Raw genomic sequence first — 57,671 nt, 5'->3', positions numbered from 1 at the left:
TCCAGCGGGGCGTGGGTCAGGCCGCGGCGCAGGGCCACTATGCTCGCGTCGGAGACCACATGGTCCACCGCGGAGCGGTACACCCGCACCGGAGCAGTGATCCGCGGGAGCAGCCGCAGGGTGTCCTTGAACATCTTGTTCAGCTCGTGCGCCGCGGCGACCGGCGTCCGGGAGTACGCCCCCTCGTCGATGCCCTCCTTGAGGATGTCGTTGGCGATCGCAGGGGTGCTCTTGAGCACGAATTTCAGGATGCCTGCCAGCGGCGCGCGGGGATCGTCAATGACCAGGCCCGGGTTTACCAGCACGGCCCCGGCCACCGGGCGGGTGGCGGCAATCCGCAGGGCCAGGGCCCCGCCCATGGACAGCCCGGCCACGACCACCTGCTCACAGTCCGCGGCAAGTTCAAGGTAGGCGGCGTCGAGCGCCGCGTGCCACTCCGGCCAGCGCGTCCGGGCCAGCTCCTGCCAGCTGGTGCCGTGCCCGGGCAGCAGCGGCATCCGCACCGCGAAGCCTTCCCCGGCCAGCGACCTGGCCCAGTCCCTGACGCCGTGTGGGCTGCCGGTGAAACCGTGCGACAGCAGGACTCCGGTGCGCGGGCCGCTTCCGGTGAACGGGCTGCTGAACGGCGTGTGGTCCAGGGGGATGGTCATGGCTTCTCCGGGGCTGGGGTGGCGGGCTTCTCTGGTGGCTCCGCGGACTGGGCCGCGGCGGCTGAGTGGTGCAGGAAGAACCGGACGGACTGCTCGAAGATCAGCGGGGCGTCGACGTCGAGGGTCGCCACATGCCCGCTGTCCGGCAGTCTCACTACCGACAGCTCCCGCGACCCGAGCCGCTTCCGCAGCAGTTCGATCGAGGAGGGCGGAACCACGATGTCGGTATCCGACTTGAACACGAGCGCCGGGGCGGCGACATTGGGAAGCTCGCGCAACGCCGCCTTGAAGAGCCGGCTCAGCTGGTGGACGGCTTCCAGCGGAGTCAGTGAGTAATCGCCGTCCTCTGTCACGGCCGCCGTCGGGTTCGGCTCCTGGACCGGAACGGTCGTGCGCCGGACGTGCTTGAGCAGCCCGATGTAGCGCACCCGGCGGTCATAGAAGCTCAGTCCAGGGTTAACGACGGCGACTCCGGTGACGGAATGGCGCGCCGCGGTGCTCAAGGCGATAGTGCCGCCCATGGAGAGTCCTGCCACGTAGCAATGCCGGGTTTCGGCGGCGAGCTCCAGATAGGAGGTCTCGAAGGCCCGGTACCAGTCCTGCCAGCCATGGCGGGCCAGATCGCGCCAGTCCGTGCCGTGTCCCGGCAGCAGCGGGACAGACACCGCAAAGCCCTGCCGGGCCAGATGCTCCGCCCACGGGAGGACGCTCAGGGGGCTGCCGGTGAAGCCGTGGCAGATCGCCACGCCGATGCCCGCGTTGGCGCCGTGGCCGGGAGATCGGAACGCCGCGGGCGCCAGGGGAGTGCTGCTTCCGGTCATGAGCCCATCGTGTCACTGTTCCGGACGAAACTCACTAGAGTAGGGTGTCATTGCAGTGCTGGCCGGTTCCGCTGCGGGGCCCCCGCCAGACGCCTTCCGGAGAGGTTCACCACGTGTTTTATTGGTTCATGAAGACGTTCGTTCTCGGACCTGTCCTCAAAACACTCTTCAGGCCCTGGGTCAAGGGCCTGGACAACGTCCCCGCCGAAGGCGCCGCGATTCTGGCCTCCAACCACCTCTCGTTTTCCGACTCGATCTTTATGCCGCTGATGGTGCCCCGGCCGGTGGTCTTCCTCGCCAAATCCGAGTACTTCACCGGCAAGGGGATCAAGGGCAGGCTCACGGCCACCTTCTTCCGGCTGACCAACCAGCTTCCGATGGACCGCTCCGGCGGGGCGGCGTCAGCCCGCTCGCTCGACGCCGGCATGGACGTGCTGAAAAACGGGTCGCTCCTGGGCATCTACCCCGAAGGCACCCGCAGCCCGGACTCCCGGCTGTACCGCGGCAAGGTGGGGGTGGCGCGGCTGGCGCTGCAGGCCCGCGTCCCCGTGATCCCGGTCGCGATGATCGGCACGGACAAGGTCCAGCCGATCGGCAAGCGGATGCCCAACATCCGGCGCATCGGGATGATCTTCGGCGAGCCGCTGGACTTCAGCCGCTACTACGGCATGGAGGACGACCGGCTGATCCAGCGGTCCGTAACCGACGAGATCATGTACGAACTGATGCGCCTCTCCGGCCAGGAATACGCCGACGAGTACGCCGCCGTCGTGAAGCTCCGGCTCGCCGGGAAGGTCACCGAGGTTCCGGAAGACGGCACCGCCGGCGACGGTCCGGCAGCACCCGGGAGTCTCTGAGCGGACCGTGTGACGTAGCCGGCGCAGTCAATGACGGCCCCGGGCGACGATCCCCGCCGCGGCAACTATCCTTAGAGGGTGACTGAGCTATCTGCGGCTACGGCCTTCCCCCTGACCAGTTCCCAGAGTGGCTCGCCGCTGGCGGGCTCTGCCCTGACCAGCACCGCCCAGAGCGGTGCCGCCAACTATCCCGGCCTGGACCACTGGCGCGAGCTGCCCGCCTCCCAGCAGCCGAGCTGGTCCGATAACGACGTCTTCGAAGCCTCCATCAAGGAATTGTCGGTGCTTCCGCCGCTCGTCTTCGCCGGCGAAGTGGACATCCTCCGCGAGCGGCTCGCCGCCGCGGCGCAGGGCAAGGCGTTCCTGCTCCAGGGCGGCGACTGTGCCGAGACGTTCGAGGCGGCTACCGCGGACAAGATCAGCGCCCGCGTCCGCACCATCCTGCAGATGGCAGTAGTCCTCACCTACGGTGCCGCCATGCCGGTCATCAAGATGGGCCGGATGGCCGGACAGTTCGCGAAGCCGCGCTCCTCCAATGACGAGACCCGCGAAGGCGTCACCCTGCCGGCGTACCGCGGCGACATCGTCAACGGCTACGACTTCACCCCGGAATCCCGCGCGCACGACGCCGGCCGGATGCTCAAGGCGTACCATACCTCCGCCTCGACCCTGAACCTGATCCGCGCCTTCACCCAGGGCGGCTTCGCTGACCTGCGGCTGGTGCACCAGTGGAATAAGGGCTTCACCGAGAACCCTGCCCACGCACGGTACGAGTCGCTGGCACGCGATATCGACCGTGCCATCAAGTTCATGGCCTCCTGCGGGGCCGACTTCGAGGCGCTCAAGCGGGTCGAGTTCTACGCCAGCCACGAAGCGCTGCTGCTCGACTACGAACGCGCGCTGACCCGGATCGACTCCCGCACCGGTTTCCCGTACGACACCTCCGCGCACTTCCTATGGATCGGTGAGCGCACGCGCGAACTCGACCACGCCCACGTCGACTTCCTCTCCCGGGTCCGCAACCCGATCGGTGTGAAGCTCGGGCCGGGCACCAGCGGCGACGACGCGCTGCGCCTGATCGACAAGCTGGATCCGGACCGCGAACCCGGACGCCTGACCTTCATCACCCGGATGGGTGCCGGCAACATCCGCGAGAAGCTGCCGCCGATCGTGGAGCGGGTCACCGCTTCCGGCGCCCAGGTCCTCTGGGTCACGGACCCCATGCACGGCAACACCGTCACCTCGCCCAACGGCTACAAGACCCGGAACTTCGACGACGTCATTGACGAGGTGCGTGGCTTCTTCGAGGTCCACCACGGGCTCGGCACCGTCCCGGGCGGCCTGCACGTCGAGATGACCGGCGACGACGTCGCCGAGTGCCTCGGCGGCGCCGATCCGGTGGACCAGGAGTCCTTCCTGGACCGCTACGAATCGGTCTGCGATCCCCGTCTGAACCACATGCAGTCCCTCGAGATGGCCTTCCTGGTGGCCGGGGCGCTGTCCAAGCACTAAGACCCACCTGCTGCCGGGCCACCGCCGGCAGACAGCTCCGCCCCGGCTGGATCGGCCGGGGCGGAGCTCTTGTTTGTGGCCGGCACCCCTTGGCGGCACCGGAAGCCTGGGCGGTCAGACCACCCTGAGGATGACCACGGAGCCTTCCGGAACCTTCTTGTCCTCGGGATCCTGTTCCCGGACAGTTCCGAAGAACCCGCCGAAGATGTTTTCCACTTTGACCTCGAACCCGAGATCCTCAAGGGCCTTGCGGGCCTCGTCGACCTGCTCGCCGACAAAGCTGGGCACCTCCACGAGCTTGGGCCCCTTGGAAACAGTCAGGGTGACGGTGCCGCCCCGGGTGAGGTTTCCGGAGGCCGGATCCTGCGCAACGACGGCGCCCTTGGGCACCTTCCGGTCGTTGACGGTCTCAGCGGCGATCACGGCTTTCAGCCCGGCGGCTTCGATGGCCTTAACCGCGTCGGCCTGCTTCTGGCCGCGGACGTCCGGTACCGGAATGGGCTGCGGACCCTTCGACACGGTGAGGTCCACCGGGGTGCCGTGCCGGACCGGGTTGCCGGGGCGCGGAGCCTGGGCCAGCACGGTGCCGGCGGGCGCCGTTTCGTCGTAGGTTTCGGTAATCTTGCCCAGGGCCATGCCCGCACCGTTGAGGCCGTTCTTGGCTTCCGTCAGGGACTTTCCGGCCAACTCCGGCAGTTCGAACAGCTCGGGGCCCCTGGAGACCGCGAGGGACACCGGCTGGAACTTCCGGATCACCTCGCCGGCCGCGGGTTCGGACCCGACCACCAGCCCAAGCGGCACGTCGTCGTCGAAGACGTCCTTGGTCGTCGACTGGAAACCTGCCGCGCTGAGCAGCTGCTGGGCCTCCGCCACCGTCTTGTTGGCCAGCGCCGGGATGGTGCCGGGGGAGCCCGGTCCCATCCCGAAGAACCAGCCGGCCCCGCCCGCCAGCAGCGCCGCGATGACCAGCACCAGGATCCAGAGCAGACCCCGGCGCCGGAGGTTGCCGTCGCGCAGGCTCCGGACCGGGGTGGCCGCGGCCCGCTGGCGCGCCTTCGCCTCGTCGCGGTCGTGTTTGCGCTGCACCCGCTTGCTGGCCGGCACGGCGGCGTCCTCGGGGTGATATTCCGGGTACGGTGCCTCCTCCGGCGCGGCCAGCGGGCCGTAGCCGGGGCGGCGCGGGGCCGCGGCCATCACCGTGGTCGGGTTGCTGCCGCGGGTGATGAATTCGGTCGGCTGCTGCCGGCCGCCGATGACTTCGGTGGCGCCGGGGCCGGTGCCCGGATCCGGGACACCTGCGGGCCGCCGGGGCGGCGGGGCGGGCGGCACCACCGGACGCGCCTCGGGCAGGTGAGAGCGTGCCGCGGGGGGCTGCAGGTCGAGTTCTGCGTCGCTCAGGTTTGTCCGGATGTGCCGGAGTTCGGAAAGCAGCGTGTTGCCGTCAACCGGGCGTTTGTCGGGGTCGTTGGCGGTGCACCACTGCACGAGTTCGTCGATTTCCGCGGCCAGCCCGGGCACCAGCTCCGAGGGGGCGCCCACGGCGGAGTTGACGTGCTGGTAGGCAATCTGGATGGGAACCTCGCCGTCGAACGGCTGTTGCCCGGTGATCATCTCGTACAGCATGATCCCGACCGAATAGATGTCACTCCGGGCGTCGGCCTGCCGGCCCAGCACGAGCTCGGGGGACAGATACGCCACCGTGCCGATCAGCGCGCCGGTGCTGGTCGACGTCGAAATGGCGCGGGCCAGTCCGAAGTCGCCGAGCTTGATCCGCCCGTCCTCGGCGATCAGCACATTTTCGGGCTTGATGTCGCGGTGGATGAGACCGGCGTCGTGCGCCGCCCCGAGCCCTTCGACGACGGGATCGATCAGCGCCAGGGCCAGGCGCGGCGGGAGGGCGCCCCTGTCCTTCAGGACGTCGCGCAGGGTGTGGCCCTTGATGTACTCCATCACCAGGTAGGCCAACCGGTCATCCTCTCCCTGGTCGAGGACACCGACGACGTGCGGATGCGACAGCCGGGCTGCGGCCTTGGCCTCGCGGCCCAGCCGGTCAAGGAACTGCGGGTCGCCGGCCATGTGCGGGTGCAGCACCTTCAGCGCCACATCACGCTCCAGCCGCCGGTCGGTGGCCACATAGACGGTGGACATCCCCCCGCTGGCGAGCCTGGACTGAATCAGGTACCGGCCATCCACCAGGGTGCCAACGAGCGGGTCCGACGAATAATCCTGCACTATACGATCCTAATCGCTGCACGGAAACGGGCCCGAATCAAATTGCGATCCGGACCCGTATCGTTATGCTCCGGCGCCTACACCGGAGCGGGTGGACGCCGCGGCCGCGGCTGTCCCGGTCTGCTTTAGCCGAAGTTCTTTTGGTGTGCCTTGATGGACTCCACGTACTGCTTGGTGTCGTCGTACATGCCGTATTTGCTGACCGAGTACTGGCCCTGGTAGTAGCCGGCGATGGCCTGGTCCTGGTCGGGGCTGGTGCGGATGAGCTGGCGGATGATCGCGACGCCGGCGGTGACGTTGTCATAGGGGTCCAGCAGGTTCAGCTGGCGGCCCACGAGGTCCGAAGCCCACTCGCCGGAGGACGGGATGACCTGCATGGTGCCGATGGCGTTGGCCGGAGAGACGGAACGGTGGTTGAAACCGGATTCCTGGTAGGCGAAGGCCAGAGCCAGGGACGGATCCACCCCCATGCGGCGGGCGGTGTCCGCCACAATCGTTTTCATCTGTTCCCGGCTGGGCACCGGCGAGGCGTTCAGCAGGGCCTTGTTCTGGTTGGCCGAGCTGACGACCGCCGCCGGGTAGGTGAATCCAAGGAAGCTGCTCGGGACCAGCGGCGTCACCGTTGCGGCGGGCGGGGTGGATGCCGGCGCGATGGATGCACCCGGAATCGCCAGCTTCTGGCCGGGGTAGATGATGCTGCTCATGGTCAGGCGGTTGGCGGAGAGGATATCGGCGAGCTTGACGCCGTTCCTGGCCGCAATCCCGGAGAGGGTATCGCCGGACTTGATGGTGTAGGAACCCGAGGCGGCGACAGGGGTCGCCGCCGGCGCCACCGGGGCGGGGGCAGCCGGAGCCGGGGCAGGGGCAGCCGGAGCCGGAGCAGGTGCCGCCGCGCCGCCGATCTTGACCTGCTGGCCGGGGCGGATGATGGAGCCCATGTTGAGCCCGTTCCAGCCGAAGACCTCGGAGAGCTTGACGCCGTGGCGGGCTGCGATGGCGCTGAGGGTGTCGCCCGGCTTCACGGTGTAAACGCTGCCGGCAGAAGCCGACGGGGCGGGGGCCGCCGGAGCCGGAGCCGCCGGTTGCGGCGCGGCGTCCGGGCCGCCGAGCTTGATCTTCTGCCCGGGGTAGATGAGCGTGTTCGCCCGCAGTCCGTTCAACGTCAGGACGGCGCGGGTGTCCAGGCCGAACCTTCCGGCAATCCCGCTGATCGTGTCCCCGCGGGCAATCGTGTACTCGGCCGGGGCGGCCACCTCGGCGGGGCGGAAGGCGGACGGGACAGCCGCGGGAACGGAACCGGCCGGAATCAATGCAGACGCCAGCGTCGCGGCGCTCTGGGCCTGGGCCTGCATGGCTGCAGCCAGGGTGGCGGGAATGGCCCGCGGACGCGGTTCCGCCATCGCCGGCTGGGCGATCGCCAAAGAGGAAAGAACGACGGCGGGCAAGGCCGCCGTCGTTGCCGCAATCATCGGCAGGCTGGGCCTCGCAGTGTGCTTTGGCGAACGTGTCGTCATGGAAAGGTCCTCTTCTCAGCGTGTGACGCTGCGGGTCTGGCCGGCATTAGTGATGTTAACAGTGTGACTCATGTTATTGCTGTTACAAATGTGGTTCATGAGAATCTCTCACGAATTGTGAATTAGCACAAGAACTGGATGACCTGCAGCAAACGGGCGTTGTGGGAGTGTCGGTCGCGGAACCAAGGCGGAGGCCGGCAGCACTGCCCGGACTCCTCGGCCGGCCCCCGCCCGCTCTCGGCCCGCCCTTTGCCTGCTGTCGGCCCGCCCTTTGCCTGCTGTCTGCCCGCCCCTTGTCCGCTGTCTGCTTTCGGTGTGCTTCTGTCCGCAGGTGTCTGCGTCTCTGTCTGCCTCACGCCGGTGGGCCCTGACTAGGCGCCAAGGCTACCGGCATGGCAATCTTGATCCGTGAGTAATGTAGAAAGCCTTGTGGGCGAATGGCTGCCCCTGCCCGATGTCGCACAGCTGCTGAACGTTTCGATTACCAAGGTTCATGCGTTCCTTGACGAACGCGCCTTGGCGGCACTGCGCGTTGGTGAACGCCGGATTCGGTGCATTCCTGCAGAATTCATCCAGGACGGCCATCCGGTCGAGAGCCTTAAGGGAACGATTGTCGTTCTTGCGGACGCCGGCTACTCCGACGAGGAACTCATTACCTGGTTGTTTACGCCGGATGAATCCCTCCGCGGCCGTCCGATTGACGCCCTGCGCGAGGGGCGGAAAACGGAAATCCGGCGCCGGGCGCAGTCCCTGGCCTGGTAGCTTCACCGGGCACCCGGCCCCTATATCCAAAGTCTTAACAAAGGCAGGACCCGCACCTTTACAACAAGGTGTGCGGGGCCTGCCTTGGTTTGAGGGCTGCCGTGGCAGCGGTTCAGGCTGCGCGGCTGACCGTGGCCTCGGCCAGCCTCCGGAGCGCCGTCTTCGGCAGTTCGTCCAGCGGCAGGAGATCCAGGGCGGAGAAGGCCGACTGTCCGAAATCCTCGATCAGGACTTCGGTGGCCTTCAGTGCGCCGCAATCGGCGATGATGCGCCGGATCTCGTCCACGTCGGCATCGCCCAGCCCGGGGCTGCCAAGCTTGGCGTCGATGAAGGCTGACTCGGCCGGGGCGGCCAAGTCGAGTGCAAAGGCGATCAGCACGGTCCGCTTGCCTTCACGGAGGTCGTCTCCCGCCGGTTTGCCGGTGGTGACAGGATCGCCGAAGACGCCCAGGACGTCGTCTCGGAGCTGGAAGGCCTCGCCCAGCGGCAGGGCAAACGCCGAGTAGCCCCGGAGCAGCTCGTCGTGGGCACCGGCCAGGGCGCCGCCCAACGCCAGCGGATGTTCAGTGGAGTACTTGGCGGACTTGAAGCGGATGATGGACTGGGCGCGGCTGACAGCTCCGGCGCGGTCCCGCCGGGGCCCGGCGACTTCCTCGAGGATGTCGAGGTACTGGCCCGCCATGACCTCGGCGCGCATCAGGTTGAAGATCAGCCGTGCGCGGCTCCCGGCGGCGGCACTCGGTCCGATTTCGGTAAACGATTCCTCGCTGAACGACAGACAGAGGTCGCCGGTCAGGATGGCGGCCGCGTGTCCGAATCTTTCGCTGTCCAGTGCCCAGCCCTGCGTCTGATGCAGCTCGCTGAAGCGCCGGTGCACGCTGGGGCCTCCCCGGCGGGTGTCGGAGCGGTCAATGATGTCGTCGTGGATCAGGGCCGCAGCCTGGAAGAGCTCCAGCGCGGCGCCGGCTGTCACGATTTCGTTGGCTCCGGCCTCGCCGCCGGCGCCGCGCCAGCCCCAGTAGCACATGAGCGCCCGCAGGCGTTTTCCGCCGGTGACCAGGTTTGAGATCGATCCCATCAGCGGGTCAATGTCCGTCGAAATGGCGGACATCACCGACTGCCGGGTGGTCAGGAAATCGGTGAGCTTCCCGGCGACGGCGGCCACGTACGCAGCCTGCTCCAGGCGCAACTGCTCCGCGACGGTCACTTGACGGACTCGGCGGCGACGTTCGCACCGATGGTGAACGTGGACAGCCCTGCGGTTTCCAGCACCGAGATATTGACTGTTTCGTTGTCACCGCGGAGGAAGTCCTTGGACGGCACTGCTCCCACTGTTTCCCCCGGAACTGCCGTGAAGCCCTGGCCCAGCAGATGCTGGGTATAAAAGGCGAGCACCTCGGCCGACGGCGCGGAGATGCTGCCCACCAGCGCCACGGTCGCTGGTGTTGTGGTCTTGTCAAAGCTGCTGGAGACAACCTTCGCTCCGGGCATCACCGGCAGGAGCTGTTCCGGGAACCCGGGAACCATGGCGCCGACGGTGGCAGAGGTGCCGGGTTCAGCAGAGGGGCTGGCCGACGCCGTCGTGGACGGCTGGTCCGCGGACGGCGCAGCCGAGTCAGCCGCGGTCGACGATGCCCCCGGGGAAGAAGCCGTCCCGGGGTTGACGGGCGTGCACGCGGCCAGGCCAGCCAACAGCGCTCCCGCCGCCAGTACAGCTGCCGCAGCACATTCGCGCTGTCCAAATACCTTCACAGGGACTTCCTCCTGGTGTTGTCGCCGGATTCAGCCTCCAGTTTAGTCAGTCCCGGGGCATAGGATTGAAGTCGTGGGGCCGGACCAGAATAAACAGCAGCGGGAGCAGTCCCCGCGGGGCACCGCCCAACGTCTCGGCGAAGCGCAACTCCTCGAGCTCCGGCGGAGCAGTATCATGCATGTCGACATGGATGCCTTCTTTGTCTCCGTCGAACTGCGCAGCCGTCCGGCGCTCGTCGGAAAGCCCGTCATCGTGGGCTATCCCGCCGACCGTTCGGTCGTTCTCTCGGCGTCCTACGAAGCACGGCGCTTCGGCGTCAAGTCCGCGATGCCGATGGTGGTTGCCATGCGGATGTGCCCCTCCGCCGTCGTCATCGAGCCCCGGCACAAGCTGTACTACGAGGTCTCGGGCCAGATCATGGAGATCTTCGGATCGATCACTGAACTCGTGGAACCGCTCAGCGTGGACGAGGCGTTCCTCGACGTCGGCGGGGCGATCCGGCGGCTGGGCCCGCCCCGGGAGATCGGCGAACTCATCCGCACCCGCGTCCGCAGCGAACTGGGCATTACCGCCTCGGTGGGGATTGCCGCCAGCAAGTTCGTGGCGAAGATTGCTTCCACCCGGTGCAAGCCGAACGGACTGCTGCTCATTTCTCCGGAGGAGACCGTCCCGTACCTGCACAGCCTGCCGGTCAGCGCGCTCTGGGGTGTCGGGGCCAAGACCGTCGAGGTGCTGTCCAGGAAGGGCATCCGGACTGTCGCCGACGTCGCTGCGTCCCCGCTGCCGTCGCTGCGGAAGGTGCTCGGCGCCTCCGGCGAGCACGTCTACCGCCTGTCGTGGGGCATCGATCCCCGCCCGGTAACGCCGGTCCGGCTGGAGAAGAGCATCGGTGCGGAAGAGACCTTTGCGGTGGACACCGCGGACGAGGCGCTGCTGCACCGGGAACTGCTGCGCCTGTCGCACCGGACCGCGGAGCGGCTCCGCGGCGCGGGCATGCACGCCCGAACCGTCGCCCTCAAGCTGCGCTATGCGGATTTCTCCACCATCACGCGCAGCCGCACGGTCAGCACCCCGATTGACAGCGCCCAGCTGCTGTACGCCGTCGCCGTCCAGCTGCTGGAGTCACTCGGCGACCGGCCCATGACAGTGCGGCTCGTGGGGATCCGGGCCGAACAGCTCGAGGAGGCAGCCGCGGCGCCGCTGCAGCTGAGCCTTGACCGCCGGGATGACAACTGGCGTGCCGCCGAGCAGGTTCTGGACCAGGTGACCCGGAAGTTCGGCAGTAAATCGGTGCTGCCGGCGCGGCTGCTGGACCCCGGGAACACCCCGGGCTGAACTCCGCGCTGCCCCGGGGAGAGCCGCCAGCCCCTTAGGAAGTCAACAAAGCCCCTTAGGAAGTCAACGGAGCCCGCTGAAGAAGTCAACGGGACGTTCGGCATCTTTCAGAACAGGGCGCAACAAACTATCCTTAGTTATACGTAGATTTAGAACGACTGGATCGAGCGTTCGGACTAATGCAGGACCAGCTGAACACCCCTGTGGGGGCCGTGGAAGACTCAATTCGACCAGCGACGGAAATTGGGAACCACACGGGAGTCCCGCACGTTGTGGGTTTAGGGACACTGGCAGCGTCAGTCTGGACGTTGGCCGACTTAAGGAGGTCGTGTGATGCCGCTCTCGGAGCACGAACAGAAGTTGCTGGAGCAACTTGAGAAGCAGCTGCATGAGGACGATCCCAAGTTCGCCAGCTCGATGGGCTCGGATGCGGGACGCTCATGGTCAACCCGTCACCTGGTGATCGGTGTCCTGGCCACGCTGGCAGGCATCGTTCTCCTGCTCTTTGGCGTGACGATCCAAAACATCTTCGTCGGCGTCCTTGGCTTCGTGGTGATGGGTGCGGGGGTCTACTACGCGACCATGCGGGGAGCGGCCGCCGGCAAAGCCAACGCGGCGGGTGCGGCGCGGAAGTCCGGGAAGCCCAGGAGTTCGTTCATGAGCAACCTTGAGGAACGCTGGGACGAGAGGCACCGCGGGGAGTCCTGACTGTCCCCTGACGTACTCACGTCGGAGTACCTCCACTTTCAACCACCGGCACGTCCTCCACTTTCAACCACCGGCTCGACGCCGGCGCACAAAAGACCCGCTACGGCGGGTCTTTTGCCGTTAAGCCGGGCTTCCGCCGCTGACCCCTGAGCCTGGCTGCCAGCGCTCATCGCGGCGGGCAAGCCAAACAAGTGCGCCGCGCTACTCAAGTGCGCCTCGGCCCCTCGCCGGACGGTGGGCCGGCGCGGCCCCTCCGGAATCCCTCCACTGCGCACCACCAGGGCTGATTCCCCGTCAGAACAAGGAAGCGGAGCCGCCCGATCCCAGAAGTCGGCTGCAAAAGCTTCGGCGTGTCGTTGACTGTGGAGGGATGTGGAGTAATGTGGAGGACGTAAGAGGGTAGTGGCAGCACGGGGGACGTTGGGCTTTCCTACGAACAGACAGGCGGTGGGCCGTGTTTCTCGGCACACATTCGCCGCGTCTGGACGAAAAGGGTCGAATTATCCTTCCCGCGAAGTTCCGCGAGGAACTTGCCGGGGGACTGGTCCTCACAAGGGGCCAGGAACGCTGCATCTACGTCTTCAGTGAGGCGGAATTCGGCCGGGTTCACGAGCAGATGCGGGAGGCTCCACTCTCCAGCAAGCAGGCTCGGGACTATATCCGGGTTTTCCTCTCTGGAGCATCCGACGAGGTACCTGACAAGCAGGGGCGCGTGACGATTCCGCCGGCGCTCCGGGAGTACGCAGGGCTCGGCCGGGAACTCGCCGTCATCGGCGCAGGAACCCGCGCTGAGATCTGGGACGCCCAAGCCTGGAACGAGTACCTCGCCGAAAAAGAAACGGCCTTCTCGGAGACCGACGACGCCATACCGGGGATCTTTTGAGCCCCAGCCCGGCAGCACTGCACGATTCTTGACCGAGATCTCCAGCCGCCCATCCGGCTGTTTTCCTGGCTCACTTCCCCGGAGCCAGGCGGACGCAGGATAGGCGCGGATGGGGATCTGGATCAAGAAGCGGCACGCGCAGCCAGCACCCGCACTCCAGGAACCAACCGGACAACGAAAGGACGCAGGCATGACAGACCCTGACCCGTCAAAGCCCACGTCCGAACGGCATGTACCGGTCCTCAAGGACCGGTGCATCAATTTGTTGGCGCCCGGGTTCGAGGCGGCGCGGCTCCGCGACCAGACCCCCGTGGTCATTGACGCCACCCTCGGTATGGGCGGTCACGCCGAGGCCATGCTGCAGCGCTTCCCGGACCTGCACCTGATCGGCATCGACCGCGACGAGGAAGCCCTGGCCCTCGCTGGAGCACGCCTCCAGCCCTTCGCCAACCGGATCGACCTGGTCCACGCCGTGTACGACGAGATCCCCGAAGTCCTGGCGGACCTCGGTTTCGCGGAGGTCCACGGAGTCCTGATGGACCTTGGGGTGTCCTCGCTCCAGCTCGACGAGCGGGAGCGCGGTTTCGCCTACTCCTTCGACGCCCCGCTGGACATGCGCATGGACACCAGCCGCGGCCAGACCGCCGCCGACGTCGTCAACAACTACAGCGAAGAGGACCTGGTCCGGATCATCCGGAAATGGGGCGAAGAGAAGTTCGCAGGCCGTATCGCCAACCGGATCGTCACCGCCCGCGCCGCTAAGCCCTTCAGCACCACCGGCGAACTGGTCGAACAGATCCGTGGGGTGGTGCCCGCCGGCGCCGCTAAATCCGGCGGCCACCCCGCCAAGCGCACCTTCCAGGCGCTTCGGATCGAGGTCAACGAGGAACTCGACGTCCTGGAACGCGCCGTCCCCGCCGCCATCAACGCGATCGCCGTCGGCGGCCGCGTTGTCGTTATGTCCTACCACTCGCTGGAAGACAAAATCGTCAAGGGCTTCTTCCAGGCCGGATCCAGATCCTCCGCACCCCTCGGATTCCCGGTGGAGCTGGAAGAGCACAAAGCCGAACTGAAATCCCTGACGAAGGGCACCGAAGTGCCCACCGCCGCCGAAATCGCCGAGAACCCACGCGCCGCCTCCGCCAGGCTCCGCGCCGTGGAACGCATCAAAGCCAGGAGGGCCGCATGAGCACCGCCGCTGTCAGCAGATTCCCCATTGCCACCGGGGCAACGGCCCGCGCCCTGCCCGGGACCACCCCCGGTACCGGCCCCAGCCGGAAGACGCGCACGCCGCTCTCCCTGGTCCGGTCAGCCCCGCGCAAGCGCCGCGCCCCGTTCGTCGTGCTCTGCTTCGGCCTCCTGGCCGTGGCGCTCATGGCCGTGCTCGTTCTCAACATCTCCGTCTCCACCGCGCAGTACCAGCTGGTGCAGCTCCGTAGCGAGCAGTCCACCCTGACGAAGCAGAACCAGGATTTGACCCAGCAGGTGCAGAACTTCGACGCCCCGCAGAACCTGGCAGCCAAAGCCACCGAACTGGGCATGGTCGCCGCCACCGCCAAGGGCCAGATCGACCTCTCCACGCTGACCGTCACCGGCAAGGCAAAGCCCGCCGTGAAGGGCGACGCCCCCGGCGCCGTCATCGCAGCGCCCGCCGTTGCCGGACAACTCAGCGTTGTTCCTCCCGCCACCGCCAACGAGCCGCTCGCCAACCGCAAACCCGCCGGGCCCGTCGCAGCGGCCGCCGCGCCCGGCGCTGAGACGGCGCCGGCAGCCGCAGCTGCTGCCACCAACGCTGAGACGGCGCCGGCGCCTCCGGCCGCTGTTCCGGCGCCGCCGGCTGTTGAACTCCGTGGGGGCTCGGTTCCGGCCCCGGCACAGAAGGTCCCGGGACAGTAGCGCAGGACGGACCACCAGCCAGGCAGTCAGCAAGGCAACCAGCAAGGAAACATCGTGGCAAAGAACACCGGCAGGGCACGCAAGGCGAAAGCGCCAAGCGCGACCCGGCGGCTGCGGCTGGGCCTGGGTGTCATGCTGACGCTGCTGCTTGTGGTCGGCGGAAAACTCTTCCTGGTCCAGGGCCTCGACGTCGGGGGCATGGCTGAAGCCGCCCTGCAGAACAGGCTCACGCCGATCGAGCTTCCGGCCGAGCGCGGCAGCATCCTGGATGCCAACGGAACCGTCCTGGCCAGCAGCGTGATCCGCTACAACGTCGTCGTGGACCAGCGCGTGAACACCAAGACCGAGTCGTTCCGCCGGTTCGACGAGGACAACGAGGAGCTGGTCAAGGTTTCCCGGGATCAGGGCATCTCCGAACTGGCACCGCTGCTGGGCATGGACACGGCCACCCTCAGGCAGGCCCTCACGGGGGACCAGCCGTACTACATCGTGGCCAAAGACCTGAAGCCCGACGTCGAGGACCGCATCTCCAAACTCCAGATCCCCGGTATCGTCACCGTGGGCACCAGCAAACGCGTCTACCCCAACGGGTCGGTGGCCGGCGGGATCGTCGGCTTCCTGCAGGACGGCGCCACCGGGCAGGCCGGCCTCGAGCAGACCCAGGACGAGATCCTCAAAGGCACCCCCGGCAAACGGCTCTTCGAAATCGGCGCCGACGGGCTGCGCATCCCGGTCGGCGTGGACCAGTTGACGCCTGCCGTCAACGGCAAGGACATCAAGCTCACCCTGAACGCCGACCTCCAGTACTTCGCCCAGCAGGCAATCCAAAGCCAGCGGGACAAACTCAGCGCCGAGTGGGGCGTCGTCATCGTCCAGGACATCAAGACCGGCGACATCATCGCCATGGCGGACACCAACTCCCCGGACCCCAACGACCCCGGCAAGGTCGACGCAAAGGACCGCGGAGTACGGGCCGTGACGGCCGCCTACGAACCCGGCTCCGTGCAAAAAATGATCGTGGCAGCCGCCCTGATCGAGGAGGGCAAGTCGAGCCCGCTGGACAAGTTCACCATCCCGTCGTCCTACACCGTGGACGGCCAGACGTTCAACGACGCCTTCAGCCACGGCACCGAGGAGCGGACCCTGGCCGGCATCCTTGGCTGGTCGATGAACACCGGCACGGTCATGGCCGGCCAGCGGCTCAGCAAGGAACAGCGCTACGACTGGCTGAAGAAGTTCGGCATCGGGGAGGCGCCGGACGTTGGGCTTCCCGCCCAGGCCGGCGGCATCCTGACCCCACCCAATGAATGGGACGGCCGCCAGCAGTACACCGTGCTGTTCGGCCAGGGCGTCTCGCAGTCCACGCTCCAGACGGTGCGGGCCTTCCAAAGCGTCGCCAACAACGGTGTGATGCTCCAGCCGCGGCTGATCGACAGCTACATCAACCCCGACGGCACCGAGGAGAAGGTGCCGGCGAAGGATCCCCGGCAGATCGTCTCACCGGACACCGCCAAGCAGGTCCGGGACATCCTTGAGAGCGCCGTCACGGAGGGCCAGATCAAGGAAGCTGCGCTGGACGGCTACCGGGTCGGCGCGAAGACCGGCACCTCGCAATCACCCTGTGACGACGGGACCGCCGGGTTCTGCGGCTATACGGCGTCGATGGTGGGTATGGCGCCGATGGACGATCCTCGGTTTATTGTTGAAGTGGTGCTGCAACGGCCCAAGGGCGATATCTACGGAATCTCGAACGGCCCGGTTTTCCGGTCCGTGATGAGCCAGGCGCTGCGGACGTTCAACATCCAGCCGTCCAGCGGCGAACCCGTCCGGCTGCCGCAGTTCGCCAAGTAGCGCCCGAGAACCAGCACGTCCACCACCAACCTGTAACGGGAACCTGAGCCTGCGGGCCGGAGCACCACTCCGTGCGCAGCGCCGGATCCACCAGCACCACCAACGGAGACCCACTTGTCAGATCAGAATGCCCCCGGCGCTTCCGCCGCGCCATCCGGTCCGGGTTCCAGCACGGGATTCCGGCCCACCGCTGTCGCCCCAGTGCCGCTGGCAACCATCGGTGAGGCCATCGGCGTCGTGGTCCCCGGGGCGTCCGCCTCCGTCCCGGTCACCGGGATCTCACTGAACTCCCGCACCGTCCAGCCCGGCGACCTCTACGTCGCGCTGCCCGGCGCGAGCCGGCACGGTGCGGACTTCGTCTCCCAGGCAGTACAGGCGGGAGCGGCCGCGGTGCTCACCGACGACGACGGTGCGCGCCTGCTGGCGTTCTCCCACGACATTGCCGTCCCGGTGCTGCTGGCCGAAGAGCCCCGCACCCTCGTGGGCCGGCTCTCCGCCCTGATCTACCGGAGCCGGCCGGACGACGCGCCGGCCCCGGCCCTCTACGGCGTGACCGGCACCAACGGCAAGACGACCACCACCTACTTCATCAACGCCCTGCTGCAGGCGCTGGGGAAAAAGACCGGCCTGATCGGCACGATCGAGATCCTGGCCGGCGGCGAAGCGATTCCCAGCCTGCTCACCACACCGGAATCCACCGATGTGCATGCCCTGCTGGCCCTGATGCGCGAACGCGGCCTCGACGCGGCCTCCATGGAGGTCTCCTCGCACGCCATCTCGTTCTCCCGCGTGGACGGCGTTGTGTTCGATGTCGCCGGCTTCACCAACCTCACCCAGGACCACCTGGACCTGCACGGCAGCATGGAGGAGTACTTCCAGACGAAGGCGCGGCTGTTCAGCCCCGGAAGGGCCCGCAGCGCCGTGGTGACGGTCGACGACACCTGGGGCGTCCAGCTCGCCGGCACCGCCGGCATCCCGGTCACCACACTGGCCACGCACGACGCCGGCGCCGTGACCGCGGACTGGACGGTCCGCAGTCCGGCCCCGCGCGGGCTGGGCACGGACTTCACCCTTAGCCACCGGGACGGCACCGAACTGCGGATCCACACCGGGCTGCCCGGAAGCTTCAATGTGGCCAACGCCGCGCTGGCCACGGCCATGGTGCTCGCGGCCGGCCACGACGCCGGCGCCGTCCAGGCCGCCCTGGACGCGGGCGACCCCTTCACCGTCGCCGTCCCCGGCCGCATGCAGCTCGTCTCCACCGCCCCGGCGGCCGTCGTCGATTTTGCCCACAACCCGGACGCGCTGTCCCGGGCCCTCGAGGCCGTCCGCTCCCCGGAGCCGGGATCCCGCGTGATCATCGTCTTCGGCGCCACCGGACAGCGCGACCAGGGCAAGCGGCCGGCGATGGGCGCCATCGCCGCGCGCCTCGCCGACACCGTCATTGTCACCGACGACGACCCGCACGACGAGGACGCCGGGGGGATCCGCGCCGACGTCCTGGCGGGCGCGGTCGAGGCCAAGGACCACGAGGGACTGGGCTGCAGCATCCTCGAGGTCTACCCCCGGGATGCCGCCATCCGGAAGGCCGTGGAACTCGCCGGCCCGGCCGACACCATCCTCGTCGCGGGGCGGGGCCACGAAATTTGGCAGGAAGTCAAGGGCGTAAACCTCGCCCTTGACGACAGGGTGGAGCTCCGCTCCGCCTTGACAGCTCGGGGATTCACCGTTCTCGAAGACCAGCGGATAGAGTCCTAAACCGAGATGATTGTATTTACCGCGGCGGAAATCGCCGACTTAACCAACGGCCGGCTGGCCGCAGAACCGGGGATCACCCCCGGCTCCGTGGTGACCGACTCCCGGGAAGCCGCCCCGGGATCCCTCTACGTGGCCAAGCCGGGGGAGGCAGCCGACGGCCACGACTTCGTCGGTGCGGCCTTCGAACGCGGCGCCGTCCTGGCCCTGGTCGAGCACGACGTGGCCGACGACGCCGGGCGCAACTACCCCGCCGTCGTCGTCCAGGATTCGGTCCTCGCGATGGGCGCCCTCGCCGCGGAAGCCGTCCGGCGGATCCGTGCCGCACGCGCGGCCGACGGCGAGCCGCTGACGGTGATCGGCATCACCGGTTCGGCCGGAAAGACCACCACCAAGGATCTGCTGGCCGGAATCCTGGCCGCGGAAGGCCCGACCGTAGCCCCGCAGGGTTCCTACAACGGTGAAGTCGGCGTCCCGCTCACCGTTTTCAAAGCCGGCACGGACACCCGTTACCTCGTGATCGAGATGGGTGCCACCGGCGTCGGACACATCAGCTACCTCGCGGAGATGGTCCGCCCGGACATCGGTGTGGTACTCGGCGTCGGCACCGCCCACGCGGGTGAATTCGGCGGGGTGGAGAACATCGCCCGCGCCAAAGGCGAGCTCGTCGAAGCGCTGACCGCCGCCGGCACCGCCGTGCTCAACCTCGATGACGCCCGCGTCGCGGCCATGGCCGCCCGCACCGGCGCCACCGTGCTGGGCTACTCAGCCCAGCCTGCCCGCGGCGGCCAGTCCGGCAGAGCCGGTGCAGACAGCGCCGGTGCCCAAAAGGTCCGCGCCGAAGGCGTCGAACTTACCGCCGCCGGCCACCCCGAATTCGAACTCTTCCTGCCCGGTGAGAGCGCCGGACAGCACGTCACCGCCAAGCTGATCGGCGCACACCACATGGCCAACCTGCTGGCAGCCGCGGCAGCCGCCCACGCCGCCGGCGTGCCCGCCGCGCGGATCGCCTCCTCCCTCAGCAGCCAGGCGGCCGCCAGCCGCTGGCGGATGGAACGCACCGAACGGGCCGACGGCGTCACCGTCATCAACGATGCGTACAACGCCAACCCGGAATCGATGCGGGCCGCACTGCGGACCCTCGCCGACCTCGGACGCGGCCGCCGGACCTGGGCCGTGCTCGGAGCCATGCTCGAGCTGGGCCCGGACTCGATCCGCGAACACATGGCGGTGGGCACCCAGGTGGTCCGGCTCAACATCTCCCGGCTTGTGGTCGTGGGGCGCGAGGCCCGCTCGCTCTATGTCTCCGCCGTCAACGAGGGCTCCTGGGGCAACGAATGCGTCTTCGCCGAGACAGCGGAGGAGGCCTACGAACTGTTGCAGGCCGAGCTGGAACCCGGCGACCTCGTGCTGTTCAAATCGTCCAACAGCATCGGGCTGCGCCATCTGGGCGATCGGATAGCATTACCCCCACGGGCCCCCGGGACCGCTGCCGGTGCCGGTGGGGAAAAGGCCGCCGAAAGCGCTGCCGGAAATACTGCTGCCGGAAACGCCGCTGCAGGAACCGCCATCGAAGGAACCGCCACTGAAGGGAGTGCGCTGCTGTGATTGCACTGCTGATGGGGTCGGGAATGGCCCTGCTGTTCTCCTTCCTGGGCACCCCGCTCTTTATCCGTTTCCTGGTCCGGAAGAGCTACGGGCAGTTCATCCGGGATGACGGGCCCACCACACACCACACCAAGCGCGGCACCCCCACGATGGGCGGCACCGTGGTGGTCCTGGCGGTCGTCGCGAGCTACGGCATCACCCACCTTGTGATGTGGATGATGAACCCGGACTCGCCGGGCCCGACCGCCTCGGCCCTGCTGCTGCTGTTCCTTATGGTCGGGATGGGGCTCGTCGGCTTCCTGGACGACTTCATCAAGATTTCCAAGCAGCGCAGCCTGGGCCTGGACGCCAAGGCCAAACTGATCCTGCAGGCCGCGGTGGGCATCAGCTTCGCGGTCCTCGCGCTGTCTTTCCCGGACGAGAACGGTGTAACGCCCGCCTCGTACCAGATCTCACTGGTCCGTGACATCCCGTGGCTGAACCTTGCCTTCGCCGGTACCGTCGTCGGCGCCATTCTTTTTGTGCTGTGGTCGAACCTGATCATCACCGCCGCGACCAACGGTGTGAATCTCACGGACGGGCTCGACGGACTGGCCGCCGGCGCCGCCATCATGGTCTTCGGCGCGTACACCCTGATGGGGATCTGGCAGAGCAACCAGGCCTGCGGTTCGCCGCGGCAGACCGGCTCCGGCTGCTACACCGTCCGCGACCCGCTGGACCTTGCCCTGCTCGCCGCCATCCTCAGTGCGGCGCTGGTCGGCTTCCTGTGGTGGAACACCTCCCCGGCCAAGATCTTCATGGGCGACACCGGCTCACTGGCGATCGGCGGCGCCGTCGCCGGTTTCGCCATCCTGTCCCGGACCGAACTCCTGCTGGCCTTCATCGGCGGCCTCTTCGTCCTGATCACCCTCTCGGTGATCATCCAGGTCGGCTACTTCAAGATCACCAAGGGCAAACGGTTCTTCAAGATGGCCCCGCTCCAACACCACTTTGAACTCAAAGGCTGGGCCGAGGTCACCGTCGTCGTCCGGTTCTGGATCCTGTGCGGACTCTTCGTCGCCGCAGGGCTGGGCATCTTCTACGCCGAATGGGTGGTATTGCTATGACCGGTCCAATTCCCGCACCCCTGTCCACCTCGGCCCGGGTCCAGGACCTGGTCAGCTGGGACTCCGACTGGGCCGGACTGCGGGTTGTCGTGACCGGCATCGGGGTCTCCGGTTTCGCCGCCGCAGACACCCTCATCGAACTGGGCGCCCGCGTCATCGTGGTGGACGCCGCCACCGGCCCCAGGGCACAGGCCCAGGCGGACACGCTGCGGATCGTCGGGGCGGTCGAGGTCCTGCTGGGTGAGGATGCGGTGGCAGCCGTCCCCAAGATCGACGGCGCCAAGCCTGACCTGGTTGTCACCTCCCCGGGATGGCGGCCGGACCAGGCCCTGCTCGCGGCCGCGGCGAGGGCTCACATCCCGGTCTGGGGCGATGTCGAACTGGCCTGGCGGGTCCGCGAACGCGAAGGACGCAAGACCGCCGACTGGCTCACCATTACCGGCACGAACGGAAAGACCACCACCGTCGGGCTGACCGAATCGATGCTGCAGGCCGCAGGGCTCAAGGCCCTCGCCGTCGGCAACGTCGGCACCCCGATCCTTGACGCCCTGCGCGACCCGGTGGACTACGACGTCTTCGCCGTCGAACTCTCCAGCTTCCAGCTGCACTGGAGCCACTCCGTGTCCCCGGTCGCGAGTGTCTGCCTCAACGTTGCCGAGGACCACGTCGACTGGCACGGTTCCTACGCGTCCTACCTGGCGGACAAGGCCAAAATCTTCGAACACACCCAAAAGGCGTGCATCTACAACGCCGAACAGATCGAAACCGAACGCATGGTCGAGGACGCCGACGTCGTTGAGGGCTGCCGTGCGGTCGCGTTCACCACCGGCACGCCGGCGGTCAGCATGCTCGGCGTCGTTGAAGGGCTCCTGGTGGACCGGGCTTTCATCGCCGGTCGCAAGGACAGCGCCGCCGAACTGGCGTCCGTTTCGGACCTCGGGCCGGTGGCTCCGCGCCACATGGTGGCCAACGCCCTCGCGGCCGCGGCCCTGGTCCGGGCTTACGGGGTGGAACCGGCCGCGGTCCGCAAGGGCCTGCTGAACTACCTGCCCGGGGACCACCGCATCCAGCTCGTGGCCAGCCACAACGGCATCCTCTGGGTCAACGACTCCAAAGCCACGAACCCGCACGCCGCCGCGGCGTCCCTCTCCGCGTTCCAGGACGTTGTCTGGATAGCAGGCGGACTGTCCAAAGGCGTGAGCTATGACGCCCTGGTCCAGGAACATGCCCCGCGGCTGAAGGCCGTCGTCCTGATCGGGACTGACTCCGGTGATCTCCGCTCCGCGCTGCGGCGACACGCGCCGGATGTCCCCGTGATCGCTGCGGCTACGGGCGAAACTGAAGAGGTGCAGACTGCCGGAGCGGCCGACGCCGAAGCAGGCCCCTCGCCGATTTTCAGTGAGACTGTAATGGCCCGGGCCGTTGCGTCGGCGGCGCAGCTGGCCGCCTCCGGGGACACTGTGCTCCTGGCCCCGGCGGCTGCGTCCATGGATCAGTTCTCTTCCTACGCTCACCGCGGCGACGCCTTCATTGAAGCCGTCCGCGAGCTAGTGGAAGGGCAGGCTCAGACCAGCGAGGAGTAACAATGGTCAGCACGCCCACCCGTAACACCGCGACCGCACCGGCCGCGGGAAATCCGTCCGCCGCGAAGGCACCGGCAGCCAGCGCACCGGTGCCCCCGGCACGAACCGGCCTGCAATCGGCCGGACGGAAAGTCCGGGTCTGGTACGATGGATTCTGGTCCGCCCTCGAAGGGTCGGGCAAGTCCCGCAACGGCTCGACCTACTACCTGATCCTCGGCTCGACACTCGCGCTGACGGCAATCGGCATCCTGATGGTGCTCTCTGCCTCCAGTGTCGAGGCCATCGCCGCGGGGGAGTCGCCCTACACCGCCGCGCTCAAGCAGGGGATGTTCGCCGGGATCGGCCTTTTCGGCATGTTCCTGCTCTCCAGGGTCAATGTGGTCTGGCTCAAGCGCGGCGCCTGGATCGCCATCCTTGCGGCGTTCGTGCTGCTTGTGCTCGTGCTGCTCATCGGCCGCAGCGCGCTCGGCAACCAGAACTGGATCGACGTCGGCCCCTTCACCTTCCAGCCCTCCGAGGCGGCCAAACTTGCCCTTGCCCTGTGGATGGCCACCGTGCTGGACCGCAAGGCCAAGCTGCTGTCCCAGGCCAAGCACGCCCTGGTCCCGGTGGTGCTGCCCGGCGCCGCCGGAGTGATCACGCTCATCCTGATGGGCAACGACCTCGGCACCGCCATGATCGTCATGATGATCACGGCGGCGGCCCTGTTCTTCGCCGGGGTGCGGCTGTACCTGTTCGGCATCGCCGGGGTTGTCCTCGTCGCCGGCACCGTCGTCCTGGCCCTGACGAGCCCGAACCGGGTCTGCCGCATCCTGTCCTGGACAGGCCAGACCTGCGCGGACGGCTCGGACGTGAACTACCAGTCCACGAACGGCCTCTATGGCCTCGCCTCCGGCGGATGGTTCGGCGTGGGGCTCGGCCAGAGCCGGCAGAAGTACAGCTGGATCCCGGAAGCCCACAACGACTTCATCTTCGCCATCATCGGTGAGGAACTCGGACTGGTCGGAACCCTGGTGGTGCTGGTCCTTTTCGCCATCCTCGGTACCGCCATCTACCGGGTGGTTGTCGCGCAGAAGGCCATGTTCCACCGCGTCCTCGCCGGCACGATCATGGTGTGGCTGCTCGGCCAGGCGACGGTCAACATGGCCGTGGTCACCGGCCTGGCCCCGGTGGTCGGAATCCCGCTGCCGTTCATTTCCTACGGCGGCTCGGCACTGCTTATGTCGCTGTGTGCGATCGGCGTAGTCTTGTCACTGGCCCGGGCACAGATGGCACCCGGAATCCAACCGAAGCGGCTGTTCAGGTTCGGCCCGGCTTCACTGGCGGCGACGCTGCGCAAGCGCAGCGCAGCAGGTGGCCCAGCCAAGAAAACAGCCACAAACACGGCCAAGAAAACGGCCAAAAACACGGCTAAAAACACGGCCAAGAACGACGCAAAGACCGCGGCCGGCAGCAGAACCAAAGCTGCCACGGGTACGGCGCCCAGGGACGCCGCGGACCGGAAGACCGCCGCCAAAACCGCCCCCAGAACCCCAGCACCCGGAAACCCGGGCAGCAGAACCCCAGCACCCAGCCATCCGGCACGAAAGCGTAAATAGGCCTTTATGAACACCGAGTCGTCATTGTCCGTCGTCCTCGCCGGCGGCGGAACAGCCGGGCACATCAGCCCGCTCCTGGCCATCGCGAACGCACTCCGGGAGGCCCGCCCCGGGGTACGGCTCCTCGCGGTGGGAACACCTGCCGGGATGGAAGCCCGGCTGGTCCCCGCTGCCGGGCTGGACCTCGCCACGATCAGCCGGGTCCCCTTCCCGCGGCACCTGTCGCTGGAGGTGCTGCGGCTTCCCGGACGGCTGGCCGGAGCCGTGAAGCAGGCCGGTGCCATCCTCGACGAGGCCAGGGCCGACGTCCTGGTCGGCGTCGGAGGGTACGTCTGCACGCCGATGTACCTGGCCGCCTGGCGCCGGAAGATCCCCATCGTCATCCACGAGGCGAACACCCGCCCGGGGCTGGCGAACCGCGTGGGTGCACGGCTCGGCGGACACGTCGCCGTGGCCTTCGAAGCAACCCGGCTGGGCGCCGCCCGGCACGTCGGCATGCCGATGCGCCGGGAAATCTCCGGCCTGGACCGGAGGGCTGCCCGGAACGAGGCCCGCACAGCCCTGGGCCTGGACCCGCAGCGTCCGGCCCTGATCGTCACCGGAGGCTCCTCGGGCGCGCAGAGCATCAACCGAACCATCGCCGCGTCGGCAGGACTCCTCGCCGAAGCCGGCATCCAGACCCTGCACCTCACCGGACGCGGCAAGGCCGTCCACGACGCCGACGGCAGGCTGCTCGAGGCCCCCGGCTACCAGCAGCGCGAGTACGTTGACGGCATGGAAACCATCTACGCCGCGGCCGATCTGCTGCTGGCCCGCTCCGGCGCCGCCACGGTCTGCGAGGTCGCCGCCGTCGGGCTTCCCGCCGTCTTCGTTCCGCTGCCCATCGGCAACGGCGAGCAGGCGCTGAACGCCGCCGGACTCGTCGCGGCCGGCGGCGCCCTGATTGTGGACGACAGCACGTTTTCAGCCGAGTGGGTCCGGGGGAACATCATCCCGCTGCTGCGGGATCCGGACCGCCTCGCCGGGATGGCGGCCAGCGCCGAACAGCTCGGCATCCGGGACGCCGCCGAGCGGATGGCCGCTCTCGTCCTGGAAACGGCTTCGTCTTCGGCGGCAAAGCCCGTGAAGCAACACAGCAGGAAGCGGTAGTGGAAATGACCCAGCCCGAAGCCCCGAACACATCCACCCCTACCAGCACCGGGCAATCCCTCGGCCGGGTGCACTTCATCGGCATCGGCGGCGTGGGAATGTCCGCCGTCGCCCGCATCCTGGTGGCCCGCGGCCTGCCGGTCAGCGGCTCCGATGCCAAGGACCTGCCGGTCATGGCCGACCTGGCAGCCGCCGGCGCCCGGATCTGTGTCGGCTACGACGCCGCCAACCTGGGAGACGCCCAAAGCGTAGTCGCCGGCTCCGCCATCCGCCCGGACAACCCCGAGCTGGCGGCGGCCCGGGCGGCCGGACTCCCCGTGCTCCACCGCTCGGAGGCGCTGGCGGCCGCCATGGCCCACGACACCGCCGTCACCGTGGCCGGCACGCACGGCAAGTCCACCACGACGTCGATGATCACTGTCCTGCTGCAGCGTGCGGGGCTTGACCCGTCCTTCGCCATCGGCGCGAACGTCCCGGCGCTGGGCGTCAACGCGGCCAGCGGCAGCACGCCGATTTTCGTCGCGGAAGCCGACGAATCAGACGGTTCCTTCCTCAACTACCGCCCGCAGATCGCCGTCGTGACCAACGTTGAACCGGACCACCTCGACTACTACGGCACCGCCGAGGCCGTCTACGCCTCCTTCGACCGGTTCACCGCCCTGCTTCCGCACGACGGTGTGCTGGTGGCCTGCGCGGACGACCCCGGAGCCAGGGCCCTGGCCATGCGGACGCTCGAGCGCGGCAACACCCGCGTTGTGCTCTACGGCACCGGCGATGACGCACAGATCGTGCTGCACGACGGCGGCCCGGGGGACGTCTCGATCACCACCCCGGCCGGACGCTTCGCGCTCGAGCTGCACGTGCCCGGGCGCCACAATGCGCTGAACGCGGCGGCCGCTTTCGCCGTCGCCCTGGAACTCGGCGTCGACCCCGCCGTGGCCGCCGACGCGCTGGCACACTTCACCGGGGCGTCCCGGCGCTTCGAGTTCAAGGGCTCCGGCCATGGCGTCCGGGTCTACGACGACTACGCCCACCACCCCACGGAGGTGCGCGCCGCCCTGTCCGCTGCACGGTCGGTGGCCGGCGGCCACAAATTGCACGTCCTCTTCCAGCCGCACCTGTTCTCGCGCACCCGCGAATTCGCCGCGGAGTTCGCCGCGGCGTTGAACGCCGCCGACACGGCACTGGTCCTGGACATCTATCCGGCCCGCGAAGACCCGATTCCGGGCGTCAGCAGCCGGCTGATCGCCGCTCACCTGGGTCCCGGCGGGCGTCTCGTCGGGCCGGGCCGGGAGGCTGTGCAGTCCGTGGTGTCCGCGGCCGCGCCCGGGGACATCGTGCTCACCGTCGGAGCCGGCGACGTCACGGCCTACGGCCCGCTGATCGTTGCTGCCCTGAACGACGGGGTCCCCGGTGCCTAGCACCCGGCGGCCCAGCTACCGGACCGGCGGGCCCCGGCAGTCCCCGGCCCGCGGGAACCCGGCGGCCTCCGATGTCATCTCCGCGTCCAAGGACGGCGGCACTACCGGCACCGGCACCGGCGCCGCAGGCGTCAAGACACCGGCACCCGAAACCCCGGCGGCCCGGGACAATGTGCTGTCCTTTCCCGAACCCAAGGCCAAGCGCCGCCGGCGCATCCGGCTGGGCCTCATCGGATCCCTGGCCGTGCTGGTCGCGGGGATCATCGCCGCGGCGGTCTACTCGCCCGCCCTGGCAGTGCAGACGGTCACCGTGGAAGGCACCAAACTTCTCACCGCTGACCAGGTCCGGTCGGCCCTTGCTCCGCTGCAGGGCAAACCGCTGCCCCAGATCAGCGACGGCGACGTCACGGCCCTGCTGCAGCCACTGGTCCAGGTCAAGGAAGTCAGCACCCAGGCCCGCCCGCCCTCGACGCTGCTGGTCAGGGTGACCGAACGCGTGCCGGTGGCTCTGGTGAAGCAGGGCGACGCACACCAGCTGGTCGACGTCGACGGCGTGAAGCTCAGCGATACCGCGGACCCGGCGTCGACGCTGCTTCCGGTCATTGACGGCGGCGGCGGCACCCTGCCCCAGGACCTGTTCCATGCCATCACCGGGGTGCTGGGGGCGCTGCCTGCCGATGTGCTTGCCAGGCTCTCCAATGCCTCGGCCAAATCCGTGGATGCCGTGGAGCTCAAGCTGGTGGACGGCCAGACGATCGTCTGGGGCAACGCGGGGGAGAAAGAGCTTAAGGCCAAGGTCCTGGCCGCCCTGTTGAAGGCCCCCGTGGACCCGAAAAACCCGGTCCGGATCTATGATGTCAGCGTGCCCCGGCACCCGGTCACCCGATAGCCGTCAATCACTTGGCCGGGAGCCATTTTGCCGGTAATACCGCGACACGCGGGCCCGGTAATTGAATGTCATCTACATAGGAAATAGCGTCACTGCATGAGTTACTTGACATAACTATAACCTTCAAGTCGAAGGTTAGGGTTCAAACCTTCAAGCCCGACTCCATCAGTTTCGCAACAGAACACGAACAAGGGACACGTAACGTGGCAGCTCCGCAGAATTACTTGGCCGTCATCAAGGTCGTCGGCATCGGCGGCGGTGGCGTGAACGCAGTCAACCGCATGATCGAGGTGGGTCTTCGCGGCGTCGAATTCATCGCGGTCAACACCGATGCCCAGGCATTGTTGATGAGCGATGCAGACGTCAAGCTCGACATCGGGCGTGAGCTGACGCGCGGGCTGGGAGCCGGTGCGAACCCGGAGGTCGGCAGGCAGGCAGCCGAGGACCACGCCGAGGAAATCGAAGAGGTCATCCGCGGCGCTGACATGGTCTTCGTCACCGCCGGCGAAGGCGGCGGCACCGGAACCGGCGGCGCGCCCGTCGTCGCCCGGATCGCCCGCTCGCTCGGTGCCCTGACCATCGGCGTCGTCACCCGCCCGTTCACCTTCGAGGGCCGCCGCCGTGCAGGCTCCGCCGAGGCCGGCATCGACGCCCTGCGCGACGAAGTCGACACGCTGATCGTCATCCCGAACGACCGCCTGCTGTCCATCAGTGACCGCAACGTCTCCGTCCTGGACGCCTTCCGCTCCGCCGACCAGGTCCTGCTGTCCGGTGTCCAGGGCATCACCGACCTGATCACCACCCCCGGCCTGATCAACCTCGACTTCGCCGACGTCAAGTCCGTTATGCAGGGCGCAGGTTCGGCGCTGATGGGCATCGGTTCGGCACGTGGCGAAGACCGCGCCGTCAAGGCCGCCGAACTGGCGATCGCCTCCCCGCTGCTTGAGGCGTCGATCGACGGGGCCCACGGCGTCTTGCTCTCCATCCAGGGCGGCTCGGATCTGGGACTCTTCGAAATCAACGAGGCGGCCCGTCTGGTCCAGGAAGTCGCCCACCCCGAGGCGAACATCATCTTCGGCGCGGTCATCGACGACGCCCTCGGCGATGAAGCCCGCGTGACGGTCATTGCAGCCGGCTTCGACGACGTCAAGGCCACCTCGCCGTCCATGGACCAGTCCCTTCCGCAGTCGGCGCCACAGCGCCCGGCGGCGCCGGCAGCTGCCCCCGCACCGGTCCAGGCTCCGGCCTCGGCCCAGGTCCAGCCGCTGCACGCCACGGTCGGTGCTTCCGGGTACGGCGGCTGGGGCCAGCAGCGCCCGTCAGCAGTCCCGGCCGACTCAGGCTTCGACGTCGACCTGCCCTCGGTGGTGGAACCGGACCTCTCCGGCCGCCACTCCGACGACCTGGATGTCCCTGACTTCCTCAAGTAGATCCGGAAGCACCATGGCACTGCCGGATGGCAGTGCCATGGTGCTTTCTCGTAGGATCGAAGTTCTGCAAACAAGTTTGGCGGTGTTCTGAGTGTTCTCCTGGCGGGCGGAAGTCCGGCCCGGCGTCTGGGTGGCCTTCACCGACGCCGCCGCCGGCAACCTGGCGCTCCATACCGGCGACGACCCGGCCAGCGTCCGGCTCCGGCGCGGCGCCCTCGAGGCGGCCGTGGGGCTCGGCGGCAGGCGCTTCCAGTACATGAACCAGGTCCACGGCAATGCGGTAGCCGGCATCGGCGCCGCGTCGGCCGGCAATCCGCTGGCCGAGGCCGGCGGCGCCCCGACCGCCGATGCGATGGTGTCCCTGGGTGAAGCCCTGGCCGTGATGGTGGCCGATTGTGTGCCGATCATCCTGGTGGGGGACCGGGCCGCGGGGGAGGCTCCCGTTCTCGGTGTTGTGCACGCCGGGCGCCCGGGCGTTGCGTCCGGCGTCGTCCCGGCGGCAGTGGACCGCATGCGCGGACTTGGCGCTGCGGGGCTCAGCGCCTGGATTGGCCCGTCCGTCTGCGGGGGATGCTACGAGGTCCCCGAGGCGATGCGCGCGGACGTGTCCGCTCGGGTGCCCGCCGCCTGGTGCACCACCTCCCGGGGCACCCCGGGCCTGGACCTGCCCGCCGCCGTCCGCAGCCAGCTGCAGGACGCGGGTGTCCGGGTCGAGTACTCCGGCAACTGCACCCTGGAAGACGAAAGCCTATTCTCCTACCGCCGTGACCGGCAAACCGGCCGGTTCGCCGGACTGGTGTGGACGGTGGCCGGGATGGCCGGTGGACGGTCCGGTGAATGAGCAGATGAACGAGCAGGAACCCGCCGACGGGCAGCCCGATCCCCGGCTGGAACAGCTCCGGGAACGGCTCGCCGCCGTCCAGCGGCGCATCAACGGCGCCGTCGCGGCCGCCGGACGGCAGGAACTACCGCCCCGGCTGATCGTGGTGACCAAATTCCACCCCGCCGCCGATGTCCGGAGGCTCGCCCTCCTTGGCGTCACAGACGTCGGGGAGAACCGGGACCAGGAGGCCGCGGAGAAGGCCGGTGCACTGGGAAGTCTGGGGCTCCGCTGGCACTTCGTCGGCCAACTCCAGAGCAACAAAGCCAAGTCGGTCGTGAAGTACGCCGATGCCGTTCACTCCGTGGACCGGCTCCAGCTGGCCGGCGCCCTGGCCAAAGCCATGGCCGCCGAACAGGAACGCACCGGACGTGCACCGCTGGACTGCTTCATCCAGGTCAGCCTGGACGAGGACGCAGGCGGCAGCCGGGGTGGTGCCCTTCCGGCGGACGTCCCGGCGCTGGCCGGGCAGTTGGCCGAATCGGCCGGACTCCGGCTGGCCGGCCTGATGGCCGTAGCCCCCTTGGGTGCCGACCCGGCCCCGGCATTTGAGAAGCTCGCGGAGCTTTCCGGCCGTCTCACCGCCGACCATCCCGGGGCCACGGGCATTTCCGCCGGCATGAGCCAGGACCTGGAACAGGCCATCCGGTTCGGGGCGACACACCTTCGCATTGGTTCCGATATTCTCGGTCCGCGTCCGGCGTTGCGGTAGGTTCAACGTATTGGAAGGTAATGGCGGGGATTCCAAGGCTGCTTAGTCATTGATCGGCCCGCTGACGGACACGATTAGGAGTCGACCATGGCCGGCGCTCTGCGCAAGACAATGATCTATCTTGGGCTCGCCGATGGCGACGAACAGTACGAGTCCGAGCACCAAACATCGCACAAGGATGAGGACGATTCCATGGAGCATGACCGCGAGGAACGCCGTGCACCGGCGCCCGTCCGCGAGGCCCCCAGGGAAGATCCCTACGCCGCTGAAGAGGAATATCGCGCACCTGTGACACCCATCAAGCGAGCGGCATCAAGCCGCGAAGAGCACACCGGACTCCGCCAGATCACCACGATCCACCCGCGGTCCTACAACGATGCCAAGCTCATTGGCGAAAGCTTCCGTGACGGAATCCCCGTCATCATGAACGTCACGGACATGGGTGAGGCGGACGCAAAGCGGCTCGTGGACTTCTCAGCCGGGCTGGTCTTTGGTCTTCGAGGCAGCATCGAACGGGTGACGAACAAGGTCTTCCTGCTGTCGCCGTCGTACGTTGAAGTCATCGGCGATGACAAGAAGATCAGCGAGACCCAGGCGGCCTTCTTCAACCAGAGCTAGTCGACAATTTTTGCAAGGATGCCAGACCGGGACACCCGCTCTGGCATCCTTGCTGAATTATCCGTGTTGAAATAGAGGCGTAACTATCAAGAGGACACTGCGGTATCCGGAATGAACACGGAGATATGAGTTAGCTCATGGGAATTGTTTTCGGACTTGTCTATATCGCTTTGCTGTTGTTCTTAGTTGCCCTCATCATCCGGCTGGTCTTCGACTGGGTGCAGATGTTCGCACGCGGTTGGCGTCCGCGCGGCGCGGCCCTCGTCACGGCCCACGCTGTGTATTCAGTCACAGACCGGCCCATCAAACTGCTCCGGCGGCTCATCCCGCCGCTGCGGCTCGGGGGAATTTCACTGGATCTCGGCTTCCTTCTGCTGTTCGTGGCAGTCACGATCGCCATGTCGGTGGCCAAGTCGCTGGCGATTTCCCAGTCGATCTCGGCGTAGTGGGGCGGCGGCTCTGTCCGTGGCCCGAAACAGTTAGAAACTCTGGTTTGACACTGCGGTGTTGAATTAGAGGAACCAGACCATATTTAGGTACCGTAGTTTTGACGGCCGGAAGGCCTACTGACTAACTAGACCAACGAGGTGACCAGATGGCTTTGACGCCAGAAGACGTTGTCAACAAGCGCTTTCAGCCGACCAAGTTCCGCGAAGGATACGACCAGGATGAAGTTGATGACTTCCTGGACGAAATCGTCGTCGAACTGCGACGCCTGAACCAGGAGAACGACGAGCTGCGCAAGAAGCTCGCCGAACTGGGCGCCGGCACGCCTGCCAGCTCCGCCGCCGCGGCGCCCGTCGTGGAAAAGGTTCCGGCGCCCGTCAAGGCCGACAAGGACGACCGCGCCAAGGCAGAAGCCGAGGCCAAGGCTGCTGAAGCCGCCAAGGCCGCCGAAGTTGCCAAGAAGAAGGAAACGGAGCAGGCAGCTGCCCCGGCACGCGCCGCCGCGACCCCGGCAGCCGAGTCCGCCGCAGGCCTGCTCGCCATGGCGCAGCAGATGCACGACAAGCACGTCGCGGACGGCCAGCAGCAGCGCGACAAGATCATCGCCGAAGCGCAGATCGAGGCCAGCAGCCTCGTCAACGACGCCCAGGAGAAGTCCCGCAAGATCCTCGGTGCCCTGGAGCAGCAGCGCTCCGTGCTGGAACGCAAGGTCGAGCAGCTCCGCGGCTTCGAGCGCGACTACCGTTCACGCCTGAAGGCCTACATCGAAGGCCAGCTGCGCGATCTGGATGCCCGCGGCTCCGTGGCGGCCCCCGAGGTCGAAGCCACCAGCTAGGCATTAAGCAAGTATTCTGAAAGCCGGTGGCTGAGGATTCCTCGGCCGCCGGCTTTTGTCATTAACCGCGGGTCCGCCGGCGGCCGTGACCTGAGCACCCAGCACCCAGTCGCCGCACTGGCTCGTCAACGAAAGTCCTATGACAGACGCACCCTCACCCGATGCCACCCAGCCCGCTGAGTTCGGCCAGGCAGAGCCCGTTGAGCCCGCCCGGACAGAGCCCGTTGAGCCCGCCCGGACAGAGCCCGGTGAGCCCGCCCGGACGGAGCCCGCGGAGTCCGGCCAGGCCGAGCCCGCCCGGCCGCGGCCGCCGCGGGTGCTGCTGCTCGCCGTCTTCTTCGGCCTGGCGGCGTTCGCGTACGTCTTTGACCAGCTGACGAAACTCTGGGTTACGAGCACCATGACCGAGGGGGAGCGGATCCCCGTGTTCCCCCCGCTGCTGCACTGGTACTACATCCGAAACTCCGGCGCAGCCTTCTCGATCGGCGAAAACGTCACCTGGGTGTTCACCATCATCATGACCGCCGTCTCGATCGCCATCCTGCTGCAACTGCGGAAACTGGGCTCGCTCTGGTGGGCCCTGGCGCTCGGCCTGCTGCTCGGCGGCGCGCTGGGCAACCTCACGGACCGGCTGTTCCGCGAGCCCTCCTTCGCGATGGGCCATGTCGTGGACTTCATCCAGCTCCCCAACTTCGCGATCTTCAACATCGCCGACTCTGCCGTCGTGTCCTCCGTCGTGATCATCTGCCTGCTCACGCTGCGCGGGATCTCCCTGGACGGCACGCGCCTGACGAAAGACACCGTCAAACATGACTCCTAAGGACCCTGCACCCGGCCACACGACCCCGGATGACGCGATGCCGGAGGACCTGATGTCAGGCGGTGTGCTGCCGGAGGACATCCTGCCCGAAGACAAGGTCCCGGACGACCTGGACGACGTCGACGAGTCAGCCGCCATGGGCGGGGAGCCGGCCGCCGCTGCGTCATCGTTCCGCTTCGTGGTCCCGGATGAGCTCGCGGGGACCCGTGTGGACGCCGGACTGGCGAAGCTTATGGACATCTCCCGCTCACAGGCCGCCGCGCTGATCGCCGAGGGCAACGTCCTCAGCAGGAACAGAACTGTCGGAAAATCGCTCAAGCTTGCCCCCGGCGCCGTGCTCGACGTCGTCGTCCCGGAACGCCGGGACCCCCTGGAAATCGTGGAGGAAGTCGTGGAAGGCCTGAAAATCTTGCTGGACGATGACGAGTTTGTGGTCATCGACAAACCGGTCGGTGTGGCGGCCCACCCCTCGCCGGGCTGGGTGGGACCCACCGTCGTCGGCGGGCTCGCCGGCCTCGGCTACCGGATCTCCACCTCCGGTTCACAGGAGCGCGCAGGCATCGTCCACCGGCTCGACGTCGGAACCTCCGGGGTGATGGTGGTCGCCAAGACGGAGCGGGCCTACACGGCGCTCAAGCGGGCCTTCAAGGAACGCACCGTGGACAAGGTGTACCACGCCGTCGTCCAGGGCCTGCCGGACCCGCTGGCCGGGACCATTGACGCGCCGATCGGCCGCCATCCGGGCCACGACTGGCGGTTCGCGGTGATCGAGGACGGCCGTGACTCCATCACGCACTACGAGGTCCTCGAGGCGTTCGGGAAGGCGTCGCTGGTGGAAGTGCACCTTGAGACCGGCCGCACCCACCAGATCCGGGTCCACTTCTCGGCCCTGCGCCATCCCTGCGCCGGTGACCTGACCTATGGCGCGGACCCGCGGCTCGCCGCCACCCTGGGGCTCACCCGGCAGTGGCTGCACGCCCGGCAGCTGTCCTTCGACCATCCCCGGACGGGTGAGAAGGTCACCGTCACCAGCGAGTACCCGCAGGATCTGCGCTACGCGCTGGAGGTCCTGGAGTCCGGACAGGCCTGACCGGTCTGACCGGCCTGATGTGCCGCCCGATTGGACCTGTCCAATCGGCGGCCGGCCGGAGTGCCGCGTAGGAAGGTCGGTGCGCGGCACTAGAATGGTTCGGTGACTTCCAGCAATGACTCGTTTGTCCATCTCCACAACCACACCGAGTACTCGATGCTGGACGGCGCCGCCCGGCTCAGTGAACTGTTCGACGAAACCGAGCGGCTCGGCATGCCGGCCCTCGCCACCACAGACCACGGCTACCTGTTCGGCGCCTTCGATTTCTGGAAGCGGGCCACGGACCAGGGCATCAAGCCGATCATCGGCGTCGAGGCTTATGTGACTCCCGGGACCGCCCGCACGGATAAGACCCGTGTCCGCTGGGGCGAGGAGAACCAGCGCAAGGACGACATCTCCGGCGGCGGCGCTTACACCCACATGACCCTGCTCAGCTACAACAATGTGGGCATGCGGAACCTGTTCCGGGCCTCCTCGCTCGCCTCATTGGACTCGGTCTTCGGCAAATGGCCCCGGCTGGACCGCGACCTGCTGAACACCTACTCCGAAGGGCTGATCGCCACGACCGGCTGCCCGTCCGGGGAGGTCCAGACCCGGCTCCGGCTCGGCCAGTACCGGGAGGCCGTGGAGGCGGCCGCCGAGTTCCGCGATATCTTCGGCGCCGAGAACTACTTCTGCGAACTCATGGACCATGGCCTGGACATCGAGCGGCGCGTCACCGGGGACCTGCTGCGGCTGGCCAAGGAATTGAACCTGCCCCTGGTGGCCACCAATGACCTGCACTACACGCACGAGCACGACGCGAAGGCGCACGAGGCCCTGTTGGCCATCCAATCCGGTTCCACCCTCCTGGAGCCGACGTACGACAACGGCGGCTCGCGTTTCGCCTTCTCCGGCAGCGGGTACTACCTGAAGTCACCGCAGGAAATGCGGGAGCTGTTCCGCGACCACCCGGAGGCATGCGACAACACGCTTCTGATCGCCGAGCGCTGCGAGGTTTCATTCAACACCGGCGCCAACTACATGCCCCGGTTCCCCTGCCCGGAGGGGGAGGACGAAACGTCCTGGCTGGTCAAGGAAGTCGACAAGGGACTTCGTTACCGCTACCCCCAGGGCATTCCGGACAAGGTCCGCACCCAGGCTGACTATGAGCTCGGCGTCATCACTTCCATGGGTTTCCCGGGCTACTTCCTGGTGGTGGCCGACTTCATCAACTGGGCCAAGAACAACGGCATTCGGGTCGGTCCCGGACGTGGCTCGGGCGCCGGCTCCATGGTGGCGTATGCCATGCGCATCACCGACCTCGATCCGCTGCACCACGGCCTGATCTTCGAGCGTTTCCTCAACCCGGACCGCGTCTCCATGCCTGACTTCGACGTCGACTTCGATGACCGGCGCCGCTCCGAGGTGATCGACTACGTCACGCGCAAATACGGTGACGAACGCGTCGCGATGATCGTCACCTACGGCACCATCAAGACCAAGCAGGCCCTCAAGGACTCATCGCGCGTGCTGGGCTACCCGTTCAGCATGGGCGAACAGCTGACCAAGGCGCTGCCGCCGGCCGTGATGGCCAAGGACATCCCGCTGGCCGACATCCAGAACAAGGACTCCAAGCGCTACAGCGAGGCCGCGGACTTCCGCCAGCTGATCGCCACGGACCCCGAAGCCGCCAAGGTGTTCGAGACAGCGCTCGGCATCGAGGGCCTGAAACGCCAGTGGGGTGTCCACGCGGCCGGCGTCATTATGTCCTCCGACCCCATCATTGACGTCATCCCGGTCATGCGCCGCTTCCAGGACGGCCAGGTCATCACGCAGTTCGATTACCCGACGTCCGAGGGCCTCGGCCTGATCAAGATGGACTTCCTGGGCCTGCGGAACCTGACGATCATTTCCGACGCCCTGGAAAACATCAAAATGAACCGCGGCGAGGACCTCGACCTGGAGGCCCTGGCGCTGGACGACGTGGCGTCCTACGAGCTGCTGGCCCGCGGCGACACCCTCGGCGTGTTCCAGCTCGACGGCGGCCCGATGCGGTCCCTGCTCAAGCTGATGAAGCCTGACAACTTCGAAGACATCTCCGCCGTCCTGGCGCTCTACCGGCCCGGACCGATGGGTGCCAACGCGCACACCGACTACGCCCTGCGCAAGAACAAAATCCAGGACGTCATCCCGATCCACCCGGAGCTTGAGGAGCCGCTCTCCGAGATCCTCGGTGGCACGTACGGCCTGATCGTGTACCAGGAGCAGGTTATGGCCGTGGCGCAAAAGCTCGCAGGCTACACTCTGGGCCAGGCCGACATCCTGCGCCGCGCGATGGGCAAAAAGAAGAAATCGGAGCTGGACAAGCAGTTCGCCGGTTTCTCGCAGGGCATGCAGGACAACGGCTACTCGATGGCCGCGGTCAAGACCCTCTGGGACATCCTGCTGCCTTTCTCCGACTACGCCTTCAACAAGGCGCACTCGGCCGCGTACGGCGTGATCTCCTACTGGACCGCGTACCTGAAGGCGCACTACGCGCCGGAGTACATGGCCGCCCTGCTGACCAGCGTCGGCGACGACAAGGACAAATCGGCGATCTACCTCAACGAATGCCGGCGGATGGGCATCACCGTGCTGCCGCCGGACGTCAACGAGTCAGCGCTGAACTTCACCCCGGTCGGAACCGACATCCGCTTCGGCATGGGCGCCATCCGCAACGTCGGCGTCAACGCCGTCGAGGCCATGGTCGTCGCGCGCGAAAAGGAAGGCGCGTACACGTCGTTCAAGGACTACCTGGTGAAAGTCCCGGCCGTGGTGTGCAACAAGCGCACCATCGAGTCGCTGATCAAGGCCGGCGCCTTCGACTCGCTCAATCACCACCGGCGCGCCCTGGCCATGATCCACGAAGAAGCCATCGACTCCGTCATCACCCTCAAGCGCAACGAGGCGATCGGCCAGTTCGACCTTTTCGCCGGGTTCGACGAGGCCGAATCCGAGGCCTCCCTCAGCATCGAAATCCCGGACCTGCCCGAATGGGAGAAAAAGGACAAACTCTCCTTCGAACGGGACATGCTGGGCCTGTACGTCTCGGACCATCCGCTGCAGGGCCTGGAAGGGGTCCTGAGCCAGCACGCCGACCAGTCCATCACCTCGCTCATCGCCGAGGACGGCCCGCACGACGGCGCCATCGTCACCATCGCGGGCATGATCACCTCGCTGAGCCGGCGGATCGCCAAAGCCAGCGGCAACGCCTACGCCCGTGCCGAGATCGAGGACCTCGGCGGTTCCGTCGAGGTCATGTTCTTCGGCCAGGTCTACGGACCCATCGCCTCGGTGCTGGCAGAGGACCTGATCGTCGTCGTCAAGGGACGGCTGCAGCGCCGTGATGACGGCGCCGTCGCGCTGAACTGCATGGAACTCTCCGTCCCTGACCTCAGCGAGGGCCTGAACGGCCCGCTGGTGATCACCATGCAGACCCACAAGGCGACCGAAGCCGTCGTAACCGAGCTCGGCGACGTGCTGCGGACGCACCGCGGCAAGTCCGAGGTCCGGCTGCACCTGCAGGGCGACTCCCGCATGGAGATCATGGGCCTGCCCGTCCACCTGCGGGTGAACCCCAGCCCCTCATTGTTCGGGGACCTGAAGGTGCTCCTCGGCCCGACCTGCCTGGACAACTAGCCGGGCGGGGCCGGGGCCGCAGCTGCCCGGGGTTCGGCGTCAGATCCCGGGTTCGGCGTCAGCTGCCCCGGTGAGGGTTCAGATCTCGTAGTCCAGCGGCACGGGCTGGCCGTAGGAGCCCGAGTGGTACAGCAGGGGAGCGCCGTCCGCGCCCACGGCGCCCTCGAGGACCTCGACCACCACCACGGCGTTGTTCTCGAACGAGAGCCGCATCTGGACCTTCCCGATCAGCCAGCCGGCGACGTCCTTCAGGATCGGCACCTCATGCGGTCCGAGCGCCCAGTGATCGCCCTCGAATCGGTTGCTGGTCCGGGCAAACCGGTCGGCAAGCTCCTGGTTGTCCAGCCCCAGCATGTGCACCCCGATGAAGGTGGTGTTGGCCACCGCCGGCCAGGAGCTGGACGTGCGGGCCATGTTGAAGGTGAACCGGGGCGGCTTCGCCGAGAGCGAGGCCACAGACGTCGCCGTGAAGCCGACGGGGACGCCGTTGAAGTTGGCGGTGATGATGGCCACGCCAGCCGCATGCCGGCGGAACATCTCCCTGAAGGTTCCTTCGAAGGCTTGATCCTCTGTGGCCACTGCGATCCCAACTCCCTGCTGCACGTCTCTGATAGTCCTACCCTGTCAGCGTATTGCGCCTTGGATCGGGCGCGGTATTTGTTTACCCCCAGGCGTCATGTGGAACGTCATCCGGGGACCCGCGGCGTTATGCGCCCGGCCGGCCGAAAGCTTGTTAAGGTATGTTGCATGACGCATCCCGCAGTGCACGGCCAGTTCCAGCAGGATGCCCGGCAGGCCGGCCTGCCGGAACCCGAACCCGAGCCCGCTGCCGCCCGCGCCACTGCGTGGCGGAAGGCGGCTGTCATCGCCGCCGCCGGCGTTCCGCTCGGGTTGCTGTGGTGGCTGCTCGCGCCCTCCGGGCTGAATCTTCTCTCCGGCAACCCGGAACTGCGCAGCGGCGGCAACACGGAAGGGTGGCTGCCGCGGGACCTGGTGCTGGCCGGCCTGTTCCTGCTCGGCGGCTGCATTTCGGGGGCGGTCGCCTCCGGCAGCAAGCACGGCGGGCCGTCCGGCCGGGACGTTCTCCTGGCCGTGGGTGCAGGTGCCCTGGGCGCTCTTGCAGCCTGGGGGACCGGCGTTGTGTGTGGGCTGTGGTGGGGCCTGCCGGAGGACACATCGGCCAGCGCGAGTATTGCCTTTTCCTTACGCTCCTTCGCGGTCCTGGCGATCTGGCCGGGCGCCGCGGCGCTGGCCATCTTCCTGAACACCGTCTTCGCCCCGCCGGCGGCCGGCCCCGAATTACCGGCCACGAAGTAACAGGAAACGTGACCCGCCCGGGCGGCACGTAAAATAGGAGGGTGACCCTTTCAGCTGACAGCCCTGCGCCCGCCGCCCCTGCGCCCCCGGTTCCCGGCGGCCTCGATTTCCGCACCGTTGACCTGCGCGGCCAGCGGCTGACGCTCGCCGGTCTCCGCGCGACGGTGCCCCGGGCCCAGGCCGGCGCCATGGCCGATGCCGAGCAGAAAGTCCGGGACATCATCGACGCCGTCCGCTCCCGGGGTTTCGAGGCGCTCAGCGAGCTGGCCCGCACCTTCGACGGCGTGGAGCAGTCGCACCCGCGCGTCCCCGCCGAAGCGCTGACGGACGCCCTGGCCGGACTCGATCCTGCCGTACGGGCGGCCCTGGAAGAATCCATCCGGCGCGCCCGGCGGTTTGCCGACGCCCAGCGCCCGGCGGACACCGACGTCGAGTTCGGCGAAGGCGCTGTCGTCAGCCAGAACTGGGTTCCGGTGGCGCGCGTGGGCCTCTACGTCCCGGGCGGGCTGGCGGTCTACCCGTCCTCCGTGATCATGAACGTTGTCCCGGCCCTCGCGGCCGGCGTCGAATCCATCGCCCTGGCCTCCCCGCCGCAGAAGGACTTCGGCGGACTGCCGCACCCCACCATCCTGGCCGCCGCCTGCCTGCTCGGGATCGAGGAGGTCTACGCGATCGGCGGCGCCCAGGCCATCGCGGCTTTCGCGTACGGCATCCCCGCCTCGGGGGAAGCCGCGGGACTGGACCCGGTCGACGTCGTCACCGGCCCCGGCAACGTTTTCGTCGCCACGGCGAAGCGCCTGGTCAAGGGCGTTGTGGGCATTGACTCCGAGGCCGGCACCACCGAGATTGCCATCCTCGCCGACGCCACGGCGCAGCCGGCCCTGGTCGCGGCCGACCTGATCAGCCAGGCCGAGCACGACCCCAAGGCCGCGTCCGTACTGATTACCGACTCCGAGGACCTCGCCGCCGCCGTCCGGGTGGAACTGGACCGCCAGGCGGCAGCGACGAAGCACAGTGCGCGGGTCCGCGAGGCGCTCTCCGGGCCGCAGTCCGGCGTCGTCCTGGTGGACACCCTCGAGCAGGGCATCGCCGCGTGCAACGCCTACGCAGCCGAACACCTGGAAATCATGACGGCGGACGCTGCCGCCGTGGCGGGCCGGATCCGCAGCGCCGGGGCGATCTTCGTGGGGGACTACAGCCCGGTCAGCCTGGGCGACTACTGCGCCGGTTCCAACCACGTGCTGCCGACCAGCGGCACTGCAGCGTTTTCCTCCGGACTGAACGTGACGACGTTCCTGCGCGCCATCCAGGTCGTCAACTATTCGCGCGCGGCCCTGAAGGAAGTCAGCGGGCACATCCTGAGCCTGTCCGGGGCGGAGGACCTTCCGGCGCACGGCGAAGCCGTCGCCGCCCGGTTCGCCGAAGGCTCCTGACCACAACATGTAGTAATTACAGGCTTGTTATTCGCCTATATCTAGTCGTAAACTGATTTCGGAGCCAACCGCTCCGACGGACCGCTGGTGTTCTCCGGCGTTCGCCCGCCAGCCTGCCGACAGGGGAGGAAACGACATGTACTGCCCGTTCTGCCGCAACCCTGACTCCCGCGTGGTGGACAGCCGGATGGCCGATGACGGCTCAGCCATCAGGCGCCGCCGGCAGTGCCCGGAGTGCGGCCGGCGCTTCACCACCGTCGAAACCACCAGCCTCACCGTGATCAAGCGGTCCGGCGTCGGCGAGCCCTTCAGCCGCAGCAAGGTCATCAACGGCGTGCGCAAGGCCTGCCAGGGCCGTCCCGTCACCGAGGACGATCTGGCCATGCTTGCCCAGGAAGTCGAAGAGACCATCCGGGCCTCCGGCGCCGCGGAAATCGACGCCCATGAGGTTGGCCTGGCCATCCTCAATCCGCTCCAGAAACTGGACGAGGTCGCCTACCTGCGCTTCGCCAGCGTCTACCAGGCCTTCGAATCACTCGAGGATTTCGAGGCGGCCATTTCGCTGCTGCGGCACGAGGCCGAGACCACGGGGCGCGACGGCACGAGCCAGCAGAAGAGCCCGCTCTAGCAGCGTTCATCGGCGCCGGACTTACAGACTCCGGTGGTGGCAGCGGAGGGGAAGCCGCGGCCACCACCGGCACCAACCAAAATGAGCTATCACTCCGGGTTGTTCCCAACGTTCGGAACGGCCCGGAGTGATAGCTCAGGTGTGCTACTTGGTCAGTTTGTGCTTCAGGGCGATCTCCAGGGCAGCGCCGACGATGCCGGCCTCGTTCTTCAGTTCCGCCGGGACGATCGGTGTGCGCAGCTGCAGCCGCGGCAGGTATTCGTCCGCGCGCTTGGAGATGCCGCCGCCGACGATGAACAGTTCCGGCGAGAAGAGGAACTCCACGTGGGAGAAGTACCGCTGCAGCAGTACGCTGTACTCTTCCCAGCTCAGACCGTCCCGTTCGCGGGCCACGGCGGAGGCTTTGCTCTCGGCGTCGAATCCGTCGATCTCCAAGTGACCGAGCTCGGCATTGGGGACGAGCTTGCCGTCGAAGATGAAGGCGGAACCGATCCCCGTGCCGAGCGTGATGACCAGCACCGTCCCTTTCACGGATTCGCCGGCACCGAAGCGCGCCTCGGCGAGGCCGGCGGCGTCGGCGTCGTTGATGACCTCCACCGGGCGGCCGAGACGGGCGGTGAGGAGGGCATCGACGTCCATTTCGAGCCAGGATTTGTCCACGTTGGCGGCGGAGTGGACCACGCCGTGCTGGATGATGCCGGGGAACGTGACACCCACTGGCGAGTCGGGGGCCGGTGCGTCCAACCGGGCGGACAGTTCGGCGACCACCTGGGCCACCACTTCCGCCACGGACTCGGGAGTGGAGGGCTGCGGAGTGGGGATGCGGACGCGGGTACCGATCAGCTTGCCCTTTTTCAGGTCGACGATTCCGCCCTTGATCCCGGTGCCGCCGATGTCGATGCCAATCAGCGGGGTCTTCTTCTTCGACTTCTCGTCCTTGGTGGCCAATGCGGTTCCGTTCGTGGCAGGGGGCGGGGGCTAGCGGGGTGCGGCCCAGGGCCGACGGGCGAAGACCGGGATCTTCGGTGGTGCGGGAATCAGGGGAGCGTCAGGACCTCCGCGCCGGAGTCGGTAACGAGCAAGGTGTGCTCGAACTGCGCGGTGCGTTTGTGGTCACGGGTCACAACAGTCCAATCATCGGCCCACATGTCCCAATCCACGGTGCCGAGGGTCAGCATCGGTTCGATGGTGAAGACCATGCCGGCCTCTATGACCGTATTGTAGGCCGGGGCGGCATCGTAATGCGGGATGATCAGGCCGGTGTGGAAGGCTTCACCCACGCCGTGGCCGGTGAAGTCGCGGACGACCCCGTAGCCGAAGCGCTTGGCATAGGACTCGATGGTGCGGCCGATCACGTTGATTTCGCGGCCCGGGGCCACGGCGCGGATGGCACGGGCCAGGGACTCCTGCGTGCGCTCGACGAGCTGCCGTGACTCCTCGTCAACGTCGCCGGCCAGGAAGGTGTAGTTGGTGTCCCCGTGCACGCCGCCGATGAACGCTGTGATGTCGATGTTCAGGATGTCCCCGTCCTGGACGACGGTGCTGTCCGGGATGCCGTGGCAGATGACCTCGTTCAACGACGAGCACAGGGACTTGGGGAAGCCGCGGTAGCCGAGCGTGGACGGGTAGGCGTTGTGGTCGAGCAGGAATTCGTGGCCCACCCGGTCCAGTTCGTCCGTGTTGACGCCGGGCCGGATGTGCTTGCCGACCTCGACGATGGCCTGGGCGGCAATCCGTGAGGCGATGCGGATCTTCTCGATGGTCTCCGCCGTCTTGACCTCCGAACCGGTGAACTTCGCGGGCCCGGGTTTGCCCACATACTCCGGGCGTGGAATCGATGACGGAACGGTAAGCTGCGGACTGACCGCTCCCGGGACCAGTGTGCCGATGGGTGCGGTCGAGGCTAGAGAAGGCATACATTGATCATATAAGCCCCTGCCGAAGGCCAGGAAACAGAAGCGGAAAGATCCCCGTGGAAACCAATAGCCGCGTTCGGCAGCGCTCCGCACCCCGCCGGGGTGCCGGGGCGCAACCCTGAGAGCTGAGGAGCATCGATGCCGGAGTACTGGTATAACGTCAACACGCACGAGGTTGAAGAGGACGCCATGTCCGACTGGAGCCAGCTGATCGGCCCGTACAAGACGCGGGAAGAAGCCGAACACGCCCTGGAGAAGGTCAAGGCGCGCAATGAGGTCTGGGAGAAGGACGAGGACGACTGACTATGCCCAAAGTCTTGCCTGAATACGCAGGGCAGTGGCGGTTCGACCCGACCCACACCCGCATCGGCTTTTCCACCCGCCACGCCATGGTCACAAAAGTCCGCGGGGCCTTCAACGACTTCGAGGGCCTGATCACGGTCGACGCCGACAACCCGGAACGCTCGCAGGTCCGGCTCACTGTCGACGTCGCGAGCATTGACACCCGCAATGCCGACCGCGACCAGCACCTGCGGACCAACGATTTCTTCGACGCCCCCCATTACCCGAAGATCACTTTTGTGAGCAGCCGGGTGGACGAGGTGGACGAGAGTCACTTCATTGTCAGCGGAGACGTGACCATCCGCGGCGTCACCAAGGAGATCTCGATCCCGATCGACTTCATCGGCGTCGAGCGGGACCCCATGGGCAACCTCCGGGCGGGGTTTGAGGGTTCCCGCCGAATCGACCGCCAGGAGTTCGGGCTCAAGTGGAACACCGCCCTGGACTCCGGTGGCGTGCTGGTGTCCGACAAGGTCACGCTGGAGTTCGAGGTGTCCGCCATCAAGAGCGAAGACGCCGAAACACCCCCCGACGCCGGAGCGCCCGCGGGCTGAATCCGCCTGGGGCCCGGAGACCCGGGTTCCTGGCCGGAGAGGGGCCGTGCAGGAGTGGGTCCGGGGAGCCGGACCTGGCCGGAGTGCTCCGGGGAGCCCGACCTAGAAGGAGTGCTCGGGCCCGGGGAACTGGCCGGAGCGCACGTCCTCGCCGTAGGCTTTCGCCGCGTCGCTGAGGGAAGTGCGCAGGTCCGCGTACTGCTTCACGAATTTGGCCATCCTGCCGCCGCGCAGGCCTGCCATGTCCTGCCAGACGAGCACCTGCCCGGTGGTCGCGTTGCCGGCGCCGATCCCGATCGTGGGCACCTCGACGGCGGCGTCCACGGCTGCCGCCGTCGCCGCCGGAACCATTTCCATCAGCACACAGAACGCTCCGGCGTCGGCCAGGGCGACGGCGTCGTCGATCAGCCGCTGGGCGTCGTCGCCGCGGCCCTGGACGCGGTAGCCGCCGAGGGCGTGCTCGCTCTGCGGGGTGAACCCGATGTGCGCCATGACCGGGATGCCGGCCTGGACCATGGCCCGGACGGTCTCGGCGTAAAACTTTCCGCCCTCGATCTTGACCGCGTGGGCGAGCCCTTCCTTGAGGAACCGGACGCCGGTGGCCACCGCCTGCTGGGCGGAGACCTCGTAGCTGCCGAAGGGCAGGTCAGCCACGACCAGGGCGCGCTTCGCTGAGCGGGTGACGGCGCGGCAGAGCGGGATTAGTTCGTCGACGGTGACGGGCAGGCTGGTTTCGTTGCCAAAGACGTTGTTGGACGCCGAATCGCCGACCAGGAGGACCTCGATGCCGGCCTGGTCAAAGATTTCCGCGGTGTACTGGTCGTAGGCGGTCAGCATGGCAAAGCGTTCCCCATTGAGTTTTGCCTGGCGCAGGTGGTGCGTGCGGATCTTCGCCACGGGCTTCCGGCCGCCGGCCTCTGCGCTGCTGGAAGCATCCGCGGCTGCGCCGCCGGACAGCGTAGCAGGATCCCCGGCCGGATTCCCGGCTGGAGCGGCGGGCGCGGCGGCGGCCGACGGGCCGTTGCCATAGGGCGCGGCTAGTTCTGCGGGCATGCTGGAATCGGGGCTGGTGCTTGTGGCCATGGCACGAGCGTAGTGCGATACGGCGCGTCCTAGCTACCGGGCTCCATCCTGTGGGCGCATGAGTCACGTCACACGCGAGCCGGGCCGCCGCCCGGGCAGTGGCAGTTGGGCGGCAATTTTCGGGTTCCCCGTGTTAATGCTGGGTTACGCGCGGCGGCCGCTTCGGCAATCGGCGGCAATGGTTAGTAAAGTGAACCGTGAGCAGCCGCGGGACCATGCACGACGGGCCCGGGCACGGACGAAGAACCGGAAAGAGGCCAGTATGGACCGCCAGCAAGAGTTTGTCCTGCGGACGATCGAAGAGCGCGATGTGCGGTTCGTGCGGCTGTGGTTCACCGACGTCGTCGGCTCGCTGAAGTCGGTGGCGCTGGCCCCGGCCGAAGTGGAAGGCGCGTTCGAGGAGGGCCTGGGATTTGACGGCTCCTCCATCGAAGGCCTGGCGCGCGTTTTCGAGTCCGACATGCTGGCCCAGCCGGACCCTGCCACCTTCCAGATCCTGCCCTGGCGCGGCGAGACCGAGGCAACGTCGCGGATGTTCTGCGATATTTTGACGCCCGACGGCGAACCCTCCGCGGCTGATCCCCGCAACGTCCTCAAGCGCAACCTCGCCAAGGCCGCGGATATGGGCTTCACCTGCTACACCCACCCCGAGATCGAGTTCTACCTGCTCAAGTCCCAGCAGCCGGGTCCCGACGGTTCCCCCGTCCCGGTGGACGAGGGCGGCTACTTCGACCACGTTCCGGGCGGTGTGGCACAGGACTTCCGCCGCACGGCCGTGACCATGCTGGAATCGGTCGGCATCTCGGTCGAGTTCAGCCACCATGAGGCCGGCCCCGGCCAGAACGAAATCGACCTGCGCTACGCCGATGCCCTGCAGACCGCTGACAACATCATGACGTTCCGCACCGTGATCAAAGAAGTCGCGCTGCAGCAGGGCACCTACGCCACCTTCATGCCGAAACCGTTTACGGCGCACCCGGGTTCCGGTATGCACACCCACTTCTCGCTCTTCGAGGGCGACACGAATGCTTTTTACGAGGCGGGCGCCGAATTCCAGCTTTCCGAGACGGCCCGGCAGTTCATCGCCGGGATCCTCAAGCACGCGCCGGAGTTCACCGCGGTGACCAACCAGTTCGTGAACTCCTACAAGCGGCTCTGGGGCGGGGGAGAAGCCCCGAGCTACCTCAGCTGGGGCCACAACAACCGGTCCGCTCTGGTCCGTGTCCCGCTCTACAAGCCCGGCAAGGGCCAGTCGGCGCGGATCGAATACCGCGGCATCGACTCGGCGGCCAACCCGTACCTGGCCTACGCCGTTCTGCTCGGTGCCGGGCTGAAGGGCATCGAGGAGGGCTACCAGCTCCCCGCCGCCGCCGAGGACGACATCTGGTCGCTGAGCTCGGCCGAGCGCCGCGCGATGGGCCACGACCCGCTGCCGGCCAGCCTGCACGACGCCATCCGCTCGATGGAGGACTCCGAACTCATGCCGCAGATCCTCGGCGAGCAGGTCTTCGAGCACTTCCTGCGCAACAAGCGGGCCGAGTGGCAGGACTACCGTCTCCAGGTCACGCCTTACGAGCTGCAGCGCAACCTCGGCATCCTTTAGGCGGCCCGGGTGAGCCTGGCACGACGCCTGATTGCGGCCGGTTTCAGTGATCTGGAAAAGGGCGAACGGTTCCTGGCCGCCCCGGAGCTGGAGGGCCTGGACGAGGACGTCCTCTTCGCCGGGCTGCAGCTGGCCGCGAACCCGGATACGGCCCTGCAGTCCCTCGTCCGGCTGATCGAAAAGCACCCGGACCTGCGGAAGCTGGCGGTCGCCGAGCTGGAACGCAGCGAGCCGATGTACCGGGTGCTGGGTGCCTCCGAGGCATTGGGTGAGTTCCTGATCCGCCACCCGGAACATCTGGACGCTTTCGAGGTGACGGCCAGCCCGGAACCGCGGGCCGCGGACGCCGCCGGGCTGCGCGCCCGGCTGCTGCGCTCGGTGCGGGCGGATCCGAAATCCGCCCGCCCGGTGGCCGGTTTGACCGGCCAGGACGGCTACGTGGCGCTCCGCACCGAGTACCGGCGCGGCCTCGTCGAGCTGGCCGTCAAAGACCTCTGCGCCGCGGACCCGCTGGACTTCCTGCCCGCTGCAGGCGCCGAACTGGCGGACCTCGCCGGCGCCGCGATCGAGGCCGCCCTGGCCGTCTCCCGGGCCGAGGCCGCCGAGCACTTCAGCGCCGGCGAAGTGGCCGACGTCGGGCTGGCCGTGATCGGCATGGGCAAATGCGGTGCCCGCGAACTCAACTACATCTCCGACGTCGACGTCATCTACGTCATCGATTCCGGCGGGCTCGACGACCCGCGCGCCAACACCATCGGCACCGCCCTGGCCGCCGGCATCTCCCGGGCCATCATGTCCGTGGGCCGCGAACCCGGGCTGTGGGAGGTTGACGCGAACCTGCGCCCGGAGGGCAAGTCCGGGCCGCTGGTCAGGACCCTGGCCTCGCACGAGAGTTATTACGCCCGCTGGGCCGAGAGCTGGGAATTCCAGGCGCTGCTGAAAGCCCGGACCATCGCGGGGGACACCGATCTCGGCACCCGCTACGAGGCCGCCGTCGCGCCGCTGATCTGGTCCTCCGCCGGCCGCGAAGGCTTCGTAGAGTCGGTCCGGTCGATGCGCCGCCGGGTCACCGAACACATCCCCGCCGAGGAGGAGCAGCGGCAGATCAAGCTGGGCCGCGGGGGACTCCGCGACGTCGAATTCACTGTCCAGCTGCTGCAGCTGGTGCACGGCAAATCCGACGAGACCCTGCGCTGCCGTGACACCACCTCGGCCATCGCCGCCCTGTCCGCCGGCGGCTACATCGGCCGCTCCGACGCGGCCGAGTTCGACCGCTGCTACCGCTACCTCCGGCTGCTGGAACACCGGATCCAGCTGTTCCAGCTGCGCCGCACCCACCTCATGCCGGTCTCGGAAGCCTCGCTGCGGTCCCTCGCCAAAGCCGTCCTCGGACCCTTCTCCAGCGGACGGCCCAAACCCGACGCCCTGATCGAGACCTGGCGCAAAACCAAGCGGTCCGTCCGCGAGCTGCACGAGCGGATCTTCTACCGCCCGCTGCTCAACACCGCCGCATCACTCAGCAGCGAGGAAGCCAGGCTCAGCCCCGAGGCCGCGCAGGGGCGCCTCGCCGCGCTGGGCTACCTCGATCCCCGCGGCGCCATGCGCCACATCGAAGCGCTCACCGGGGGAGTCAGCCGCCGCGCCGCACTCCAGCGCCAGCTGCTGCCGGTCCTGCTTGGCTGGCTCGCCGAAGGCGTTGACCCCGACGGCGGCCTGCTGGCCTTCCGCCGGGTCAGCGAAGCCCTCGGCACCACCCACTGGTACCTCGGCATGCTCCGGGACTCGACGGCGGCGGCCGAACGGCTCTGCCACGTGCTGTCCAACTCCCGGCTGATCGCCGACCTGCTGGAGGTCTCGCCCGAATCCGCCGCCTGGCTCGGCTCGGACAAGGAACTGGTGCCGCTGACCTTCGAGGCGCAATGGCTCGAGATTGCCTCCAAGATGTCCCGCCATCCTGATCCTGAAAGCGCGATGCGCCTGATCCGGCTGATCCGCCGCCGCGAGATCCTGCGGACTGCGATCGCGGACAGCGCGGGCCTGCTGGACCAGGACCAGGTCGGCGCGGCCCTGGCCGACACCGACCGGGCCGCGGTCCTGGGGGCCCTGCGCGTGGCGGAAACCATGGTCACCGCTGAGGAGCCGCTCAAGACACACGTGCTGGTGGTCGCGATGGGCCGGCAGGGCGGCCGGGAGATCGGCTACGGCTCCGACGCCGACGTCATCTACGTGCACCGCGGGCTGCCCGGCGTCCCCGAGGATGAGGCCCAGCAGCAGGCCCTGCTGATCGTCAACCGGCTCTCCGGCCTGCTCACCCAGCCGCTGAAGCCCGCGATCCTGGCTGAACGGGTCCTGATGGTGGATGCGGACCTCCGCCCCGAGGGCAAGAACGGGCCGATGGTTCGGTCGCTGGAATCCTACGCCGAGTACTACCGCCGGTGGTCGCTGGTGTGGGAGGCCCAGGCGCTGCTGCGGGCCCGGCCGATGGCGGGTGACGACGAGCTGGCCGCCGACTTCGTGGCCCTGATCAACACCGTCCGTTACCCGGAGTCGCTCTCCGGGCACGACGTGCGGGAAGTCCGGCGGGTGAAGGCCAGGGTCGAGGCGGAACGGCTGCCCCGCGGCGCCGATCCGGCCCGGCACCTCAAGCTCGGACGCGGCGGACTGAGCGACGTCGAATGGCTGGCCCAGCTCATCCAGCTGCAGCACGCCGGAGCGCACCCCGGGCTGCGGACCACCTCCACCGTGGAGGCACTCGAGGCTGCCGCCGCCGTCGGGCTCCTCGACGCGGAGGACGTGGCGATCCTGCTCCGGGCCTGGCGCCTGGCGAGCCGGATCCGGTCCGCCAATGTGATCTGGACCGGCCGGGCGGCGGATGTGCTGCCGTCCTCCCGCCGCGACCTGGAAGCGGTGGCCCGCTGGTGCGGCTACGGACAGGGCAACGCCGCCGCCTTCGAAGAGGACTATCTGCGGCTGAGCCGGCGCGCGCGGAGCGTGTTCGAACGGGTCTTCTACGGCCAGTGAACGGAGACCACAGCTCTGGCCGGCACCCCGGCGGGGCCGTTCAGGCCGGCATCCCGGGCGACCTAATCGTGGGGGCGCAGCCGAAAGGCGATGTCGCTGAGTGCATCGAGCGAGGCAAAGAGCGATTCCCGATGTTCGGGCGAGAGTTGCTCCAACGCTTCCTCGAGCGACCCCGTCACCGCCGCGTCGATGCTGCTCTTGTTCTTCCGGGCAAGTTCGGTCAAATAGAGCAGCGACTTTCGTTTGTCCTCCGGATCCGAAACCCTTTCCACCAGCCCGCGTGCGCCCAGGACTCGAACCGCCGTTGAGACGTTCGACGGTTTAATGTCCAGCGCAACACCCGCTTCGGTGACGCTGGATCCCGGATGGTCTTCCAGGTAACCAAGGATGGCCCGCTCGGTGGCAGGCAAGGGTTCCAGCCCGGCCCGCACCGGGCCTTTGCGTTGAACCCACCAGGCAAGCTCGACCAGCACCTTCGCCAGCTCATGCACTTTATCCATTCAGCAATTTTGGTATGTAGACATACGTATGTCAACATAATGAAGCCGCCGAACGAAAGTGAACCGAGTTACTTCATGACCAAGTCTTCAAAAACGACAGCGTCCCTGATGACCATACTGGCGCTGCTCAGCGCCCTGGGGCCCTTTGCCATCGACATGTACTTGCCGGCGTTCCCGCAAATGATGCTGGATCTCGACACCAGCGCAGCAACCATTCAGTTGACTCTCACCACATTCATGCTGGGCATGGCGGTCGGCCAGCTGGTGATCGGGCCCCTGTCGGATCGGTTTGGCCGGCGCAAGCCGCTGTTGCTCGGTGCCGTCGCGTGTCTGGTTGCGAGCGTGCTCTGCGCCGTGGCTCCAGGCATCGAGTTCCTGATTGGAATGCGGTTCGTCCAGGGCTTCGCCGGCGCAGCGGGCGTGGTTTTGGCTCGCGCCATCGTTTCTGATTCCAGCCGGGGCGTGCACGCCGCCAAGCAGTTTGCCATCCTGATGGCCGTCGGCGGCATCGCGCCCGTCCTCTCCCCGCTGGCTGGCGGCGGCGTCATCGGCTTCTCCGGCTGGCGCGGCGTGTTCTGGGCGCTGGCCGTACTGAACCTGCTCATGGTGATCGGATCCATCCTCATCGTGAAGGAAAGCCTGCCGCTGGAACGTCGCAGCAAGGGCGGCGTGAAGGAGCTGTTCTCCAACACCGGCCGCGTGCTGGGCAACAGGCGATACCTTGGTTTCACCTTCGCGTTCGCCTTCTCCATGGCCGCTATGTTCGGCTACATCTCGGCATCGCCATTTGTCTACCAAAATATCCTGGGACTCGACCCCACCGCCTTCTCCCTGCTCTTCGCGCTGAACGCCCTGGGCCTGACGATCACCAGCATTATCGGCGTGAAGCTGGTTGGCACGCTGGGTCCGCTCCGGATGACCTATATCGGCGTCGTGGGCCTGGTTTTCTTCGGCGCGGTCCTGCTGGCAATCGTGTCGGCCGGCAACACGCCGATGATCCCGACGCTTGTGGTGATCTTCCTGGCGATATCCTCACTGGGCTTCATTTTCGGCAATGCCGCGGCCTTGGCCACGGACCAGGTCAGGACGTATGCGGGAAGCGGATCCGCCATCATGGGCGCGCTGCAGTTCACCCTGGCTGCCGCCGTCTCGCCGCTGGTGGGCCTCGCCGGAGAAGAAAGTGCCCTGCCGATGGCGATCGTGATGCTCGTGGCGGGAGTCATTGCCCTCCTGAGCCTGGTGGCACTGACCCGTGGCGTGACGGCCGGGCCGGACGCAGAACCCGTGGAACGCCATGCGGAACCCGTGTCCCAGCACTGACCCGAACGTCAGGTTCCCGCCAGGAAAAGCCCTCCCGTCCGGAACCGGGTGGGGAGGCCCGGGGGCTGACACCCCCACAACGGCGGTGCTACCTTATCCGCATGGCCAGACAACTCTTTGTGAACCTCCCCGTCAGGGACCTCGACAAGACGGTGGAGTTCTTCACCGCGCTGGGGTTCTCCTTCAACCCCGACTTCACCGACGAGAACGCAACCTGCATGATTGTCAACGACGACGCCTTCGTGATGCTGCTCGTCGACGCGTACTTCAAGACCTTCACCTCCAAGGCGGTCGCAGACGCCTCCGGGGCTGCCGAGGTCATCATGTCCTTCTCCCTGGACAGCCGCGAGGCGGTCGACGACCTCGTCCGGAAGGCACTCACCGCCGGCGGAACACCGTCCCAGGAAGCCCAGGACTACGGTTTTATGTATACCCACAGCTTCCAGGACCCGGATGGCCACCTTTGGGAAGTCTTCTGGATGGACCCGGCCGGGCCGCCGAAGGACGCCGCGCTCTGACCTTGCGGCCGCGCGTCGGAGGCGCCGCGCTCCAACCCTGTGGCAGCCGCGTCGGAAGCGCCGCGCTGGGGTGGGTACGCTTCTGTTATGCCTGAGAGCGTGTGGCTGATGCCGCTGAATAACCTCGACGACGACTCGCGCGCCATCAAGCTTGGCGAAATCGCCGGGCTTGACGTCAGTGATGACCAGCGGAGGTTCGTCGGTGAGCCGCTGCGGATGATGCTCATCGGGCTGGCAGAGGAGTCCCGGCACCCGACTGCCATTGACGTCAACGGAAACGCCGTCGGGGTCCTCACGCTGCAGACCGGAGCGGCGACCCTGGCCGGCTGGGCCGACGATCACTCGGTCTGGCTGCTGCGCGGGTTCCTGATCGACCGGCGGCAGCAGGGCAGGGGCCTCGGCACCCTGGCGGCGGAGGCCGCCGTGCGGGCGGCCGCGAAACTGACGGCGGCCCTGGGCGGAGGGGAGACCGGCGTCGTGCTTTCCGTCAACGAAGAAAACCCGGCGGGACGGGCCGCTTACCGCAAGGCAGGGTTCGAAGACCGCGGTCAGTACCTGGGCGGCGACGCAGGCCCGCAGCGGACCATGTACCGGGGGTTCTGAACCCGACCGGGTCAACCCTTGTTGACGCTCCTTCCCCGGTCAACTAATGTTGACGCCGGGAGGCTTGGAATGGAAACACGGATTGGTTCGATGGACGGCAAGGGCCCGGCGGAGGCGCTGTACGCGGTGGCCGAACTGCGCAAGGAAGTGGCCCGGACCGAAACGGAAGCGGTGTTGCGGGCGCGGCAGGCAGGCCTGTCCTGGGAAGCGATCGCTACGTGTCTCGGCGTCAGCAAGCAGGCTGTGCACCGGAAGTATGGGAAACGCTGAAGCGGAATGCGGACGACGACGGCTTAAAGGGCGGCGGCCCCCACCAAAAGGTGCGGGCCGCCGTCGTGCAATCCGTGGGTGGAAAGCCGTTGGTGGCTAGACGCCGTAGTACAGCTCGAACTCGTACGGGTTCGGGCGCAGCGAGAGCGGACGGATCTCATTCTCGTACTTGTACTCGATCCAGGTGTCGATCAGGTCCTGGGTGAAGACGCCGCCGGCCTGGAGGAACTCGTTGTCCTCGGCCAGGGCATCCAGGGCCTCTTCGAGCGTGCCGGGAGCCTTGGGGATGTCCTTGGCTTCCTCGGCGGGGAGCTCGTAGAGGTCCTTGTCGATCGGAGCCGGCGGTTCGATGCGGTTGCGGATGCCGTCGATGCCGGCCATCAGCTGGGCGGCGAAGGCCAGGTACGGGTTGGAGGAGGGGTCCGGAGCGCGGAATTCAATGCGCTTGGCCTTCGGGTTGGAACCCGTGATCGGGATACGGATACCGGCGGAGCGGTTGCCCTGCGAGTAGACCATGTTGACCGGGGCCTCGAAGCCCTTGACCAGGCGGCGGTAGGAGTTCACCGTCGGGTTGGTGAAGGCCAGCACGGCTGAGGAGTGCTTGAGCAGGCCGCCGATGTACCAGCGGGCCATGTCGGAGAGGCCGGCGTAGCCCTTCTCGTCGTAGAACAGCGGCTCGCCACCGGTCCAGAGCGACTGGTGGCAGTGCATGCCCGAGCCGTTGTCACCGAAAACCGGCTTCGGCATAAAGGTGACCGACTTGCCCCAGGCATCGGCGGTGTTCTTGATGACGTACTTGAACTTCTGCAGATCATCCGCGGCGTGGGTCAGCGTGGTGAACTTGTAGTTGATCTCAGCCTGGCCGGCGGAACCGACCTCGTGGTGGCTGCGCTCGACCTCAAGGCCTGCCTCGTCCAGGGCGATGCACATGGCGTCGCGGAGGTCGGCCTGCTTGTCGGTGGGGGAGACCGGGAAGTAGCCGCCCTTGACCGGGGTCTTGTAGCCCAGGTTGCCGCCTTCTTCCTCGCGGCCGGTGTTCCAGTGTGCTTCCTCGGAATCGATCTTGTAGAAGCTGCCCTGCGGGGAGGACTGGTACTGGACGTTGTCGAAGACGAAGAATTCGGCCTCGGGTGCAAAGAACGCGGTGTCGGCAATGCCGGTGGAGGCCAGGTAGGCCTCGGCCTTCTCGGCCACGCCGCGGGGATCGCGGTGGTACGGGTCACCGGTACGCGGGTTCACGATCGAGAAGTTCAACGCGAGAGTCTTCTCCATGCGGAACGTGTCGAGGAACGCGGTGGTTACGTCCGGGATGAGCTGCATGTCCGACTCGGCGATGCCCTGGAAGCCTCGGATCGAGGAGCCGTCGAAGAGCTGACCGTTGACGAAGAAGTCCGCGTCAACACTCTTGGCGGGCACGTTGAAGTGCTGCTGAATGCCAGGGAGGTCGGTGAAGCGAATATCGACGAACTTAACGTCTTCGTCTTTGATGAACTTGAGGACTTCGTCCGCAGTCTTGAACATCTATGCTCCTTATGCATGTGAAAGATCTGGCCGTCAGGCCGTGTGGTCCAGCGCAGTCCGACAGCGGGGTAAACGCAAAGGTTTGCCCCGCTCCTATGCCGCTAGCAACTGTTACCACCCTAAGGACACAGGATTTCCCGATGGTGTCCGCTTTGTTTCCGGCAGGTTACAGAATGCCCTGACGGGTAAACGGTAGTCGCTGTCCACAACGTGGCCTATACGTGACCAGAGTGTGGCCCCTGAATGTCCACACTCTGAACAACGCCGGGCAGGAGCTGATTGCCGATAGGCTTGGAGGGTGGTTGATCGCAAAGACATAGGCTCATGGCTCAGCGGGCCGGACACCTCCGGCATCTCGAAGTACCCGGGGGAACGGCTGGGCCTGCCCGAGTCCGGGCCGGGATCCATTGCCCGGGCAGGCCGGCGCATCGTCGCCATCTGCATCGACTGGGGCATCGCGCTGCTGATCAGCAACTACGCGTTCGCCGGGGACCCGTGGGCGACCCTTGCCGTGTTCGCCGTCGAGCAGGCCCTGCTCATCGGAACCCTCGGGTACAGCATTGGCCACCGCATCATGGGGATCCACGTTATCCGGCTCGGCGGCGCCCCCGCCGGACCGGTTCCGGCCCTGGTCCGCAGCCTGCTGCTGTGCCTGGTGATCCCCGCCGTCATCTTCGACCCGGACCACCGCGGCCTGCATGACAAGGCCATGAACACCGTTCTCGTCCGGATGTAGCGCCGGCCGCACTTCGCTGCGGCCTGCTGCCGGACCCATCCCTGCTCCCTGCTCCACGATCCGACGCAAGTGGCCGCCAAACCGCCCCGGTTGGCGGCCACTTGCGTCGAATGGTGGAGACATGCGCGGGCCTCGACGCGACATGGGAGGCACGATGCCACCCGGGTTTGCCTAGGGCGCCCCGAGAGGCCGCATTCGGTGCACGCTCCCGGCCGGGCTAAACTCCGGCCGTCTCTTCAGCCGGTGCGGGCGCATCCTGTCCGGCCTTGACCGTCAGGTAGCCGTTACGGCCGGCCCAGCGTTCGAACCAGACCGTGGTGAAGGGGAACACCGCGGAGAGCCCGGCGAACAGTGCCACCCGGAACGGCCAGCGCTGCAGCCCCCACAAGCTGAGTGCTGCGATCCCGTAGCAGACAAAGAACGCCCCGTGTATCGGGCCCGCGACCTCCACCCCGAGCTCCGTGGTCCGGGTAACCCATTTGAGGAACATCCCCACCAGCAGCGCGGCCCAGCTGAAGGCCTCGGCGATCGCCAGGACCCGGAAGATGCGGATGATGGCAGGAGTGGAAGGAAGTTTCATGACGGAAGTCTCCGGGATCTGTCCCGACGGGACGGCTGAGGTTTCGTGGGCAAAGGAAACGCCCCGGCGGCCGGCCTGAAAGGCGGTTACCGGGGCGTCCCTGTGGTCTGGCGGATGGGCCTAGCGTCCGCGGGCTGCCTTGCGGTCCGGGCGGGCCTTGTAGGGATCGATCCCCTTGGGAATGGGCAGCCGGCTCCCGAGGGACGAGATGCGCTTGGAAACCGTGCTGACCTCAAGCTTGGTCAGTTCGTTCTTCAGCTTGGTCATCTTCTTGGCGATCTGACTGATCGGAACCTGGCCCTCGCCGCGGCCGCTTTCAAGCACGTGGATGGTGACGTTGGGAAGGATGCGGGCGAGCCGCTTGCGTTCGGCGTCGAGCAGCGGCTTGACCCGGGCGCTGGGACCCTCGCTGACCAGGACGACGCCGGGACGGCCGATGGCGCGGAACACGGCGTCCTGGGTGCGGGGGTTCACTGCGACGGGCTGCTCTTCGACGATCCAGCCGCGCTTGAGCGTGCCCAGCGCAGCGCCCGAGGCTCCGGGCTGGTTTTCGATCCGGGCGAACGCGGCGCGCTCGGCCCGGCGCGACAGGATCAGGGTGGCAGCCAAAACACCCAGCGGAATGCCGATGATCAGGCCGGTAATCCAGTTTTCCAGCAGGAACCCGACGACAAAGCTGACAGCGACGACGCCGAGGAACGCCAGCAGCATGAGCCACGGCACCATCGGATCGTGCTCGCGGGTCATCTGGAAGACCTCGCGAATCTGCTTCAGACGGCTCGGCTTCTTGACCTTGGCCGCCTTGGGCTTTCGGGAAAAGAGACCCCGCTTCGGAGCATCAGAAGCCGGACTGGAGTTGCTGGAATCAGGGGAATTCGCCATAGTGCCTTAATTCTACGTGATGCGCAGCGAAGGGCTGGACGCCGGATTGTTCCGGCGCCGGCCCTTCGGCGCAATCGTTAGGACTGATTCAGGAGTGCGCGGCGAGNGATTTCGCGGCCTTTCTTGCGCATGGCGGTGGCCCAGAGCCGGCCGGCGCGGTAGGAGGAGCGCACGAGCGGTCCGCTCATGACGCCGAGGAAGCCGATTTCGTCGGCTTCGTGCTGGAGGTCCACGAATTCCTGCGGCTTGACCCAGCGGTCCACCGGGAGGTGCCGTTCGGAAGGTCGCAGGTACTGGGTGATGGTGATCAGGTCGCAGCCGGCCTCGTGCAGGTCGCGCAGGGCTTCGGAGATTTCCTCGCGGGTCTCGCCCATGCCCAGGATCAGGTTGGACTTGGTGACCATGCCGAGGTTGCGGCCCTGGGTGATGACGTCCAGGGAGCGGTCGTAGCGGAACGCCGGGCGGATGC

52 protein-coding genes and 2 pseudogenes (1 of these 54 running past the window's edge) are annotated in these 57,671 nt (G+C 67.3%); 38 read left to right on the top strand and 16 right to left on the bottom strand.

Annotated features, from left to right (window positions below):
- Together AC50X9_RS15950 and AC50X9_RS15945 are read right to left on the bottom strand one after the other, a co-directional pair.
- A protein-coding gene (locus AC50X9_RS15950; RefSeq protein WP_494894911.1) for an alpha/beta hydrolase crosses the window boundary here: on the bottom strand, positions 1–650 show its 5' portion. The gene continues 151 nt to the left of window position 1, outside the view; 650 of the gene's 801 nt are visible here — the first part of the coding sequence; the start codon lies at positions 648–650; the stop codon falls past the left edge of the window.
- The gene (locus AC50X9_RS15945; protein ID WP_494894910.1) at positions 647–1,471 is read right to left on the bottom strand and encodes an alpha/beta hydrolase; all 825 of its coding nucleotides are present in this window, start codon (positions 1,469–1,471) and stop codon (positions 647–649) included. Before AC50X9_RS15945 ends, AC50X9_RS15950 begins: the two co-directional genes overlap by 4 nt.
- A 113-nt stretch (positions 1,472–1,584) precedes the next feature.
- Between AC50X9_RS15945 and AC50X9_RS15940 the strand changes: the two genes are divergently transcribed.
- The gene (locus AC50X9_RS15940; RefSeq protein WP_494894908.1) at positions 1,585–2,328 is read left to right on the top strand and encodes a lysophospholipid acyltransferase family protein; all 744 of its coding nucleotides are present in this window, start codon (positions 1,585–1,587) and stop codon (positions 2,326–2,328) included.
- 78 nt (positions 2,329–2,406) lie between these two features.
- Positions 2,407–3,840, top strand: a complete 1,434-nt coding sequence (locus AC50X9_RS15935) for a class II 3-deoxy-7-phosphoheptulonate synthase (RefSeq protein ID WP_494894906.1) — start codon at positions 2,407–2,409, stop codon at positions 3,838–3,840.
- 114 nt (positions 3,841–3,954) lie between these two features.
- Here AC50X9_RS15935 and AC50X9_RS15930 read toward each other — a convergent pair whose 3' ends face one another.
- Together AC50X9_RS15930 and AC50X9_RS15925 are read right to left on the bottom strand one after the other, a co-directional pair.
- The gene (locus tag AC50X9_RS15930) at positions 3,955–6,072 is read right to left on the bottom strand and encodes a Stk1 family PASTA domain-containing Ser/Thr kinase (RefSeq protein WP_494894904.1); all 2,118 of its coding nucleotides are present in this window, start codon (positions 6,070–6,072) and stop codon (positions 3,955–3,957) included.
- A gap of 125 nt (positions 6,073–6,197) precedes the next feature.
- Positions 6,198–7,586 (bottom strand): lytic transglycosylase, encoded by a 1,389-nt coding sequence (locus tag AC50X9_RS15925; protein ID WP_494894902.1) that lies wholly within the window; start codon positions 7,584–7,586, stop codon positions 6,198–6,200.
- Between the two features lie 408 nt (positions 7,587–7,994).
- Between AC50X9_RS15925 and AC50X9_RS15920 the strand changes: the two genes are divergently transcribed.
- Complete coding sequence (locus tag AC50X9_RS15920) at positions 7,995–8,348, top strand: Rv2175c family DNA-binding protein (protein ID WP_494894900.1); 354 nt, start codon at positions 7,995–7,997, stop codon at positions 8,346–8,348.
- A gap of 112 nt (positions 8,349–8,460) precedes the next feature.
- Here AC50X9_RS15920 and AC50X9_RS15915 read toward each other — a convergent pair whose 3' ends face one another.
- From AC50X9_RS15915 to AC50X9_RS15905, 3 genes are read right to left on the bottom strand one after another with little or no spacing between them, the layout of a single operon-like run.
- The gene (locus AC50X9_RS15915) at positions 8,461–9,555 is read right to left on the bottom strand and encodes a polyprenyl synthetase family protein (RefSeq protein ID WP_494894898.1); all 1,095 of its coding nucleotides are present in this window, start codon (positions 9,553–9,555) and stop codon (positions 8,461–8,463) included.
- On the bottom strand, positions 9,552–10,100 hold the full coding sequence (locus AC50X9_RS15910; RefSeq protein ID WP_494894896.1) for a hypothetical protein: 549 nt from the start codon (positions 10,098–10,100) through the stop codon (positions 9,552–9,554). Before AC50X9_RS15910 ends, AC50X9_RS15915 begins: the two co-directional genes overlap by 4 nt.
- Before the next feature lie 46 nt (positions 10,101–10,146).
- Positions 10,147–10,281: a hypothetical protein gene (locus AC50X9_RS15905; RefSeq protein ID WP_494894894.1), complete on the bottom strand. Its 135-nt coding sequence runs from the start codon at positions 10,279–10,281 to the stop codon at positions 10,147–10,149.
- A gap of 6 nt (positions 10,282–10,287) precedes the next feature.
- On the opposite strand from AC50X9_RS15905, the gene dinB reads away from it, so the two are divergent.
- The 23 genes and pseudogenes from dinB to dnaE all read left to right on the top strand — a co-directional run bounded on the left by dinB (position 10,288) and on the right by dnaE (position 38,375).
- Entirely contained in the window at positions 10,288–11,436 is a 1,149-nt protein-coding gene (gene dinB, locus AC50X9_RS15900) for a DNA polymerase IV (RefSeq protein ID WP_494894892.1), read from the top strand.
- A 333-nt stretch (positions 11,437–11,769) separates the two neighbouring features.
- Positions 11,770–12,144: an SCO2097 family morphological protein gene (locus tag AC50X9_RS15895; protein ID WP_494894990.1), complete on the top strand. Its 375-nt coding sequence runs from the start codon at positions 11,770–11,772 to the stop codon at positions 12,142–12,144.
- Positions 12,145–12,598: 454 nt separating this feature from the next.
- Positions 12,599–13,027, top strand: a complete 429-nt coding sequence (mraZ, locus tag AC50X9_RS15890; RefSeq protein WP_226761014.1) for a division/cell wall cluster transcriptional repressor MraZ — start codon at positions 12,599–12,601, stop codon at positions 13,025–13,027.
- Between the two features lie 190 nt (positions 13,028–13,217).
- Positions 13,218–14,216, top strand: a complete 999-nt coding sequence (gene rsmH / locus AC50X9_RS15885; protein WP_494894889.1) for a 16S rRNA (cytosine(1402)-N(4))-methyltransferase RsmH — start codon at positions 13,218–13,220, stop codon at positions 14,214–14,216.
- Positions 14,213–14,923: a cell division protein FtsL gene (gene ftsL / locus AC50X9_RS15880; protein WP_494894887.1), complete on the top strand. Its 711-nt coding sequence runs from the start codon at positions 14,213–14,215 to the stop codon at positions 14,921–14,923. The genes rsmH and ftsL overlap by 4 nt, the downstream gene beginning before the upstream one ends.
- A gap of 54 nt (positions 14,924–14,977) precedes the next feature.
- Positions 14,978–16,774, top strand: a complete 1,797-nt coding sequence (locus tag AC50X9_RS15875) for a peptidoglycan D,D-transpeptidase FtsI family protein (protein WP_494894885.1) — start codon at positions 14,978–14,980, stop codon at positions 16,772–16,774.
- A gap of 114 nt (positions 16,775–16,888) precedes the next feature.
- On the top strand, positions 16,889–18,532 hold the full coding sequence (locus AC50X9_RS15870) for a UDP-N-acetylmuramoyl-L-alanyl-D-glutamate--2,6-diaminopimelate ligase (RefSeq protein WP_494894883.1): 1,644 nt from the start codon (positions 16,889–16,891) through the stop codon (positions 18,530–18,532).
- A gap of 6 nt (positions 18,533–18,538) precedes the next feature.
- Entirely contained in the window at positions 18,539–20,137 is a 1,599-nt protein-coding gene (locus tag AC50X9_RS15865) for a UDP-N-acetylmuramoyl-tripeptide--D-alanyl-D-alanine ligase (protein WP_494894881.1), read from the top strand.
- A complete protein-coding gene (mraY, locus tag AC50X9_RS15860; protein ID WP_494894879.1) occupies positions 20,134–21,243 on the top strand; it encodes a phospho-N-acetylmuramoyl-pentapeptide-transferase in 1,110 nt (369 codons plus the stop codon). Before AC50X9_RS15865 ends, mraY begins: the two co-directional genes overlap by 4 nt.
- Positions 21,240–22,826 carry a UDP-N-acetylmuramoyl-L-alanine--D-glutamate ligase gene (gene murD, locus AC50X9_RS15855; RefSeq protein ID WP_494894877.1) on the top strand — a complete coding sequence of 529 codons (1,587 nt, stop codon included), beginning with the start codon at positions 21,240–21,242 and terminating at the stop codon, positions 22,824–22,826. Before mraY ends, murD begins: the two co-directional genes overlap by 4 nt.
- 2 nt (positions 22,827–22,828) lie before the next feature.
- A pseudogene (gene ftsW, locus AC50X9_RS15850) lies at positions 22,829–24,139 on the top strand (putative lipid II flippase FtsW); the annotation flags it as partial.
- A gap of 291 nt (positions 24,140–24,430) precedes the next feature.
- On the top strand, positions 24,431–25,573 hold the full coding sequence (gene murG / locus AC50X9_RS15845; protein WP_494894875.1) for an undecaprenyldiphospho-muramoylpentapeptide beta-N-acetylglucosaminyltransferase: 1,143 nt from the start codon (positions 24,431–24,433) through the stop codon (positions 25,571–25,573).
- Positions 25,574–25,578: 5 nt separating this feature from the next.
- Entirely contained in the window at positions 25,579–26,994 is a 1,416-nt protein-coding gene (gene murC / locus AC50X9_RS15840) for a UDP-N-acetylmuramate--L-alanine ligase (RefSeq protein ID WP_494894984.1), read from the top strand.
- Complete coding sequence (locus AC50X9_RS15835) at positions 26,987–27,883, top strand: cell division protein FtsQ/DivIB (protein ID WP_494894872.1); 897 nt, start codon at positions 26,987–26,989, stop codon at positions 27,881–27,883. Before murC ends, AC50X9_RS15835 begins: the two co-directional genes overlap by 8 nt.
- 203 nt (positions 27,884–28,086) lie before the next feature.
- Complete coding sequence (ftsZ, locus tag AC50X9_RS15830) at positions 28,087–29,313, top strand: cell division protein FtsZ (protein ID WP_494894870.1); 1,227 nt, start codon at positions 28,087–28,089, stop codon at positions 29,311–29,313.
- Positions 29,314–29,404: 91 nt separating this feature from the next.
- Positions 29,405–30,154: a purine nucleoside phosphorylase YfiH/LACC1 family protein gene (locus AC50X9_RS15825; protein WP_494894868.1), complete on the top strand. Its 750-nt coding sequence runs from the start codon at positions 29,405–29,407 to the stop codon at positions 30,152–30,154.
- A gap of 4 nt (positions 30,155–30,158) precedes the next feature.
- A complete protein-coding gene (locus AC50X9_RS15820; RefSeq protein WP_494894865.1) occupies positions 30,159–30,905 on the top strand; it encodes a YggS family pyridoxal phosphate-dependent enzyme in 747 nt (248 codons plus the stop codon).
- 87 nt (positions 30,906–30,992) lie between these two features.
- Entirely contained in the window at positions 30,993–31,523 is a 531-nt protein-coding gene (locus AC50X9_RS15815) for a cell division protein SepF (RefSeq protein ID WP_494894861.1), read from the top strand.
- Positions 31,524–31,660: 137 nt separating this feature from the next.
- Positions 31,661–31,969 (top strand): YggT family protein, encoded by a 309-nt coding sequence (locus AC50X9_RS15810; protein ID WP_494894858.1) that lies wholly within the window; start codon positions 31,661–31,663, stop codon positions 31,967–31,969.
- 149 nt (positions 31,970–32,118) lie between these two features.
- Positions 32,119–32,805 carry a DivIVA domain-containing protein gene (locus tag AC50X9_RS15805; protein ID WP_494894856.1) on the top strand — a complete coding sequence of 229 codons (687 nt, stop codon included), beginning with the start codon at positions 32,119–32,121 and terminating at the stop codon, positions 32,803–32,805.
- Positions 32,806–32,944: 139 nt separating this feature from the next.
- Entirely contained in the window at positions 32,945–33,625 is a 681-nt protein-coding gene (gene lspA / locus AC50X9_RS15800; RefSeq protein WP_494894854.1) for a signal peptidase II, read from the top strand.
- A gap of 136 nt (positions 33,626–33,761) precedes the next feature.
- Positions 33,762–34,715 carry an RluA family pseudouridine synthase gene (locus AC50X9_RS15795; RefSeq protein WP_494894982.1) on the top strand — a complete coding sequence of 318 codons (954 nt, stop codon included), beginning with the start codon at positions 33,762–33,764 and terminating at the stop codon, positions 34,713–34,715.
- 102 nt (positions 34,716–34,817) lie between these two features.
- A complete protein-coding gene (dnaE, locus tag AC50X9_RS15790) occupies positions 34,818–38,375 on the top strand; it encodes a DNA polymerase III subunit alpha (RefSeq protein WP_494894852.1) in 3,558 nt (1,185 codons plus the stop codon).
- 78 nt (positions 38,376–38,453) lie between these two features.
- On the opposite strand, the gene AC50X9_RS15785 is transcribed toward dnaE, so the two are convergent.
- Positions 38,454–38,912, bottom strand: a complete 459-nt coding sequence (locus AC50X9_RS15785) for a flavin reductase family protein (RefSeq protein WP_494894980.1) — start codon at positions 38,910–38,912, stop codon at positions 38,454–38,456.
- Between the two features lie 210 nt (positions 38,913–39,122).
- Between AC50X9_RS15785 and AC50X9_RS15780 the strand changes: the two genes are divergently transcribed.
- The 3 genes from AC50X9_RS15780 to nrdR all read left to right on the top strand — a co-directional run bounded on the left by AC50X9_RS15780 (position 39,123) and on the right by nrdR (position 41,753).
- Complete coding sequence (locus AC50X9_RS15780; protein ID WP_494894850.1) at positions 39,123–39,692, top strand: hypothetical protein; 570 nt, start codon at positions 39,123–39,125, stop codon at positions 39,690–39,692.
- Between the two features lie 41 nt (positions 39,693–39,733).
- Positions 39,734–41,125, top strand: coding sequence for a histidinol dehydrogenase (hisD, locus tag AC50X9_RS15775; RefSeq protein WP_494894848.1), 1,392 nt, complete (start codon positions 39,734–39,736; stop codon positions 41,123–41,125).
- 136 nt (positions 41,126–41,261) lie between these two features.
- Positions 41,262–41,753, top strand: a complete 492-nt coding sequence (nrdR, locus tag AC50X9_RS15770) for a transcriptional regulator NrdR (protein WP_494894846.1) — start codon at positions 41,262–41,264, stop codon at positions 41,751–41,753.
- A gap of 144 nt (positions 41,754–41,897) precedes the next feature.
- Here the strand turns inward: nrdR and ppgK are convergent, their stop codons facing one another.
- Both ppgK and map read right to left on the bottom strand, forming a co-directional pair.
- Complete coding sequence (ppgK, locus tag AC50X9_RS15765) at positions 41,898–42,701, bottom strand: polyphosphate--glucose phosphotransferase (protein WP_494894844.1); 804 nt, start codon at positions 42,699–42,701, stop codon at positions 41,898–41,900.
- A gap of 89 nt (positions 42,702–42,790) precedes the next feature.
- Positions 42,791–43,669 (bottom strand): type I methionyl aminopeptidase, encoded by an 879-nt coding sequence (gene map / locus AC50X9_RS15760; RefSeq protein ID WP_494894842.1) that lies wholly within the window; start codon positions 43,667–43,669, stop codon positions 42,791–42,793.
- A 138-nt stretch (positions 43,670–43,807) separates the two neighbouring features.
- Here map and AC50X9_RS15755 point away from each other — a divergent pair, with 138 nt between their 5' ends.
- Together AC50X9_RS15755 and AC50X9_RS15750 are read left to right on the top strand one after the other, a co-directional pair.
- Positions 43,808–43,972, top strand: a complete 165-nt coding sequence (locus AC50X9_RS15755; RefSeq protein WP_494894840.1) for an SPOR domain-containing protein — start codon at positions 43,808–43,810, stop codon at positions 43,970–43,972.
- A gap of 2 nt (positions 43,973–43,974) precedes the next feature.
- On the top strand, positions 43,975–44,565 hold the full coding sequence (locus tag AC50X9_RS15750; protein WP_494894838.1) for a YceI family protein: 591 nt from the start codon (positions 43,975–43,977) through the stop codon (positions 44,563–44,565).
- 102 nt (positions 44,566–44,667) lie between these two features.
- On the opposite strand, the gene panB is transcribed toward AC50X9_RS15750, so the two are convergent.
- A complete protein-coding gene (gene panB / locus AC50X9_RS15745) occupies positions 44,668–45,648 on the bottom strand; it encodes a 3-methyl-2-oxobutanoate hydroxymethyltransferase (RefSeq protein WP_494894836.1) in 981 nt (326 codons plus the stop codon).
- Positions 45,649–45,910: 262 nt separating this feature from the next.
- Between panB and glnA (AC50X9_RS15740) the strand changes: the two genes are divergently transcribed.
- On the top strand, positions 45,911–47,251 hold the full coding sequence (gene glnA / locus AC50X9_RS15740; RefSeq protein WP_069951320.1) for a type I glutamate--ammonia ligase: 1,341 nt from the start codon (positions 45,911–45,913) through the stop codon (positions 47,249–47,251).
- A 9-nt stretch (positions 47,252–47,260) separates the two neighbouring features.
- Positions 47,261–50,272, top strand: coding sequence for a bifunctional [glutamine synthetase] adenylyltransferase/[glutamine synthetase]-adenylyl-L-tyrosine phosphorylase (locus tag AC50X9_RS15735; RefSeq protein WP_494894834.1), 3,012 nt, complete (start codon positions 47,261–47,263; stop codon positions 50,270–50,272).
- Positions 50,273–50,334: 62 nt separating this feature from the next.
- Here the strand turns inward: AC50X9_RS15735 and AC50X9_RS15730 are convergent, their stop codons facing one another.
- On the bottom strand, positions 50,335–50,772 hold the full coding sequence (locus AC50X9_RS15730) for a MarR family winged helix-turn-helix transcriptional regulator (RefSeq protein ID WP_494894832.1): 438 nt from the start codon (positions 50,770–50,772) through the stop codon (positions 50,335–50,337).
- 75 nt (positions 50,773–50,847) lie between these two features.
- Between AC50X9_RS15730 and AC50X9_RS15725 the strand changes: the two genes are divergently transcribed.
- From AC50X9_RS15725 to AC50X9_RS15710, 4 genes are all read left to right on the top strand, one after another.
- Positions 50,848–52,092 (top strand): multidrug effflux MFS transporter, encoded by a 1,245-nt coding sequence (locus AC50X9_RS15725; protein ID WP_494894830.1) that lies wholly within the window; start codon positions 50,848–50,850, stop codon positions 52,090–52,092.
- Between the two features lie 101 nt (positions 52,093–52,193).
- Positions 52,194–52,610 carry a VOC family protein gene (locus tag AC50X9_RS15720; protein ID WP_494894828.1) on the top strand — a complete coding sequence of 139 codons (417 nt, stop codon included), beginning with the start codon at positions 52,194–52,196 and terminating at the stop codon, positions 52,608–52,610.
- Positions 52,611–52,697: 87 nt separating this feature from the next.
- Positions 52,698–53,213, top strand: a complete 516-nt coding sequence (locus AC50X9_RS15715) for a GNAT family N-acetyltransferase (protein WP_494894826.1) — start codon at positions 52,698–52,700, stop codon at positions 53,211–53,213.
- Between the two features lie 69 nt (positions 53,214–53,282).
- Positions 53,283–53,483 carry an AsnC family protein gene (locus tag AC50X9_RS15710; RefSeq protein ID WP_494894824.1) on the top strand — a complete coding sequence of 67 codons (201 nt, stop codon included), beginning with the start codon at positions 53,283–53,285 and terminating at the stop codon, positions 53,481–53,483.
- 96 nt (positions 53,484–53,579) lie between these two features.
- Here the strand turns inward: AC50X9_RS15710 and glnA (AC50X9_RS15705) are convergent, their stop codons facing one another.
- Positions 53,580–55,004: a type I glutamate--ammonia ligase gene (gene glnA / locus AC50X9_RS15705; RefSeq protein WP_494894821.1), complete on the bottom strand. Its 1,425-nt coding sequence runs from the start codon at positions 55,002–55,004 to the stop codon at positions 53,580–53,582.
- A 298-nt stretch (positions 55,005–55,302) separates the two neighbouring features.
- Between glnA (AC50X9_RS15705) and AC50X9_RS15700 the strand changes: the two genes are divergently transcribed.
- Positions 55,303–55,740: an RDD family protein gene (locus AC50X9_RS15700; RefSeq protein ID WP_494894819.1), complete on the top strand. Its 438-nt coding sequence runs from the start codon at positions 55,303–55,305 to the stop codon at positions 55,738–55,740.
- A gap of 217 nt (positions 55,741–55,957) precedes the next feature.
- Here AC50X9_RS15700 and AC50X9_RS15695 read toward each other — a convergent pair whose 3' ends face one another.
- From AC50X9_RS15695 to AC50X9_RS15685, 3 genes and pseudogenes are all read right to left on the bottom strand, one after another.
- Positions 55,958–56,320 (bottom strand): DUF3817 domain-containing protein, encoded by a 363-nt coding sequence (locus AC50X9_RS15695; protein WP_494894817.1) that lies wholly within the window; start codon positions 56,318–56,320, stop codon positions 55,958–55,960.
- Between the two features lie 120 nt (positions 56,321–56,440).
- Positions 56,441–57,202 (bottom strand): DUF4191 domain-containing protein, encoded by a 762-nt coding sequence (locus AC50X9_RS15690; protein WP_494894816.1) that lies wholly within the window; start codon positions 57,200–57,202, stop codon positions 56,441–56,443.
- A 107-nt stretch (positions 57,203–57,309) separates the two neighbouring features.
- Positions 57,310–57,671 (bottom strand): annotated as a pseudogene (locus tag AC50X9_RS15685) (lipoyl synthase); the annotation flags it as partial.

This window comes from Pseudarthrobacter sp. HLT1-3 (genome assembly GCF_059383535.1).
This window is presented reverse-complemented; position numbering and strand designations above follow the sequence as displayed.

Coding starts and splice junctions, on each gene's coding strand:
- AC50X9_RS15945 (WP_494894910.1), bottom strand. CDS start 1,471: ATGACCGGAAGCAGCACTCCCCTGGCGCCCGCGGCGTTCCGATCTCCC.
- AC50X9_RS15925 (WP_494894902.1), bottom strand. CDS start 7,586: ATGACGACACGTTCGCCAAAGCACACTGCGAGGCCCAGCCTGCCGATG.
- AC50X9_RS15905 (WP_494894894.1), bottom strand. CDS start 10,281: ATGCATGATACTGCTCCGCCGGAGCTCGAGGAGTTGCGCTTCGCCGAG.
- dinB (WP_494894892.1), top strand. CDS start 10,288: ATGGATGCCTTCTTTGTCTCCGTCGAACTGCGCAGCCGTCCGGCGCTC.
- AC50X9_RS15895 (WP_494894990.1), top strand. CDS start 11,770: ATGCCGCTCTCGGAGCACGAACAGAAGTTGCTGGAGCAACTTGAGAAG.
- rsmH (WP_494894889.1), top strand. CDS start 13,218: ATGACAGACCCTGACCCGTCAAAGCCCACGTCCGAACGGCATGTACCG.
- ftsL (WP_494894887.1), top strand. CDS start 14,213: ATGAGCACCGCCGCTGTCAGCAGATTCCCCATTGCCACCGGGGCAACG.
- AC50X9_RS15865 (WP_494894881.1), top strand. CDS start 18,539: ATGATTGTATTTACCGCGGCGGAAATCGCCGACTTAACCAACGGCCGG.
- murD (WP_494894877.1), top strand. CDS start 21,240: ATGACCGGTCCAATTCCCGCACCCCTGTCCACCTCGGCCCGGGTCCAG.
- murG (WP_494894875.1), top strand. CDS start 24,431: ATGAACACCGAGTCGTCATTGTCCGTCGTCCTCGCCGGCGGCGGAACA.
- murC (WP_494894984.1), top strand. CDS start 25,579: ATGACCCAGCCCGAAGCCCCGAACACATCCACCCCTACCAGCACCGGG.
- AC50X9_RS15820 (WP_494894865.1), top strand. CDS start 30,159: ATGAACGAGCAGGAACCCGCCGACGGGCAGCCCGATCCCCGGCTGGAA.
- AC50X9_RS15815 (WP_494894861.1), top strand. CDS start 30,993: ATGGCCGGCGCTCTGCGCAAGACAATGATCTATCTTGGGCTCGCCGAT.
- AC50X9_RS15810 (WP_494894858.1), top strand. CDS start 31,661: ATGGGAATTGTTTTCGGACTTGTCTATATCGCTTTGCTGTTGTTCTTA.
- AC50X9_RS15805 (WP_494894856.1), top strand. CDS start 32,119: ATGGCTTTGACGCCAGAAGACGTTGTCAACAAGCGCTTTCAGCCGACC.
- lspA (WP_494894854.1), top strand. CDS start 32,945: ATGACAGACGCACCCTCACCCGATGCCACCCAGCCCGCTGAGTTCGGC.
- AC50X9_RS15795 (WP_494894982.1), top strand. CDS start 33,762: ATGGGCGGGGAGCCGGCCGCCGCTGCGTCATCGTTCCGCTTCGTGGTC.
- AC50X9_RS15785 (WP_494894980.1), bottom strand. CDS start 38,912: ATGTTCCGCCGGCATGCGGCTGGCGTGGCCATCATCACCGCCAACTTC.
- AC50X9_RS15780 (WP_494894850.1), top strand. CDS start 39,123: ATGACGCATCCCGCAGTGCACGGCCAGTTCCAGCAGGATGCCCGGCAG.
- nrdR (WP_494894846.1), top strand. CDS start 41,262: ATGTACTGCCCGTTCTGCCGCAACCCTGACTCCCGCGTGGTGGACAGC.
- map (WP_494894842.1), bottom strand. CDS start 43,669: ATGCCTTCTCTAGCCTCGACCGCACCCATCGGCACACTGGTCCCGGGA.
- AC50X9_RS15755 (WP_494894840.1), top strand. CDS start 43,808: ATGCCGGAGTACTGGTATAACGTCAACACGCACGAGGTTGAAGAGGAC.
- AC50X9_RS15750 (WP_494894838.1), top strand. CDS start 43,975: ATGCCCAAAGTCTTGCCTGAATACGCAGGGCAGTGGCGGTTCGACCCG.
- panB (WP_494894836.1), bottom strand. CDS start 45,648: ATGGCCACAAGCACCAGCCCCGATTCCAGCATGCCCGCAGAACTAGCC.
- glnA (WP_069951320.1), top strand. CDS start 45,911: ATGGACCGCCAGCAAGAGTTTGTCCTGCGGACGATCGAAGAGCGCGAT.
- AC50X9_RS15730 (WP_494894832.1), bottom strand. CDS start 50,772: ATGGATAAAGTGCATGAGCTGGCGAAGGTGCTGGTCGAGCTTGCCTGG.
- AC50X9_RS15725 (WP_494894830.1), top strand. CDS start 50,848: ATGACCAAGTCTTCAAAAACGACAGCGTCCCTGATGACCATACTGGCG.
- AC50X9_RS15720 (WP_494894828.1), top strand. CDS start 52,194: ATGGCCAGACAACTCTTTGTGAACCTCCCCGTCAGGGACCTCGACAAG.
- AC50X9_RS15715 (WP_494894826.1), top strand. CDS start 52,698: ATGCCTGAGAGCGTGTGGCTGATGCCGCTGAATAACCTCGACGACGAC.
- AC50X9_RS15710 (WP_494894824.1), top strand. CDS start 53,283: ATGGAAACACGGATTGGTTCGATGGACGGCAAGGGCCCGGCGGAGGCG.
- glnA (WP_494894821.1), bottom strand. CDS start 55,004: ATGTTCAAGACTGCGGACGAAGTCCTCAAGTTCATCAAAGACGAAGAC.
- AC50X9_RS15695 (WP_494894817.1), bottom strand. CDS start 56,320: ATGAAACTTCCTTCCACTCCTGCCATCATCCGCATCTTCCGGGTCCTG.
- AC50X9_RS15690 (WP_494894816.1), bottom strand. CDS start 57,202: ATGGCGAATTCCCCTGATTCCAGCAACTCCAGTCCGGCTTCTGATGCT.